This is a genomic window from Psychrobacter sp. Pi2-51 (assembly GCF_904846665.1).
Lineage (GTDB): Bacteria > Pseudomonadota > Gammaproteobacteria > Pseudomonadales > Moraxellaceae > Psychrobacter > Psychrobacter glaciei.
In genome coordinates, this window is the sequence record NZ_CAJHBP010000020.1 from 1 (window position 1) to 55,650 (window position 55,650).

Genomic DNA, 55,650 nt, shown 5'->3' on the forward strand with positions numbered 1-55,650 from the left:
TAAATATACTTATGTTTAATATTAATATATGCGGCCTTTGCTATATATAACAATTTGTATGTATTCTCTAAACATAATTATTGCAATCACAGAGTTGCTCAATTATCATCCTAAGTAACTTTCTGTAAGCAAATATTATTTAATGATTATTCGACCTTGCTAGATTGTTATTCACTAAAATTTAGAAAAACCTTAAACTTTAAGGATGGGATATGAAGCAAATATATCGGATGTTACCGATTGTGTTAAGTGTTGGCTTATTCGGATGTGGTAATTCTTCTACACAAGAGAGCGCCAACTCGACTGGCAAGGCGATAGCAGCAGAAAGTAAAGATGAGTTTGTCAGTAAACTGCCTGATACTGCGCCAACCTTAAAGGTTGCTACCACAGGGACGATGCCTCCATTCTCGTTCCAGGATGACTACGGCAATATGCAGGGGATTGATATTGATTCTATCCGTGCTCTTGGTGAAGAGCAGGGGTTCAAGGTCGAATTTTACAAAGAAACTTGGCAAAATATGTTCGACAGTGTGGCGTCAGGCGGTCGTGATTTAGCGATATCAGGTATCTCTTATAAAGATGATCGTGCAGAAAAATATGGCTTATCTGACCCTTACTTTTTTAACCCGTCTTCAATCATGTATGCCAAAAGTGACACAAAAATCAAAGGCATAGAAGATTTAGCTGGTATGCATGTTGCGGCGATGGAAGGCTCTAAGCAAGAAGATCAGCTAAATGCGATGGGTCAATATAGTGAGATGACCACTAGAAGTACGGCTTTTTTGCTGTATGAAGACTTAATGCAAGGCAAGGTCGATGTGATTTTGCATGATCTACCTATTTTGCAATATACGGCAAAAAACCATCCAGAATATGATGTCACCATCGTCCCTTATGAAGGCGCGGATAACCCTTCAGCACAGCAAGTCATACTGATGGCAAAAGGCAATAGTAAGCTTATCAATACCGTCAATGAAGGGATTGCTAAGCTTGAGAAAAAAGGCACGTTTAAAGCAATCGATGAGCAGTGGTTAGGCGCGTCTGAGCCAGCTACTAAAAGCGCTACTACCAATGAGCAATCGAAATAAGGGGCTATAAAAGATGGCAACCACACATAATGTTGACAACAAACGTTATCGCAGTCTGATTGTTTCAATTGCACTGTTTTTATCATTGATTGGTGCTTTGCTGGCCTTTACTTTTTATACATCCAGCTTGCTCGAAAGAAACACGGTTTTAATTGACCAAACCAACCAAGTCGCTAATAGCGCCCAAGCGGTAATCAAAGATCTATTTGACTTAGATAGCAGCTATGGTGAAGACACCAGCTCTCCGCATATTCAACGAGTTTTGGAGCGTTTGGAACAAAACACCGCGCTTATTACCAACTCAATTGCAGCTATTGGGCAGGGTGGACAGGTTACAGATCTTGATGGTAATGACTACACGCTACCAAAGATTAATGAAAATTCGCAAGCCAAAATTTCTGCCGCCAATGAGCAGTGGCAGCTTTTAGAGCCTAAGATTCAAAGCTATCTCAAAGATGCTGATAACATCATGGTTGATTCTTCTGATGAGTTGATTCAAGCGGTTGAGCAGGCTAAAACCTCTAGTTTGTTTATTAACGAATCGTTAGATGAACTCACTGATGAGGTGTTTATCAACGCTGAGCGCCAAGCCGACACTATCCGTTTGATTCAGGTATTGGGTGTTGCAGCTATCTTTGCTTACTTCTTGATTTTCGTTTTCTTCTTCGTTCGTCGTCTGCGTGATACCGATGCAGAAGCTTTGGCCGCTCGTCGTGAAACCCAAGAAATTATGGAAACGGTGAATACGGGTCTCTTCTTGCTAGACAAAGATTTGAATATCGGTCAGCAGCATTCTCGCGCACTGACCAACATTATCGGTGCTGACACCCTAGCAGGAGAAAACTTTACCAATGTCTTGCGTGGTCGTATTTCTGATAAAGACCTAAACACCACCCGCCAATTCATTGAGCAGCTATATAATCCGCGTGTGAAAGAAAAGCTGGTCGATTCTTTAAACCCGTTAAACAAAGTCATGTTGCACAATGCTCACGGAGCAGATGGTGCCGACAGTCGCTATTTAGACTTCAAGTTTTCGCGGGTTTATGAAAATAAAGACATCGCTCGTATTCTCGTCAACGTCAATGACGTCTCAGACGCCGTATATTTAGAACAGCGCCTAGAAAAAGAGCGCTCACAAAATGACATGCAGATTGAGATGTTAACAACCATCTTAAACGTCAATCCAAAAATTATTAATGAATTTATTACCAATACCAAAGCGCACATCGACAAGATGAATAACATTTTGAAAAACCCAGGTAGCTCACAATTTGAGCTCGAAGGTAAATTAAAAGCCATCTATCGTGAAATGCATAGCCTAAAAGGTGAAGCTTCTGCGCTGAAACTGCACAGCTTTACTAAGATTGCATCCGATGCGGAAGACAAGCTGGATGCGTTGCAAAATCAAGGCAAATTATCAGGTAATAACTTCTTGCCGTTAGCAGTGCATTTAGATGATTTGCTCAGCCTATCTAATACCATCGAAACATTGGGTGAGCGTATCAACCAAGCCACGCCAAAAAGTGTCAGTGCAACAAACAATACTCATGCGACCCAATCGGTAGCATCATCAGCCACGCCTGCATCAAACATTAAGACACCAGCCGCTAGCGAAAACCAATCAACGCATCAATCAGCCATGAGCATGCCTGCGGCAAGCGGTAATGATATTGATATTGATTTGAGTGATGAGTCGGATGATGATCAGTTGTCTTATTATCAAAGTTTTGCGCAAGACATCGCGGCAAGACAAGGTAAGCAAGTGCAGTTGAGCAGTCAGACGTTAGCGCACACGGCGATACCAGCCCATCTTAAAAATGTCGTCAAAGAAATAAGTATTCAGCTGTTACGCAATGCTGTGGTACATGGTATTGAGACGCCTGCGGTACGTCAGTCAGCTGACAAACCAGCCGTTGGTACTATTGATCTAGAAATACAGAGTGATAGCCGCGATCTCGTTATTACTTTGCAAGACGACGGACAGGGTATCGATTACGACAGCATCCGCCAAAAACTCATCGCCAAAGGTCGCTTTGATGCAGAAGCTACTGCTCAAATGAGTCAGGGTGAGCTATTAAAGCAACTGTTTACGTCAGGGTTCTCGACCAAAGAACACGCTGATGAAGATGGTGGTCGCGGTGTTGGCTTGGATATTATCAAAGCACAAGTAAAAGAGTATGACGGTAAGCTCAACGTCAATAGTGAGCTTGGTAAAATGACTCGCTTTACCATTACCTTGCCTAAAGCTTAATTGAGGATAAGAAAGACGTTATGTATAAATTAATGATTGTTGATGATTCTAATATCATTCGAAACCGAATCCAGCGTGCGTACGATTCAGGAGAGTTTATGTTGGTGGCTACGGCGACCAGCGGTGTGCAAGCTATTGAGAAGTTTAATGTGCATCGTCCTGATGTCATTACTATGGATTTGACAATGCCACAAATGGACGGTCTGGAGTGTATCGAAAAAATAATTGCGATCGATCCTGAAGTTCGTATTTTAGTGGTGTCAGCCTTATCTGATAAATCGACTGGTATTGAAGCATTATCGTTGGGTGCAAGTGGATTTTTATGTAAGCCTTTTTCAGAAGAAGAGCTTGTCGAAGCTTTACATGAGCTTATGCAAGACTAACTTCAGCCAACGATTTAAGCAGATGTCATTATGAAAGAACAACATTTACATATTTTTTTAAATATCATTACTAACTATTTTGATCAGTTCGGTAGTGAATCACTTATCGTTGATACGCCTTATTTGCTGGAAAATCAACAGCCAAAAGTCTACGACTATACCGGTGTCATTGGTATATCAGGGGTACAAAAAGGCGTGGTGTATTTTTCGGCAACCCGTGATTTACTGTCTTCAATATTGGACAGCATGGGTGAAACGGATAAAAGCGATGAAAACTACATCGATTTGGCTGGTGAAGTTGCCAATACGATCGCGGGTAATGCGCGTAAAGAGTTTGGTTCAGAGTTTCATATTTCTGTGCCGTTTGTTTTTAAAGGCGCACCGCAAAGTATTGTGTTGCCGCACGATGAGCGCTCTTTTATCATTCCTGTTACTTGGCGCGGTCAAGTCGGTGAAATTGTGGTTTGTTTGCAAGATTAAACTAAGCACCCACACATCATCGATGTTAGCTATGGACAATACACTATTATGGTTAAAGTAGAAAAATTAGGCGTCTTTTTAAGCTCAATCAGCGCATTCTTTGCGCAGATTGATGATACGCCAGTGGCGATTGATACGCCATATTTGAACAGTAATAAGAGTGCCGTTGGTTATGATTATAGCGGCATCATTAAAATATCTGGACCTATCGAAGGCTGCGTCTATGTGAGCGCGCCAAGCGTAATGTTGCGAGAAGTCATAAAAGTGATGGGCGAGCCAGATTCATCGATTACGATGATGAAAGACTTGTTGGGTGAGATGACCAATACCATCTCGGGTAATGCACGTACAGAGTTTGGCTCAGATTTCATTATCTCACCGCCCAAGATTATTGAGGGTGCACCCAGTATCGCTTATTTACCAAAAGACCGCCAAAGCTATGTCACGCCATTTACTTGGCGCGGTTACGAAGCGGTGATTGGTATTTGTATCGCTTAGAGCGTGTCTGATCCTTTAAGCATGGCACTGAACGTAGCTGTCTGTGGATCCAATGATAGTAATCAGCGAAAAAAACGACGTTAAAGCGTCGTTTTTTTTATGGTTTTTATCCAAAGGTTTGTCCCATAGCTTGTTCATTTATTTGATATTTAGCTTGTGCGGCTCATGATAATAGCGCTAGCAGTAAGCTGTACTTTTATGATAAAATATAGCGCAGTTATTTTATAACTTAGTGTTTATCGCTAAGTTCAAATCATAGCTCATTTTTTAAACCAACCCATCAACCAATGACACACACATCATGGCAAAAAATTGCTGGGTGTTTGGCGACTTGATTAATTTGCAAAAAGTTAATGCGGTATTCATAAGCATTGACCCTCAGCAGATGCGTGTCGCTAGATAGGCAGTTTTTGTGATGTGGAGGCATAACCCAACCACTAGGAATTTCACATGGCTACAAAGAATCCAACCAAAATCGAAATGCGCGACTTACTACAAGCCGGCGCTCACTTTGGTCACCAAACACGTTTTTGGAACCCAAAAATGGGACCATACATCTTTGGTGCACGTAACAAGATTCACATCATCAACTTAGAGCACACTGTAAAAGCGTTTAACGAAGCATTGACTTACGTAAACGGCTTAGCTGCTAAGAAAAACAAAGTATTGTTCGTTGGTACTAAACGCGCTGCTAGCGGTATCATCCGTGAACAAGCTGCCCGCGCTGGCATGCCATACGTTGACCATCGCTGGTTAGGTGGTATGTTGACTAACTGGAAAACACTTCGCCAGTCAATCAACCGTCTAAAAGAGCTAGAAAAACAAGCAGAAGACGGTACTTTCGCTAAGCTTACTAAGCGTGAAGCGTTAGAGCGTACTCGTGATATGGAAAAACTTGAGCGTTCACTAGGCGGTATCAAAGACATGGGCGGCCTACCTGACGCAATCTTCGTTGTAGACGTAGATCATGAAGCGATTGCTATCAAAGAAGCTAAAAATCTAGGTATCCCAGTTATCGGTATCGTTGATACCAACTCAAACCCAGATAACGTTGATTACATCATTCCAGCAAACGATGATGCTATCCGTGCAGTGACTTTGTATGTAACTTCTATGGCTGATGCGATCATTGCTGGTAAAGAATACGCACAGACTCAAGCAGGCGGCAAAGCTGAGCAAGAAGCACCTGTTGCAGCTACTGAAGCAGCACCAGCTGAAGAAGCAGCAACTCCAGCAGAATAAATAGCTGACCTAAAAGGTTTACCTTTGTAAGGATGTATTAATAGTTATGCTATCAGCATCCATATAAAGGTATTAACAGCGTATACGTACAAGCTCACAATAGGCATGATGTAGTTTTACTCGTCATGCCTTATTGTTGATGGATTGTTTGTTAATAGGCGAGTATTATCGTTTATAGTTGCCCTCATGATACACAAGATCTGTTATCACAACGACTTCTGCTATCACAAGCAACGATGAGCACTTTCATCACAATAGCAATCATCACTACAAGAGCAATATAGTATTTATAAAATATAGTATCTATGAAACATAGTACCTATAGATAGATAGATAGATAGATAGTTTCTATAAATAGTATGAAAATATTGAATAGAAGTTAAGCACTCCCATACATAACAATATAAAGGTAACTCTTATGTCAGAAGTAAAAGTATCTGCCAAAATGGTAAAAGAATTGCGTGACCGTACTGGTCTTGGCATGATGGAATGTAAAAAAGCGTTGGAAGAGTCAAACGGCGATGTCGAAACTGCCATTGATAACCTACGTAAGTCTGGTCAAGCCAAAGCCGCTAAAAAAGCGGGTAACATCGCAGCTGATGGCGCTATCATCATCGCTCAAGGCGACAACAAAGCATTCTTGCTAGAAGTTAACTGCCAGACTGATTTCGTTGCAAAAGATGACAGCTTCAATGCATTTGCAGAAAAAGTGGCTAGCATTGCTCTAGAGAACAACGTGACTGACGTTGCTGCTATCTCTGAATTGCCTTATGGCGATGGTCAAACCGTTGAAGAAGCACGTGTATCTTTAGTACAAAAAATCGGTGAGAATATCCAAATCCGCCGTGTTGAAGTACTTGAAGGCGCTAACATTGCTGCATACCGTCATGGTCTACGTATCGGCGTAGTGGTATCTTATGAAGGCGGCAGTGCAGACACTGGCAAAAACCTTGCCATGCATATCGCTGCGTTCAACCCAGTTGCAGTAGATGACGAAGACGTCGCTGCTGACGTACTAGCGCGCGAAAAAGACATCATCGAAGCCAAAGCAAAAGAATCTGGCAAGCCTGACAACATCGTTGAAAAAATGATCGAAGGTGGCCTACGTAAGTACCTAGACGAAGTAACATTATTGCGTCAGCCATACGTCATGGACAACGAGAAAAAAGTTGGTGACGTATTGAAAGCTGAAGGCGTAAAAGTACTTGGCTTTAAACGTCTAGAAGTTGGTGAAGGCATTGAGAAGAAGCAAGAAGATTTCGCTGCTGAAGTTGCTGCAACTCAAGCACTAGCTAATAAGTAAGTTTCAAAATGTAATAAGTACTGAGTTTGTTTTTGCTCAGTACTTATAGATTGTTTGACATAAGAAGCAATCAAGCATAAAAAAGCCCGTTATTTATTAACGGGTTTTTTTGTGTCTGCTGATTTAGTTATATCATTAACAGTTATATTAACGTAATGCTGCATACGCTGAATTGGCATAACTGGCGCTATTGGTATTGCTGCTAGTGCCATAACTGACTTTTTGTAGACCATTACTAGCAGTGGTATTGCTGTTGCTGGCGCTCATACTACTACCGGACAGACCTGAGTCATTTTTATATAAGCTGTGATAGCGGCTCATTACGCTTTTCACATAGTTGCGAGTTTCTTTAAACGGTGGGATGCCACCATATTTATCAACGTTGCCTTCACCAGCATTATAACCGGCCACCGCATGCTCGACGTTGTTGTTAAAGCGACGCATCAACCAAGCGATATATTTAGCAGATCCTTCGATATTGTCAGCAGGATTCCAAGGGTTGCTCACTTTGAAGCGGCGGGCAGTGGCTGGCATTAGCTGCATCAGGCCTTGAGCACCTACAGGAGAGCGCGCGTTGGGATTGAATGCGGATTCCGTATGCATCATGGCTTTCATGAGGGCAGGATCTACGCCATTACGCTCGGCAGAGGCGCGAATATAGCTGTCATAAGCGTTGCGGCTACCGCTACTACTTGCTGTGCTGCTACCATAATCACTACCGCTGCTATTACTGCCATCATACATCTTAGAGTCTTTGTAGTAAGTCACCTTTACTTTTTTGGTGAATTTATCAAAGTTGCCGCTAGGATTGACGTTGGTGAGCAGTACTTGTCCACCTTTGTCTTTATAGATATACATATTGCCTGCGTGAGCAGTCATCGAAAGCGTGGAGAGGGCAAGTGTACTAGCAATGGTGCTGAGTAAAAGCGGAGACAAACAGCGGGTAATCAAAGGGGAGATACTTATCATATAGATATCACTTTTTATCGAATAATAGCAAATTGTTTTGCCTATAGGCGCGTCATGTTGCGCGTTAAAGCGGTTACCGTGTTTGCTGGATTTTACAGCTACATTGAAGATAGCTACCTAGCAATGGTCACGCTTAACAAGAAACCACTTGCGATAGATACAAAAAATAATAGTTGCTTACTATAACATATAATAACTTTTTAGCGCATAGGATTAGCAGAACAAAGCACAAAAGCCGCCTTTAATTTGTAAAAAAATCAACAGGCTAAGGCTTTTAAGCGCATCGATTGCATGTCTACTTCAGTGTTTTTAAGCTGATACAAACGCTTCAATATGCTCACTGCGACGGTAAATTTTCAATAAAGACGAAAAGTTATTCAAGATAGTGATGGATTTTTAAAAGCTATTAAATGGAAAACGCACTGATAAAAATAGGCACCCACACGGCAGTGACCAAACCATTGACCGCCAGACCAAAGGCAGCATAACGACCAGCAGTGTGACTGATTTGCCAAGCTTCTACTGTGCCAAAAGCATGGGCTGCCAAGCCAAGTGCCAAACCTTTGGCACGATCATCATCGATACCGCGAAACAAAAATCGCGCTAAAGTGCCACCGATTATACCTGAGACAATAATAATCAAGTTGGCCATGGCCAGTGGCGCTTTAATCAAATCGGCGATGCTCAAGCCAATGGGTGTGGTCACTGAACGGGTGGCAAAGGCGAGTATCGTGTCGTGGCTTAAGGAAAATAGATAAGCCAATGACATAGGTAGTAATGCACCAATGACGCTGGCCATGGCTACGATCAAAGTCAGCTTTTTAACTGGTAAACCCTTAAAGTTCATTGCCGCGAGTGGCACGGCTAAAAGGACAGTGACATAGCCTAATAGATGGTCAAATACGGGTTTGGCAACGCTATAATAATTATTGTAATCCCATTGCAGGATAAACAAGAACAAAAGAACAAGAATCAACGCGGTAATCACCATTGGCAACCACGATAGCTTACGAGCCAAGACGCGGGCAATGACATGTGCTGTCAAGGTTAATAATATCGCTGCGAGGGTCGCCATCAATACGCTATCAAAAGTCATTACATTTCCTTGGTTATACAGCTCAAGGCTGCTGTTTTTGCTTATGAGTAGTATTGGTATTTGCGCTATCGCTTAGCCAGTGGTTGGCAAGAATGGCCAGTCCCCATAGTGGTATGAGCGTACTGATTAACATGGTCAGCATCACGCCCCACAGCTCATCACCTAAGGCGAATAATAGCAAGCCTGCACCGGCTGACACGGGCAAAAAAGCAAAGCCACTATCGACCAATAAGACATTACTGGCTTGGGTAAGCCAACTGGGCAGGCCTTTAAGTAAACGCCATGCCATCAAGATAAAGAACATCGCGATTAAACCGACGATATTGGCGGCTTTTTCGATACCCGCCCACTGACAGATAATAACGGCAGATTCACGGACAAAAATGATCATGACCAACGTTAGGATGACGGCCATCCATAGGGGCATACGCGAGGAATGAGTGGAATTCATAAGCAGTGCTGGCCAAGTCAGAGATAGAGAGTGTGTTCATAAAATCGAGTAGGCAGTAGCGCCAAGAGCATAGCAAAGAGGGGTGTCTTTGCTCGGTTATGGTTTCAATGTAATAGATAACGTCTAAATGGGTTAAATATATAAAAGTTGATTATATAGAGAGCACACCAACTAATAAAGCCTCTAAAACGCTAGGACTGGTTATTGATCTTCTAAGTTTTTAGTCGAAAAATCTAGTGACATATGATGGTGAAAAAATGAAGGTCAAAAAAATAGACGATATCGTTGATACCGTCCATTTATCATTTAACACTCTATGTTAAGAAACCACTGATGAAAAGGCCTATTAATTGAGAAGCCAAGCGTTTTGGGAAGACGCTATTTGAATTTGTAAATCCAAATCAAATCTATACACCCAAATTTTACGCTTATTTTTCTTCTGATGTTTCTGAGTGTAATGTCTCAGAGTTAAGGGCATCAAAATCATCAAAAGCTTGTTCTTCTGCTTTCGTCATAAGTTGGTCTTCATCTTCATCAGGCTGCTCGAACTCTTCAAGGACTGGCATCAGTAGCGTGGCTTGTGCTAATGGCAATACATCTAGAGGATTCAAGTCGGCTTGACCAAGGAGCTGTCTGAGTCTGTCACTTGGCAAACGAATGGTCAAGCATTCATGACCTGTATCATCGTAGCTTTCCTCTAAAATGACGCCCAGCTCATACAAGGTACTTTTGAATTGACCTGCATTATAAGGAAGAGTCAAATCAAAGGTTGTTAAAGCACCGGTCAGCAGCTGTTGCACAGCAAGTGACAACCCTTCCATGCCTAGGTTCTCTCTAGAGGAAACATAGACACGGTTGGGTTGACCTTCGCTAGCATAACCAATATGAGCGGGCTCATCCGTCAAATCAATCTTATTGTAGACATTGAGTACCGGCACATCATTGTCAATCTCTGCCAGTACATCTTTGACTGCTTGAATTTGCTCGTGCATGTCTTCACTAGAAGAGTCGATGACGTGTAGCAATAAATCTGCCTCTAATGTCTCTTCTAATGTTGCATGAAAAGACTCGACTAGCTCATGCGGTAGATGACGGACGAAACCAACCGTGTCGACCAAGACCACGCGACCAACACCCTGCCAGTCTAAACGGCGTAAAGTCGGATCGAGCGTGGCAAATAATTTGTCCGCCGCATAGATGTTTTCATCGACTAAGCGATTAAACAATGTGGATTTACCCGCATTGGTATAACCGACAAGTGAAATAGTCGGCACGTCTGATTTTTGCCGACGTGCTCGACCTTGAGCGCGTGTTTGGCGCACTTTTTCCAGTTTGCTTTTTAGCTGATTCACACGAGTCTGTAATAAGCGACGATCGGTCTCAAGTTGGGTTTCACCGGGTCCGCGCAGACCGATACCACCTTTTTGACGTTCCAAATGCGTCCAACCACGTACCAAACGTGTCGATAAATGGTTCAGCTGCGCCAGTTCTACTTGTAGCTTACCTTCATAGGTACGCGCACGCTGTGCGAAAATGTCCAAAATCAGACCAGTACGATCCAGTACACGACATTGCACCAAGGCTTCGATATTACGCTCTTGTGATGGCGATAAGCTGTGGTTAAAAAGGACGATATCAGCGTCATGCTCGCGCACCAATTCTGCTATTTCTGCTGCTTTGCCGCTACCGACGAAGTATTTGGCATCGGGTCTTTGGCGTGAGCCTGTGACCAACGCCAAACGATCAGCCCCTGCTGAGTCTGCTAATAGCTCAAATTCACCTAGATCGTCAGGATCTTGAATTTGGCGGATGTCTAAATGTACTATAATGGCGCGTTCGCCACCTTCATGTCTTTCAAAATAATCCAAAGAGTATCACCTATTAATAAAGTAAATAAATCGCTATTATCAATTTAGTAAGCTTTGATTCAGTAAGCTTTGATATAACGTTCAGATGGTTGTCTATATGTGGTCTTATCACTTGATATTAAAGGGTATTGGCATAATTAGCGATGATTTTATGTTACAGCATTTATGGTGGCTGATTTTCTATAAATCTGCTTCATTACCCATTTGTATAAAAGTAAACACTCACTGAGTGAACAAGCTATCACTGAGTGACAGAACTTTGTTATACTTAGCTCGTTTTTTTAACTATCTAAAAACCAAACATTCAATCATGAGGGACGCAGATGAGCCAAGCTAAGTCAGGCTTTTCACTCAAACAACAATGGGGTCGCGGTAAACAAATCGCGGGAATGACCACGACGATCGCTGGTGGTCTTAGGGCTGCTCAGCGTATTGGCGCATTTAAGCAGCCACCACGCGAAAAACTGCCACGCTATATTCAAGCGTTTTGTCGTAAGATGGCAGGCTCCTTTGGGGTAAAGGTCGTTGAAGTTGAGCCAGTGCAACAGCATCATGGTCTATGGGTATCCAATCATGTGTCATGGATGGATATTCCGGTCGTGGGCACGGTGAGTCCTGCCTTTTTCTTATCCAAAGCAGAAATCGGTGAGTGGCCAGTATTTGGCAAGTTGGCTCATGCGGCAGGTACGGTATTTATTGAGCGTGGTTCCGGTGATGCAGGCTCGGTGGCAGCGCAGATTGCTAGCTTTTTAGCGAAAGGATTTTCGGTGATATTCTTTCCAGAAGCGACGACTACTGATGGTAAAAAAATCAAACGCATTCATGGGACATTGTTACAAGCAGCGATAGAGGCAGACGTTCCGGTTCGCCCCATCGTTATCGCTTATGTCAATAAAGACGGTACATTAAGCGAAGCACTGCCATATTATGGCAAGCTGACGATGAAGGACAGCATGAAAAAAGTGCTTGATAGCAAAGACGTAACCGCTTATGTATTGCCACTAGCGCCGATAGATCCAGCAGGCTGTAGCAAAAGCGAGCTGACCAATGTATTGCAGTTACGTATGCAAGAGGGGTTGGCTGAACTACATTCAAGAGTACTTAACGTACCAGCTAAAGACTAAATATTTGCAGTTGAAGTAATAGTCAAAAAAAGGGCGCAAATCGCGGTGATAATACTAGCGATTTGCGCCCTTTTTGGTGGGAGCTTCAATAGAGCGTACTTAATTTAATCCACTACGCTCTGATAGAGGGCAGATTATGGTGATGGATTAGGCTGCTGTGTATGTACGGCTTCTATCGCCTCTAATACGTCTGCTGTCAGCTCGACATTGACACTATCAATGTTAGATTTGAGCTGCTCGGTGGTCGTTGCCCCAATGATATTGCTGGTGACAAAGTGACGAGAGTTGACGAAAGCCAATGACATCTGTGCCATGTCCAAACCTGCATCAGCGGCTATCTTGGCATATTGCTCAGTGGCTGATTTGGCTTGTTCGTTTACGTAGCGCCCAAAACGGTCGTACATCGTCAGACGTGCGCCAGTCGGACGTTTGCCATCGAGATATTTACCAGATAAAACGCCAAAACCAAGCGGTGAGTAAGCAAGCAGACCCACATTTTCACGATGTGCAATCTCTGCCATATTGACTTCATATAAGCGGTTCAGCAGGCTATAGGGATTTTGCACAGTGATGGGGGCAATCAAGCCATTTTTGTCTGCTTCCCATAGGTAGCGCATCAGTCCCCACGCAGTATCATTCGATAGCCCATAAGCGCGAATACGGCCTTTTTTGATCTCATCATTTAATGCTTGAATGGTCTCTAAAAAAGGCGTTAAATCGTCTAGTGACTGCGCTGCCATCTCTTCAGTATAACCGCGCTGACCGAAGAAATTCGCTTGGCGTTCAGGCCAGTGCAGTTGATAAATATCAATATAGTCGGTTTGCAAACGCTCAAGATTGCCATCAATGGCGCTGCTGATTTGCTTAGCATTAAAGCGTGTTTGCCCGTCGCGTAAAAAATCCATCGGTGACATTTTGCTGGCAAGGATAACTTTGTCACGCTGTTTGGTTTTGTTAAACCATGTGCCCATAAAGCGTTCGGTATCGCCTTGTTTGTCTTTGTCCGGCGGCGATGGATACATCTCTGCCGTGTCCCAAAAATTCACCCCTTCGCTTAGCGCCATGTCCATCTGCTCATGCGCTTGGGTCTCATCATTCTGTTGTCCCCACGTCATCGTACCTAGACAGATTTTGGAAACGTCTTCATTAATTTGTGGCAGTTTTTGATATTGCATTTTTTATCCTTATCGTTCATTCAACAGAGTATTTTTAAATGAATTGTTTTAAATGAGCTTTATGCCTGTTACACCGGGCGGTGTCACTTTAAAGATTTTTACTTTAAACAATACGGCTTGCCCAGCGAGTGGATGATTGAAGTCCACTTCGACTTGGTCATCATCGATGGCGCTGATGGTACCGGGTAGGGTGTTTTTGCCTTTATCTTCAAATTCTATCATCATGCCAATTTCTGGATTATCAGCGACCAGCGCGAACTGAGGGCGGCTAAAATGCTGAATATTGTCAGGATTCCAATCACCAAATGCTTGCTCTGGATCAAGGTGGGCAGAGCGTGTGTCACCCGCACGCAGGTTCATTAACACTTGCTCAAAACCGGGTAGTAAGCTCTCGTCACCAATGGTCAGCGTCACAGGCGCATCGCGGCTAAAGGTAGAGTCAATCATCGTACCGTTCTCTAATGATACTTCAAAATGCAGCTTTACGAGACTGCCAAAAGTGATGCGCGTGTCTTCATTGGGGTTGATAAATTGTGAGTCGGTCATAGTCAAAAGCCATCTGTTGCGGGATTAGAAGTTCAGGTCAAAAAATTAATATAAGAAATGATAAGCCATCTGAGAAAGGTTGTAAGCGTAAATAGTGTAACGCAAATAGTGTACTATATTTGGCAAGTCTAAATGAGGTTTGGAGGAACCATGGCAAATAAGCAACGAGGCCACATTAAAAAGTGGCAAGATGATAAAGGCTTTGGCTTTATCGACACTGAGCAGGGTGATTCAGTATTCTTTCATATCAATGAATTTAAAGCACGCCGTCGCCCTGAAGTGGGTGAGCAAGTCGTCTTTACGCTTGGGCAAGATAGCCAAGGACGGATGCAGGCAAAAGACGTGCAAGAGCTGAGCTTTGTGCAACAGAAAATGGCACAAAAGAATCAGCAAATCCGTCATCGTAATGCAAAGCGTAGTCATCAAGCGGAGTTTGAAGCAGGACAGAAAAAACGCTTGTTCCTTGGTGTGGGGTTTTATGGGGTATTAATCTTATTAGCGGCCATGAATAAGCTAAGCTGGCTGGTCGTCGGTTGGTATGTAGCTTTGGGTTTGATTACTTATATGATGTATGCCAAAGACAAAGCCGCTGCGCAAAGTGGTGATTGGCGCACGCCTGAGTCTACTTTGCATCTGCTAAGTGCATTGGGTGGTTGGGTAGGAGCAATGGTCGCACAGACTTACTTGCGGCATAAATCACAAAAACCTGAGTTTCGCATGGCGTATTATTTGACCGTGGTGATTAACATGGCAGGACTGTTGTTTGTGATGGCGGGTGGTGGGTTGGAGACTTTGGCCAATTTATTATCAGGGCTGCTATAAATGAGAACTAAAATATTAGGACATGTCCTCAATTAAATTGATAGACATCTAGATAGACTAAAAATGGCTAAAGTTTTCCAAATAGTGGCAAATATTTGGTTAATATATCGATATTATACGCTCTGTTTTTCTTGTTTGACTGCAATTTATCTCATCTTCATTACCATTTTTAAAATAAGGAAACACTTAGTAAAATTAACTTTTATAAACAAATGTTTTCCTTGCAAAAATAAACAATAGTGTATATATATTAATATTGAAGATTACATTGGAGAAAGATATGTCAGGTAGCAGTGGTGGAAATAGCTCATTTAGTACAAACAGACATTCAGATAATTCGGATGGGCTTGGCAATGTTCAAGGAGGCCAAGGTAACAATAATTATTGTCAGTTAATAAACGAAATAACATACGTAAATTCTCCTAAAAGTGGTGTGAAAAAGTTAAATATAGGAGATATTCTTGAAGTAAAAGTCGAGAGTAATAATACTATTAAGCTAATAAAAGTATACGACAAATATGGAAATTTGATCGGTGGTATTTCTTCTATTAAAAGTGATGAAATAATAGACTGTATAGAAGAAGGTTATATATATGTTGCAGAAATACTCGATATTAATATAGCTAAAGTCAAAATAAAAATAATGTGCCAACCTCAGGATTAAGCCTAATGGAATTAGAGCCTTTTATAACGGTAGTAGGTGGAGTTTACGAAGAGTATTGCGAAAGACCATACTGGAATGAGATTTATGGTTCTGCAGGTAGAGCGGTTGAAGCTTTAAATATGCTTCATTGCAAGACTGAACTATACACATACATGAATGAACAAACAAAAAGCGTCATTATTAAAAGATGTGCGCTTGCTGATGTGAGCTCAACTATTCAACCTATAATGACCAGTCAACTAATCAGATTTGAGTATTTATATGCACTAGATGATCCAAATATTAGCTCCGTAATTAGACAGCAGAAAATAGTAGTAGAAGCTAATAATGTATTATTATTCGGAATGATTGAGGGTGAAGCAATAATTACAGCTGACAGAGTTGTCTATGATCCACAAAGCACTTCCAATCCTAAAATATTTAATGAGAATAATTCATCAGCAAATTCAGTAGCTCTAGTCCTAAATAGAAGCGAAGCCTATGCGATGACTAAAAACAAAGCGACCTCTTTAGATGAAGCTGCAGAAATATTAATGATTGATAATGTGGAAGCTATAATTATAAAAGATGGTCCAACTGGTGCATATGCTTTCGAAATAAGTGGAGATAGTATTACTAAAAAACATATACCTAGTTATGCAACTTTAAATGTACATAAAATTGGCTCAGGAGACAATTTTTCAGCGCATTTTGCATATTGGTGGATGATAAAGAACTGTAGTGCCGAAGAAGCCGCCTCAATAGCATCAAAGGCTACAGCCTACTATTGCCTTACTAAGGGATTTGCAAATCAAAATTTCTTTGAAGAATTTGATTCTTTTAAAGATAAGCTTCAAGAGATACCTAATATTAAAGACCCATCTCAAGCAACTGTCTATTTAGCAGGTCCTTTTTTTACTTTATCAGAAGTTTGGTTAATTCACGAGACCTATTTACAACTAAAAAATATGGGGTTGAAAGTATTTTCTCCGTATCATGATATAGGTCTTGGATCAGCTGATGAGGTCGTAATGGCTGATCTAAAAGCTATAGAAGAGTCTGATATATTATTTGCAATTTGCGATGGGCTTGATACAGGCACTATTTTTGAAATTGGATATGCTCGTGCATTGAATAAAAAGGTAGTAGCTTATTGTGAGAGTGAAAAGCCAGAAAGCCTAAAAATGTTAGAAGGTTCAGATTGTGTAATAGTTGATGATTATGTAACAGCATTATACAAGACTGTTTGGGAGTATTTATTGTAATGAGTAGCGTAATATTACTTTCTGGAGGTATGGATTCTATCTGTATAGCATTTTGGCAACGCCCTTCACATGCGATTACTATAGATTATGGTCAGTTAGCAGCACAAGCTGAGATAGAATCTGCTATACAAATTTGTAATGAGCTAAATATAAGTCATCATATTTTAACTATAGATTTGGGTGATTTAGGTTCAGGAGATATGGCAGGGAAACCTATAAATGAAAATGCACCAGCTTCTGACTGGTGGCCCTACCGTAACCAAATGTTAATAACAATAGCTGCGATGAAAGCCATTACCTTGAATATTAATCAAATAATAATAGGAAGTGTAAAGACGGATAGTCAACACGTAGATGGAACTTTAGGCTTTATAGAGAAAGTGAATACGCTTTTGAGTTTCCAAGAAGGTAATATTGAAGTAGTGGCTCCTGCCATAAATATGTCGACACAGGAATTAATTAGAGAGTCAAAGATACCATTGTCTCTATTGTTTTGGGCACATAGCTGTCATAAAGCTGAAGTCTCTTGTGGACATTGTCGAGGATGTAGTAAGTATTTTGAAACGTGGCAAAATATTTTGCCTAGCTAATGCATCTAACATAAACCTAAATACTTAATGAAAAAGTGGAATAATTTATGGAAGAAAATTGTAATGATAAGGTTTGGGAAAGCAGGGTTGTAGGTGATGAGAAGCGACCAAATGACACTAGATCAGAATGGGGAAGAGATCTAGCAAGGTTGATTCATTCTTCTGCATTTAGACGGATGCAAGCAAAAACTCAAGTGCTAGGTTTAGGTGAAAGTGACTTTTATAGGACGCGTCTTACTCACTCAATGGAAGTTGCACAAATTGGTACTGGTATATTAGAAGTTCTTAAGTCGAAAAATAAGTATGATGAAATACTACCTAGTTCGACTTTAATGCAAGCGATCTGTTTGTCACATGATATTGGACATCCACCATTCGGTCATGGTGGCGAAGTTGCTTTGAATAAGTGTATGTTAGACTATGGAGGATTTGAGGGTAATGGTCAAACTTTAAGAATATTATCTAAGCTCGAAAAGTATACAGAAGCTCATGGTATCAACCCAACAAGACGTATGATGTTAGGTGTTCTAAAGTATCCTGTTAAATACTCCAATCTAGTATCTTGTAATGAATCACAAGAGCATTCACCAAGTTGGTTGTTTAAAGATAAAATATATAAGCCACCAAAATGTTATTTAGATACAGAAGAGGAGGTTGTAGATTTTATATTACAGCCTTTTAGCCCAGCAGATAGGTCTATACTAAGAAAGGTTGAGGACAATAAACCTTTATACAAATCGCTAGACACTTCAATTATGGACTTAGCTGATGAAATTTCCTACAGTTTGCATGACTTAGAAGATGCCATTTCTTTAGGTATGATAACTAAGAAAATTTGGAATGAGTATTTTTCTAAGAAGGAAGATATTATAATTGCTTGTCATAACAAACATTTCAATGAAAACTTTAAAGAGCTCGCTGAACAATTATTTTCGTCAAGTCATAAACGTAAAAAGTGTATTGGTAAATTGGTTAATTTGTTTATTACAAACGTAGAAGTTGTAGTTCAAAATTCAGAGTTTAGTCATTTACTATTAAAGAATAAAGTCCAGCTACCGAATAATCTTGAAGCATTGCGCAGTGTAATTTTCCAATTAGTACTAGAAAAAGTAATTAAACATGAAAATGTTCAACAATTAGAATTTAAAGGCCAAAAACTAGTCGTAGAAATTTTCGAAGTATTAGCAACTGATCCAGAAAGATTCTTACCAGAATCTCCAAAAAACCGTTATAAAGAAATTTCTGAGAATGACAGTGTCGCTAAGTTTCGTGTAATAAGTGATTTTATTTCTGGAATGACTGATGACTATGCCACTAAATTCTATGAAAAGCTTTTTTCACCACGGAGAGGGTCAATATTTGATAGGTTCTGATTTATATTTAGGATAACCCCATGTTAGATGGTAGCGAACTATAGAAAATGTCCATTACATCAAAATTTGTTAATACTTTAGCTCATAACAAACAACAAAAAAGGTGGGTTACTTATTCGTAACCCACCTTTTAAATCTAAAAACTATGTACGATTATAAGCGCTAAACCTCACGCTTCTTTTCTAAAAATAGCATGTCGATGACAATCATCGCGACACCGATACTGATGCCCATATCCGCGATGTTAAAGATCGGATAATGCCAAACGTCAGCATTGTGTACATGGATGAAGTCGATCACGTGACCATGTAGCAGACGATCTATTAAGTTACCAACTGCACCGCCAAGCACTAAAGCCAGTCCGAGCGATAATAGCGTGGCTTTACGAGGTGCTTTAATCAGATAAATGATTAAAAACAGCGACATAATTAGAGCAAGTCCCGAAAAAAACCACTTCTGCCAACCGCCTGCATCCGCCAAAAAGCTAAAAGCAGCGCCATAATTGTATGCTAAAGTCCAATTAAGAAACGGTTCGATAACAGGCACTGGCTCATGGAAAGTCAGGTTGGTTTCAGCCAGCCACTTCGTCCACTGATCGATGATAAGTACAACCAGTGACACCAAATACCACATAAAAGCACGACTGCCATTAGCAATCATCTTTGGTGCTTTAGTCAAGCGACTTCTCGGTGTCGTTGAACTGCCCGTTGTTGCATGGGCAGGGGTTGGCGAGTGGTCGACCTTAGACTGCGGCTGCTTGTCTTCAGGTGACTCTGATTGGTTGGGCTCTGAGTTAGGTGTCGGATTAGGCATAGTGGCGCACCTCGCCGTTACCCGTGACATTAGTGACGCAGCGGGCACATAGTTCAGGGTGTGCGCTATCGGTACCGATGTCATTACGGATATGCCAGCAGCGCACGCATTTGGTACCCGTCGCGGCACTAACATTGACCACTAAGTCTGCCGTTTCTTTAGTGCTGCTTTCAGCTTGCTCTGTGGCGTCATTCTTAGCAGCAGCAGGAGCATCACTCATCGGTTTTAAGGTTGCGCTACTGGTAATAAGTACAAAACGCAGCTCTTCGCCAAGCTTGGCTAAGCTTTCATGCATCGCACCATCAGCATACAAATCAACGTCAGCAGATAAATTAGCATTGATGATTTTTTCACCGCGTGCGGTTTCGATATGCTTATTCACCATATCTTTGGCTAGCATGATACGTTGCCAATCATCAGTACTGATCGCACTTAGCTCAAACTCTGGGAAGGTATACCATTCTTCGGTAAACACATAGCCTGCTTCATTGCCGTTTTTACCTTCTAACACTTCCCACGCTTCTTGGGCAGTAAACGACAAAATCGGCGTAATCCAGCGAATCAACGCTTGGGCGATATGATAAATAGCCGTTTGCGCAGAGCGACGCGGCTGTCCATCAGTCTGGGTGGTGTACTGACGGTCTTTAATAATATCTAAGTAGAAGCTACCCAAGTCTTGCGAGCAAAACGCGGCAATAAGTTGAGTGACTTGGTGGAAATCCATCGCATCATAGGCGTCGATGATTTGTGCTTGCACGGTTTGCGTACGCTCAATGATAAACTTATCAAGGCTGACCAGCTCATTGATATCAATGCTGTTGGTTGCTGGATCGAAGTCATCGGTATTGGCAAGCAAGAAACGCAAGGTATTCCGGATACGGCGATACATGTCGATTGCGCCTTTGAATACCGTTTTGCCTGCACTCATCTCATAACGATAATCGCTCGAGGCAATCCACAAGCGCAGCATGTCTGCACCTGTTTTGTTAATCTCTTCTTGCGGCGTGATGATGTTGCCAAGCGACTTACTCATCTTGCGACCGTTTTCATCGACCACAAAACCATGAGTCAATACTTGCTTAAACGGAGGACGCTCGTACATGGCCTCAGAGGTTAATAAGGAGGTCTGGAACCAACCGCGATGTTGATCAGAGCCTTCTAAGTACAGATCAGCAGGATTGGTCAATTCATCGCGTTGCTCCAGTACGGCAAAATGCGTCGTACCTGAGTCAAACCAAACATCTAATGTGTCAGTCGCTTTGTCATAGTCAGCCGCTTCCGCACCCAAAAAGTCTTCACAGCTGGCATCAAACCAAGCTTCCACACCGCCTGCATCAATTTTTTGTGCGGCAGTTTCCATGAGCTCAAGCGTGTTTGGATGTAGTTCACCCGTTTCTTTATGAGTGAAAAAGGCAATCGGTACGCCCCATGTACGCTGGCGTGAAATACACCAATCTGGGCGACCCGTCATCATTGACTCAATGCGGTTCTGTCCCCATGCTGGCGTCCAATTGACCGCTGGAATATCAGCAAGCGCGCGCTCACGTAAACCTTTGGTTTCCATATTGATAAACCACTGCGGCGTGGCGCGGAAGATAATCGGTGATTTATGACGCCAGCAATGCGGATAGCTGTGCTCAATCTTGGTATGGCTAACGAGATGGCCGTTGTCGTGTAGGGCAGCGATGATTTTTGGATTGGCTTTATAGATATGCTCGCCCGCAAATACCGCCGCGCTGTCTAAATAGACACCCGTACCGCTTACTGGGTTTTCAACAGGTAAATCATACTTCAGACCAACGATATAATCGTCGAGACCGTGACCCGGTGCGGTATGGACTAAGCCAGTACCGCTATCCGTGGTTACGTGATCGCCCAAGATAAGTGGCACTTGACGGTCTACAATCAGTGGATGCTGGGCGCGTAGACCTTCAAGCTCACGTCCGGATACAGTTGCCAATACACCTTCATTGCTAAGTTTAAACTCAGTCAGTGCACTTTCAACCAAATCAGTCGCTAATAAGAAGTTGCCTTTTTCAGTCGCCACCACACTATAGTCATGCTCAGGATGTATGGCGATGGCTTGGTTAGCTGGTAACGTCCAAGGCGTCGTCGTCCAGATGACCGCTGCGATATTGCCATTAATCTCGCTCAATGCGGCAACTTTTTGCGTATCAAGCACATCAAAACTGACATAGATAGCATCTGAGACTTTGTCTTGGTATTCCACTTCGGCCTCAGCCAGCGCAGAGCTACAGTCCAAGCACCAGTTAACGGGTTTCATACCGCGAGTGACATGACCATTGTCATGGATTTTGGCCAGTGCGCGCACGATGTTGGCTTCTTGATGGAAGTTCATCGTTAAATAAGGATTGTCCCAATCACCAAACACACCCAGACGTTTAAAGTCTGCCTTTTGTAGCTCAATCTGCGTGCTTGCATATTCGCGGCACAGACCACGAAATTCAGTCGCAGAGACTTTTTGACCGACTTTGCCGACCTTGGCTTCGACCTTTTGCTCGATAGGCAGACCATGACAATCCCAACCGGGCACATAAGGTGCATCAAAGCCTGATAAGGTTTTTGACTTTACGATAATGTCTTTGAGCACTTTATTGACCGCATGACCTAAGTGAATCTGACCATTAGCGTATGGAGGGCCATCGTGCAAAATGTACTTGGTCGCACCTGTACGCGCCTTGCGAATTTTGCCGTACACGTCATCCGCTTCCCACGCAGCCAGCCAATCTGGCTCACGTTTGGCAAGGTTTGCGCGCATCGCAAAGGGCGTATCAGCAAGATTTAGCGTGTCTTTATAGTCTTGGCTTGGCGTATCAGTACTTTTATCAGTCATAGAAGGTGTCTTTTTAAAAAGTAGGTTAAAAGATAGGTTAAAAAGTGATTAAAAAATTGATGTAGAGTCAGGTGTGAAATTTAAGCTTAACGTTAAATATAATATGGGGTCAAATATTTGATAATCGATACTCGTTTTTTGTCTTAGACAATGTTGCTTACAGTAGGTTGCTTGTGAATAGTTACGTCCATAATAAATACTAACGGGACGATTGCAACAAGAAATGCATTTATCAGAATAATTAGTCTAGCACCGATGATAACGGCAGCTATTATATGACAAAACGGGAAGGGTAAAAAGAGCTGGTCAGTATCGTCCTGTTTTTAGCCAAAACCAATCATTTATGTCAGCATAAATACTTTGCTCATTAAATCATAGGTCTGGCAAGTTTGAATGTTCAACAGATCCTAGATGATGCCTAATTGGCGTAGGTCTAAAAAACGGAGGATAACCATAAGCGCAATCTAAGCGACCAGAGTGGTTGAATACCTGTCAATCCTTGCGTCATCTCGCCATCTTTTAAGATGACATAAGAAGGCGTGACTTGCCCTTGCCAATCAGCAAATATCTCTCCTTCTTGATCATTGACCGTGGTAAAGCGATAACTGTTTTCATTAAGGTAGCGGTGCAGCTCTTGATCAGTGCCTGATTTAATGGCAACCGTAACGACTGGATAATTATTTGCGGCGGCAAGTTTGTTTATGGTTGGCGAGGTGAAACTACAGACTGAACACCACGTACCCCAAAAATATACCAGTGTCGGCTTCTCCTGACTCAGTGCCGCTAAATCAACCGTTTGTCCTTGGTAGTCTATTAATTGCAATTGTGGGTTGGCTGGCATGACGGGTTGTCGCCACCAATTGATGGCGGTATAAATAACGGCAAACATCAAACCATATATCAGCAGGGTTTTAACTATAGAAAGCACTTTTTGCTTTGGTGTCTTCTTAAGAATATCTTTTTTACTTGCGAGATCAGTCGTCATAATGGCTACATTTTTGCTCTAAATGTGTTTGATAGATAAAAATAAACGGCTGAAATGTCAGCCGTATTACTCATCAATTTTATGTAATTGTTTTTAGTGGTTACTTTTTAAGATAACCGATTAAGGCTTTTGTGCACGATTTTGCAGTGGATCACCAATGAGCACACTGCCTGAGTTTTCAAGGCGCTCTTCGTCGGTTAATTTACTCGCTGGAATTTTTGCTTTTCGTTTCCATTTTAAGCTAAACAAATCATCACGGCGGTCAATCAAGTTATGTACCGAGCCTTCGTTACGGACGTGAGTCAGCTTATCTAAGTTCACATCTGAGAAAAAGATCATCTCAGTGTTTGCTGTGGTTTCGGCCATAATCGCATCATGCGGAAAAGCAAAGTCTGACGGTGAAAAAATCGACGACTGTGCGTACTGAATATCTAAGCTTTCAACTTGCGGTAAGTTGCCTACTGAACCACAAATCATGACATAGCATTCGTTTTCAATGGCTCGCGCTTGGGCACAGTGGCGCACACGTAAATAGCCGTTTTTGGTATCTGTCCAGAAAGGCACAAACAAAATATCCATATCGTCAAGCGCCAGTAAGCGCGCAAGCTCAGGGAACTCAACGTCATAACAGACCAAGATACCAATACGACCGGCATCCGTGTCAAATACTTTGACCTCGTCACCACCTTCGATCACCCAAGCGCTACGCTCATGCGGCGTAATATGGATTTTGCGCTGCTCTTCCACCGTACCATCGCGGCGACACAAATAACTGACATTGTACAATGTATCGTTTTCGTCTATTAATGGCATGGAGCCGACAATAACGTTGACGTTATAACTGACTGCCAGATGCGAGACTTCGTTTTTGAACCACTCGGTATAACCGGCCAAAAAGCGAATGGCGATGTTTTGATCGGTGGATTCACACAGACCCATTAATGGCGCGTTAAAGAACTCTGGTAAGCAAGCAAAATCTGAGTTGTAATCGGCCATGACATCGACAAAGAATTCTACTTGTTGCAAGAGCTCCTCAGGCGATTCAACTTCACGCATTTGCCACTGAATACCACCGATACGCACTTCTGACTTACGGGTATTCGGCTTGTAATCTTGCGGCTCATAATAAATATTGGCCCACTCAAGTAGAGTAGCAAAGCCTTTAGATTGAGCGTCATCTGGCAGATAAGCGGTCAAAATACGCTTAACGATAAAACCGTTGGATAGCTGAAAGGAAAGGGCAGAGTCATGGATTTCACGTGATTCGACCGCGTCGATATACTCACCAGGGGTCAAATCTTTGTGATTGTAGTAATTAGGAATGCGACCTCCAGCCAAGATAGCTCGGAAGTTCAGCTGGCGGCACAGCTCTTTGCGCGCATCATAAAGACGACGACCCAAACGGTAGCCACGATACTCAGGGTCAATCAGCGCATCCAAGCCATAAATAGCATCACCTTCTGGATTGTCTCTAATGATTTCTTTGTGCCCAATCAAATCATCATAGGTATGCGGATTCGAGAATTTGGCATAGTCCACGCGCATAGAGAGAACGATACCGATCAGCTGATCATGATCAAACATTGCAATCTGCCCTTCAGGAAAGGCATCAATCAAAGTATGAATAGTGGTCTTTGACCATGCGCCGCCCAAATTCACATAAACACGGTCCATCAAGGCTTTTAACTGCGGATAATCTTTTTTCTTGATCTCAGCAATCGTGAGGTGAAAGTCGTCTATTTTTTCGATTTTACTCATAAGGTTCCTGTCTGCGGTGTTAATGAATATCATAAAATTAATGCGTTGTACGGTGTAGTATCTGATGTAGTGTCTGATGTAGTGTCTATAGCTATATATAGACCTAAAGATTTTTGTGTAACAAAAGCGATAAAAATATTCCAATACGCTTATATAATCGTTACAATAATTTATCTTTTTATTTACAATGAGTTATAGCAATTACATATCATATAAAAGTTTTAATGAGGGCTTTAACAGGTTTGCAAGCGTCTACATTTAAGAAGACTGACCTTGTTAGTAGCTGAATCAATCGTACTTGCATGAATAGCATCTGTTCTAATAGTACCTAGGGCGTGTCATCAATTAGCACATGGATACATTTAGTGGTCTTAAAATGGTTAAATTTTGCCAAACATCGTCAGAAACTTTGTCAATATGTTCATATTTACGGCAATTTCTTCCTTGTTTGGCTGCAATTTTCCTCATTTTAAGCCTCACAATCTAAATGATGACACGCCCTAGTCTAGTAATTAGTATCTAATCTAACAGTCTCTATTCTAACAGTACCTAATCTAACAGCATCGAAATTCTGTAGCGTCTCCTGTTACTTTTGGCTTCGCTTATTCATCATGACTTGGCTGATTACTTTATATTTCGATAGTTATCATACCAATGTAGCGGGTCAATGACAGTCCCGCGTAGTAAATATTTGCTACGTTTTTGTGAATCGATGTCCTTGTCTTTGCTTGGTCTGAACGTGGTTTTTGTTTTACTTACTTCATTTTGCGGTCTATAGGCGGCTTTTTAGGATTATTTTATGGCACCCTTGACACATACGGTCGACCCTCTAGAAACAGTAGAGGATTCAGCATTGGTTCAATTGGTGTATGTCAGTAGTATCACCCTCAGTACGCGCTTAAAAGCCTCAATATTTGATGAAGTAGAAGGTCATGCTCGGGACTATAATGAGCAGCATGGCATTACGGGTACTTTATGTTATGGCAATGGTCACTTCTTACAATGTATTGAAGGTAAAAAATCAAACGTGCTTGCTTTGCAAAAGCGTATTTTTGCCGATAGTCGTCACAAAAATGTGCAAGTCTTGCTATTACGAGTGATCGATCAGCGTAGCTTTGCTGATTGGCGTATGCGCCTGCTATTTTTGGAGCGTTGGTTGTGGTCGCCAGCGACCAAGAAGCAAGCCATGCAGTTGTCGCCTTTTTTACCGTTTGCCCCGCATGGCTGGACCTCGAAGCGTACGGAGCAATTTTTGCAGATTATCAAAACGTTTGATAGCCCGCCACATATAAAAGCCGCTGGCATTACTTATAATGCACTGGGCAATATGTTTCGTCATATCGCGGCACCGCATCAGGCCTTTTTGATCGTTCAAGGCTTTTTGAGTGTGTTGCTGGTAGTAGCGCTGATACTGTTATATTTATAAATTATAAGTTTTATAGCTGAGCTAAAAAAGACGCTAACTTTTGAGTTTAGCGTCTTTTTATTTGAGGTAAGCGATTAAAATACCAATCACATATCAAAAATCTTACCACGGTTCATAATGTTATTGGGATCAAAGACTTTTTTGACTTCTCGTAAGTAATCAATCTCAGTCTCGCTGCGGCTATAGTGTAAATAAGGCTTTTTGGTCATACCCACGCCATGTTCGGCAGAGACTGAGCCGCCATACTTCTGTACCGTCTCAAACACGTGCTTATTGACGATCTGACACTCTGCAAAGAAATCATCTTTGCTCATGTTTTCAGGCTTCAAGATATTCAGATGTAAGTTACCATCACCGATATGACCGAACCAGCACACTTCAAAGTCAGGATAGTTACTGCTGACAATATGATCAATCTTGGTGATAAATTCAGGCACATGGCTTATCAGTACAGAGACATCGTTCTTATAAGGGGTAAATACTGAGATGGTCTCAGAGATGTATTCGCGCAATTTCCACAGCTCTTCTGCCTGCGCGAGGCTTTGACTCATCACCCCATCGACGACCCAACCTTGCTCCATGCAGTGCTCAAATATCGCCATGGCTTTATCCATGATCGGCTCGTATGGTGCTTCAAACTCTAACAATGTATAAAACTTGGTACGCGACTCAAACGGCTCTTGTACTTGACCATGTGCCATTAGCTTATCAATCGCCACGTCATCAAAGAACTCAAATGCCGTTAAATCAATCTGCGCTTGAAACGCAGACAATACATTCATAACATCGTTAAAGCTGTCCATACCGAGCACCATGACGTTTAAGTCTTGCGGCTGACGCTCAAGTTTGATTTGTGCATGGGTGACAAACCCTAGCGTGCCTTCGCTACCGATGAACAGTTGACGCAGATCATAACCTGTGGCGTTCTTTACCATACCGCGATTCAGCTGCAAGATATCACCTTTACCAGTGACCACAGTCAGCCCCATGATCCATTGACGGGTCATGCCGTAACGAATGACTTTAATACCGCCTGCGTTGGTACCGATGTTGCCACCGATTTGACTTGAGCCTGCTGAGGCAAAGTCGACAGGGTAGTAGAGGTCTTTAGACTCTGCGAACTGTTGCAACTGCTGAGTGACCACGCCTGCTTCAATCTCGACCATGCGATCCGCCGGATAAAACTGTCCGATACGGTTCATTTTATCCATACTAACGACGATTTCACCATTGGCTGCGACGGCACCAGCAGACAGTCCGGTACGACCACCACTGGGGGTGAGGACGACGTTGTGCTCATTGGCAAGCAGTACGATAGATTGTACTTGTTCGGTGGTCTTTGGAAAGACGATGGCAGCAGCAGCAGGCGCAAAGTGCTTGGTCCAGTCTTTGCCCCAATGCTCTAAGCTCTCAGCGTCGGTTTTGATTTGGCTCGCATCAAAGTCATGAGTATCAATTAAAGTACTCAAAATAGCTTGGACGGCAGTTGCATTGGTTTCGGGTGTAGGCTGAGCGGTAGTTGGCGTCATGATAAAATCTCAATATTAGCGTAAACACGATGCTGGGGTTGACTATTATATAACGAAATATCTCTAAATTCAGTGATCAGTCAGCTCGTGATGGCAATAAGTAGGTGATAATCTGTCTATATGGCAGGCTGTAAATTACAAAAAAATGGTCTGGTCAGTTTCAAACAGAATGATTCACTATAGCATAAAAATTTTTCAGGCTTGATAACCAATAATTCATCTAATCTCCTAACATCGACGTCGAATTTTGTGTAAGATATCGGGACTGTTTTCGTTTCATCCCTCAGACTTATCCCACTGATGATTTTTATAAGACAATTATAGGACAGTTCTCATATGGCGTTATCACTACAGAAAGACAAAATACGTTTTTTATTGCTTGAAGGTCTACATGCCAATGCTCTAAAAGTATTGGAAGGTGCTGGCTATCATAACATCGAAAATATCAGTCACGCGCTGGATCAAGATGAGCTGATCGAAAAGATTAAAGACGCTCACTTTGTTGGTATTCGCTCGCGCACGCAGCTGACTCGTGAAGTACTTGAGCATGCGCACAAGCTGATCGGTATTGGTTGCTTCTGTATCGGTACCAACCAAGTAGACTTAGAAGCCGCTCGTGAACTGGGTATTCCAGTCTTTAACGCCCCATACTCAAATACCCGCTCGGTGGCTGAACTGGTACTGGCCGAAGCTATCATGCTGTATCGCGGCATTCCTGAAAAGAATGCGACTGTGCATCGCGGCGGTTGGGGTAAGTCTGCCACTAACTCGCATGAAGTGCGTGGTAAGACCATCGGTATCGTCGGTTACGGCTCTATCGGCTCACAACTGTCAGTATTGGCAGAAAGCTTCGGTATGAAAGTCATTTATCATGATGCTGTCACCAAGTTGCCACTAGGTAATGCGGTACAAGTGGGAAGTTTAGAGGAGCTGTTATCAACGGCCGACATCGTGACCTTGCATGTACCTGATGTCCCAAGCACACGCTATATGATGAAAGCTGAACAATTCGCTCAAATGAAAGAAGGCAGTTACTTTATCAATGCTGCACGCGGTACGTGCGTCGAAATTGACGACCTAGCTGCTGTGCTTGAGTCTGGTAAAATCTTGGGCGCGGCGATTGACGTGTTTCCGAAAGAGCCAAAATCTGCTGACCAAGAGTTTGAGTCACCACTACGTAAATTTGACAATGTTATTTTGACGCCGCACATTGGTGGTTCAACTCAAGAAGCGCAGGCTAATATTGGTTTGGAAGTAGCGGACAAATTCGTCAGATATTCTGATCAAGGTGATACTGCGACGGCTGTTAACTTCCCAGAAGTGTCTGTTCCATTCAAAGAAAACTCGCATCGTCTGCTGCACATTCACAAAAACGTACCGGGCGTACTGTCACAGATTAACCGCTTGTTTGCTGAAGCGCATATCAACATCTTGGCACAGAGCTTAATGACGGAAGGCGATGTTGGTTATTTGGTCATGGATGTCGATTACAATGATTCGACCGCTGCGTTAGATCAGCTGAAAGACGTAGAAGAGACGATCCGCGTACGTATTTTATTTTAATATAGTCAATCCGCTTTCAAATTGGATTAACTATATCAGTGCTAATAGTTTTGATAGGCACTGAAGATTTATCATAAAAAAAGAGAGTGCTCAATTAAATGAGCACTCTCTTTTTTGTTGAGCCTGAAGTAAGACTGTTTATCTCTTTTTGGCTTGATTTGCTGCATCGGCTAATCGTTGTGCTTCAACCTTAGCGGCTTTGCGTTTCTCTATCACATCTATCACGTCGCTGCCGATATGCGCTTCACCACGTTTTTTCGCTAGCTGCATTTGATGCTCACGCTCACGGAATCGCGCTTTTTGCTCATCGGTTGCCTTCTCAATACAATGCGGGCATGACTCACCTTTGATATAGGCGGAGCTTTGCATATCATCTTGAGTAATGGGCATACGGCAAGCGAAGCATTGCTCATAGCTGCCTTTTTCTAAATTGTGATTGACCGACACGCGATTGTCAAAGACGAAGCAATCGCCTTGCCACATAGAGTCGCTGGCAGGCACTTCTTCTAGATATTTTAGGATGCCGCCTTCTAGATGATAAACCTCTTCAAATCCTTGCTCTCGTAAGTAGGCAGTAGATTTCTCACAACGAATACCACCCGTACAGAACATCGCGACTTTTTTATGCTTCGTTGGGTCAAGCTCTTTTGCTACGTATTCTGGAAACTCGCGGAACGTTTCAGTATTTGGATTGATGGCATTTTGAAACGTACCGATTTGCACCTCATAATCGTTACGCGTATCGATGAGCATAACCTCAGGATCAGAGATTAGCGCATTCCACTCGCTTGGTTTTACATAGCGACCGACCGATTGCAAAGGATCGATATTTTCGACACCCATCGTGACGATTTCTTTTTTGAGCTTCACCTTAGTACGATAAAACGGCTGCTCATTGGTATACGACTCTTTAAAAGTAAACGTGCCAATCGCTTCAATACTACGCAGATAGTCAAGGGCAGTATCGATACCTTGGCGTGAGCCAGAAATCGTACCGTTAATGCCTTCAGCGGCAATCAATAAAGTACCTTTTACATCGTTATCGAGCATGGTATTCAAGATTGGCTCACGGTATTGCTCAAAGTCTGCAAAGCGCGTGAATTTATAGAGTGCCGCAACGACAATGTTATTAGTCACGCTATCGTAGACGGGGGCTGACTTGTTGTCAGTTGTAGTAGGGCTGTGAGTGGTGCTATCTTGGATATTGCTACTTTGAGTAGTACTCATGTTTTTCTCCTGCTGGCTAGGTCGTAAACCTAGTGCGTTGGGTTAACAGTCTGGTTCAAGCAAACACGCTATTGTGTCATCCTCGCTTGATGTACTCTGGGTACAATCTGCGCTCGGTTTCCCTATATCGCATTCATTTGAAATAGACTTTATTAGTTCAAAATGGGTTATAACACTAGTCTAATTGTGGAATTGGCTAATGCGCGGGTAGTGTAGCAAATTTTAGATAGGTTTTGAATATTTTAAAAGTTAATAGCATCGTTAAGCGTATACATAACTCATTAAGTGATCTGCTCTAAGCTGTAATAGCTTTTAGGCGTTTATCCTATGAGTAGAGCTTGCTATAGTAGACATTTCTCATTATCTGTTCTGTTTATTTCATGGTAAAGGCAACTAATTATATTTACTTTAGCCATCACCATAGAAAATATATTAACAAGATCCATAGTTCCTTATAGAGCTATAAATCGTGCAAAATTTGTGACGAGTAGAAAATAAGAGATTGCATGCCAAAAACAAAACCTAATAAAGTTTTAAACCTAACTTGTCCTCATGAAAGTTGTCATGAGTCGTTTGCTGTCCCTTTAATCGAAAAAGGAATACTATTTTGTCCACATTGTAATTACAGTCTTTTGACGGAGAAACCAGTTGATGTCGATCAAATCAACAAAGTAAGTATCGTTGAAAATAAAAAATCTAAATCATTGTTACATCACTGGCCCTATTTCGCATGCCTGTCGCTATACGCAATTATTTTAATTATGGCAAAAATATATAGTTGGACAGATATCATGGACTTATATCTGATCGCGATATTTTTGGTAGGTTCCATAATATTTGAGAGGTATAAACCTCACTATAATAGTGTGTTATACGGATTGAAGCATAATAAAGTGAATTTTGAGGCTGGTGTTGATACCTTATCTAACATTAACAAGTTTTCTGAAATTAATACTGACTATGTAAATGATGATGGTGTACTCAAGCATAGCAAGTGTCGCTTCAATAAAGTAGAAATGCCAGTTCTAAAAAACTGTCCTCACTGTAAATCGCAAATGGTTGTAAAGTTGCAGCAGATGGTTGATTGGCAGAGAAACCTTTACTCTAAATACGGTATTTCTCGTCCAGAGGGAGTTCCAGATAGTGAGTATTGCAGGGTCACAAATCGTTATGTGTCGGGCGATACTACACTGGCTAATATATTCCTGTGTTTGAATTGTCACACGCATTATAGTTGGTTATATATTGCAAATAAGCATTCAATTATAGATGAGGATGGGGCACGACAATTATGCAAAATGTAGGCGTAAAATCCAAGATTTAAAGGTGGCTATCAAATAGACGTTATCGTTCCTCATTATTGTGGAATGTAGAATAATAAGTCTTGTCCTAATCTACCTTCCGATTGGTATGAGCATGGCGGTAGAATATATCGATAAAACCAAAGCTAGCACACCGGTGAGACTAATAATGAGTGTTAAAGCTTATAGAAAAAACTATTAAAACTACTGATAGTAACGAGTGGATATTTAAGCCAAAAATTAATAAAGTCATTATGACAATGGATGGGGCAAGAGAACTGTAGATAACCGCTTTTATAATATCCATCATGATTTCTCCGAAACATCTAATCGCGATTTAATCTTTACAAAGTCTTGTTTTTCCATAGTTAATACAGGTACTAACTCAGCTCGATAAGCTAAATCCTCTGGTAATTTAATATCCCAAACTAGCTTTAGATGCTCTAGTAGTTTCAATACCCAAAAGCCTGGATCAGATTGTCCTTTGTATAGTCCTAGACGTGCAGAGCCAGGGTAGGCATGATGGTTATTGTGCCAAGACTCACCCATCGAGAGAAGCCCTGCAAACTTGATATTATAACCCTGTGCAGCTGCACCTTCGATATGCCAGTCTCTATGACCTTGGTTATGGGCAAAATGACCGACTAACCAGTGTCCAGTTACCGATACAAAGATACGCATGGATATCCCCCAAACCACCCATGCTATGCCACCAAAATAAAATAGTAATAGAGCATAGGGCAGTTGTTGCCACATCCATGTCTTTTCCATTAGTAGATAGACTTTGCTATTTTTGACACGTGGTTCAGGTATGAACCTTGGAGGATTATCTAAGACTAAATCACAGTTTAATTGCTGCCAACCATCTCTTGCAAAGCTATTACCATGTCTTAGATAAGTGTGACACTTAACCTGACGCTGTGACCAATCTCGCAGATCATGCTGATGCATCATGCCGAGTGGTCCTGCCATACCGACCAAAACGCCAAAATGGACGAATAAATATTCTATCCACAGTGGACACTCATAGCTGTTATGAATTAAACGTCGATGCATGCCTAATGAGTGACCTAGGCATAAGGTAATAGCTGTCAATAAGACGAAAACCAGTAATGCGCTCCATGAAAAAGTCAGAAACCCTGCAACTATAGCGATTGATGTATGGAATAGATACCAAGTTGATTTTAGCGGTGACCAAACCATTCGGCCTTTTTCAGCATTGGTTAAACCGCTCTCAACCATTCTAGGTGTGCCTTCTATTACTACTGTCTTATTAATATCAATCATCGCACTATTCCTTAGTCATGACTTTTCGAGTATGATAATAACTAGGTAATGAAGAGTTAATTAGTTATTTAACTCATTAGTTAAATAGTTTAATGTTATTTAGGATAAATGCAAGAATTTATTCAATCAGCAAAATAGAATGACAATGATTAAAAGTATGATGATTAGAACATAAGTATCAAAAAATGGAGCACGTTATGGCTGAAAAAGAAGATTCTGCAAAAGTGTTTGAGGCATTATCCTCAACGCCTCGGCGTCAAATCTTAAGTTATTTATCTAGTACAGAGCTGACATCAGGTGAGATTGCCGATAGATTTGAGATGAGTAAGCCTGCGCTTTCAAAGCATTTAAAAGTATTAGAAAATGCAGGGTTAGTAAAAAGTGATAAACGTGGTCAGTACGTTCACTATTCTATCGTAGAGGATAATTTGGTCGCGACTTTAGTCAATTTTACGGCGAGCTTTTGCCCAGTCGGGAGTCCATTAAAGAAGGAAAGCAAAAGAATAGCTCAAGAGAAGAAAGAGTTAACTAGTAGCCAATAGCTACAACAGCATTGACCGTGTAAACAAAAAAATCCAGCTCAAAGGCTGGATTTTTTATTTTCAAACTAAAACTGTATTTTGCCAGATTTACTTACTCTGAAACCAAGTATCTGCTTTGCTGCGAGCGCTAGCGATATCTGAGCTTGATAAGTTCAATGCCAACTGACCGATTTTACCACGAGCCTTGTTACGGACTTTTTCATCTAGCATGCCATCACGGGCAGCCAAGTCATACCATTTATAAGCATCGACCAAATTCTTTTGCTTCTCATCTAATAGTGCAAGCGTATAGCTGGCACGGTTATCGCCACGCATCGCGGCTTTCTCTAACCAAACTTTCGCTTGTTGCAAGTTAGGCTGCACACCTTCACCGCGTAAGTACATGATGGCAAGATTCAACTGAGCAGGGGCAACGCCTTGCTGAGCAGCTTTGGTATACCATTGGATGGCTTGCTGGGTGTTTTGGGCAATGCCTTCACCTTTTTGCAAACGTTTGGCTAAGTAAAACTGAGCGTGATCGTTGCCTTGGGCAGCACGATTAGACAATTCACTGACAGGCATTAGCTCAAAACGTGAGGTATCAAGTGGCACGTTTGATATTAACTCAGCGTTGGCAAGGCCGGCACAAGAAAACAAGGCAGTGAACAACGCAGCTTTTAATAATTTCATAGCAGCTCCAAAATTAGGCAGTTAATAAGCAAAAAGAGTTGTACCGCTAAACATTGTCTCGCTAAAGACAGTTAGGCGGTGATAACAATTAGGTGAAATCTTGCGATATAAACCTACCTAATTATTAGCAATATAATTAATCGTTGAGTGTCGCAATCACCGTTAGTCGGACCGATAAACGGTCGAAATCAGGGTGCGGTTGACACTATTTTGCTAGCTTAACACCCAAACTTACGAAACTCAAATACTAATTACACGATTTAATCCTCAACACTACCTTAGCGTCCTCAACAAAATCATAGAGTTACTAAGAGGTAATAAAGAATTAACAATGTATTAAGGTTAAAAAGGTGTGTATTAGCCATCATTAGATAGCTTGAAAGGAAGTAGAATTGCTTATGACTATACGGGTTTTTGTTTGGTCACGCGGTAAATAGCGACGTCTGCCAGCAGATTTGGCGCTTGGCGTATCAATGCTTTCATGAGCGGTGTGTGACCTTTCTCCGAATCACTAACGGCAAAGCGATTAATAATATGAATGTCATGCTTGGCACAAAGCTGCTCAAAGTCTTTAAAGGTACATAGATGAATATTTGGTGTGTTATACCATTCATAAGGCAGCGCTTCTGAAACGGGCATCATGCCTTTAAGCCCTAAATGCAGCCGGTTTTGCCAATGGGCAAAGTTAGGGAAGGTGATGACTGCTTCGCGGGCAACTCGCAGCATATCGAGCAAGAGTACATCTGGTGACTTGACTGCTTGCAGGGCACGCGCCATGACGACGGTATCGAAGCTATCATCAGCGAAACGCGCGAGACCATCGTTCAGATCTTGCTCAATGATGGACAACCCTTTGGCGATACCATCATTGATTTTTTCTTCGTCAATCTCAAGCCCATATCCCGTCACGCCGCGATTTTGTTGTAAATGCGCGAGCAATTCGCCATTGCCACAGCCTAAGTCTAGTACATGGGACTGCGGGGCAATCCAACGCTCAGCCAATTGATGATCCATTCTCATGAGCGCTCTCCAGTTTTCTGATGGCTGTTTTTTGACTGACTGTCCGTGATAAATGGCGCGGTCAAAAACCCTCTGACGGCACCCATATAACGGGGGATATCGAATAAGAAGGAATCGTGACCATGCGGTGCATCGACATTGATATAGTTGACGGGTTTACCAGTCGCCATTAAGGCATCGACAATCTCTTGCGAACGCTCAGGGGCAAAGCGCCAATCGGTGGTAAACGACACCACTAAGTACTGACACTGAGTATGGGCGAAGGCCGCTTTGAGCGCCGCTAATTCTTGCTGACGATCAATTTCATTGTCAGTTTGAGCGTCATTGTCATTGTCGGTTTCATTATCAGTTTTTAAGTTATCAGTTTTTAAGTTTTCAGTGGCGACATTGTCAGTAGCTAAGTCATCTGCAAGCTCATATTTAGCGGATTCTTCGGTCGCATTTTTGGTCGTTTCGACAGATGCCGCGATTGAGTCTTCAAGTAGCGCTCCAGACTCCGACGGATTTGTAGAGTCTACTGATGGTGCTATTGACTGGGTTGATGGCTGTACGGATGATTGTACTGACAGATAGCCACGCGTTGGGTCAAAATAGTCTAACGCTTTGGTCATAAGCAAATAAGTATTGGCATCGAAGTTTTCGCTAAAGCGCTCGCCTTGGTAGCGTAGATAGCTCTCAACCTGAAACTCGACATCATAGCCATACATAAATTTGCCAGATTTTAAATCACGACCGAACTTGGCTTTCATCGCATCATCGGTCAAATAGGTGATATGACCAACCATCCGTGCGAGGATCAATCCGCGACGAGGATAAGTACCAGCTTGTAAATAACGCCCGTCTTTAAAATCAGGATCGGAGAGAATAGATTGCCGCGCCACTTCATTAAAGGCAATGTTTTGTGCGGAGAGCTTCGGTGTGCTGGCGATGACCACGCAGCGTTTCAGCCTCTCAGGGTAATCGACCGACCATTGCAGCGCCTGCATACCGCCCATAGAGCCACCGACGATAGCATGCCAAACATCGATACCGAGACGGTCTGAGAGCATGGCTTGGGTTTTGACCCAGTCTTTGATGGTGACTAGCGGAAAGTCAGGGCCGTAAACTTCTGATGCGCTAGCGTTGTCTGCTTTTTCTGAATCGATGCTGTCTGGATTAATCGTCGTTGGACCTGTCGAGCCAAAGCAGCTGCCGATATTATTGAGGCACACCACATAAAATTGATTGGTATCGATGGCTTTATTGGGGCCAATCATATTGTCCCACCAGCCTGCCTTTTTATCATGGGCACTATACCTGCCTGCCGCATGATGGTTACCAGATAAGGCGTGACAAATTAATATCGCATTTGATTTATCGCTATTGAGGGTGCCATAAGTCTCTACCATCAAATCAAACGAGGGCAAGGTTCGATTGCACTCCAAGGTCAAGGGTTCAGCGAAATGGAAGTTCTGTGGTGTGACGATTCCAACTGAGCCAACTGTATCGACTGAGCTATCCACATGAGCGTGATCTTTTGGGGAGTGGTCACTGGTAGTACTATCAGGACGTGCGTTCAAAGCTACCTCGCAAGACGACAATTATCAATAAAAAATAGGACGGCAATATGCTTGCCTATTGTATGGCGATGCGTGGATGAGCACAACCTTCGAGTTGAGTCTTTCGCGCACAGTAAAAACTCAGTGCGTATCAAATTGTAGGGTTGCTACTTTTACCATGCGTTATCGCGCTATAAAATGCTACACTAATAATCGTTTATCCTATATTCTTTTTTAATCAACCTAATAATAAAATAGTACTTTATGAAACCAAAACTGCCCCCACGTATTGCTGTTCTATTGGTCAACCTTGGTACGCCTGATGAGCCGACAGCGCCTGCGGTACGTCGCTACCTAAAGCAGTTTTTATCAGACCCGCGTGTGATCGAGATTCCAAAATTCCTGTGGGCGATTATCCTGAATCTGTTTGTGTTGCCAAGCCGTCCTAAACGCGTGGCAGAAGCTTATGCCAGTATTTGGGATGGTGACTCGCCAATGCGCAATATCCTGAACCAACAAGTAGCGATGTTAGATACGCGTTTGGCTGAGCAGGCTGCACCATTTCGCGTTTCTGTCCATTCTGCAATGAGCTATGGTAATCCAGGTTTGCCCGATGTGATGGACAAACTGCGTAGCGAAGGCGTTGACCACTTTGTGATGTTACCCGTATTTCCGCAGTATTCAGCGACTTCAACGGGTGCAGTGTACGATGCCATTACTAAATGGTCTCTAAAGCAGCGTAACTTGCCTAATATTACGATAGTTAAAGACTACTTCGCGCATCCTTTATATATCAAAGCATTAGCGGATAGTATTCGTCGCTTTCAAGCGGTACATGGCAAACCTGACAAGCTTATGTTTAGCTTCCACGGTATTCCGCAGCCGTATATGGATAAAGGCGACCCTTATCCTAGACGTTGTAAATGTACCGCAGCGCAAGTGGCACAAGCGCTTGGCCTAAAAGATGATGAATGGATTATCAGCTTTCAGTCACGCTTTGGTAAGCAAGAATGGGTTAAGCCTTATACCGACGTCATACTCGATGAATGGGCTAAATCAGGTGTAAAATCAGTACAAATTCTCAGTCCAGCGTTCTCAGCGGATTGTCTAGAAACCTTAGAAGAATTGGCGATTGAGAACCGTGAGAACTTTCTTCATGCTGGCGGGCAAGAGTATCACTATATTCCAGCGCTGAATGCTGATGAGGCGCACATAGATTTGTTAGAAGCTATGAGTGCGCCATTGGTCAAAGGCTGGGCAGGCACGCTGGATGGTTGGGCTTAATTGATTAAATTTGCAAATCAAAAAATACCGGACATAACATCCGGTATTTTTTTGCCTAAATGGTTTTAATTGAATTGACTAGAATGAAATAAAGTTGGGGTATTCGTTATCAATGTGTGAGAATATGCCAAATAACTATTTAAAACCTTTGCTAATTTTATATTTGCTTAACTTTGTCTTTAAGGATGACTATGTCTAGCTCTAACCATTCACAATCCAATGTGTCTCTACAAAAACCTAACGGACAACCACCAAATTTACCACCAACTGATGAGTATGGCGGCCTATTACCGCAGTTATTGGCAAGTCCAAGAAAATGTGATGCAGCGGCTGGCATGAGCTGGATTGTTAAAGCGTTTGGGCTGTTTAAAGATCAACCACTATTATGGTTTGGCATGAGTGTGACATTTCTAATAATCGTTGGCATTGCTTCTTCAATACCTTTATTAAATATCCTGATCATACCGACTCTATTTATGTTTCTTGGGGGCTTTATTAAAGGTGCAGCAGCTCAATCGCAAGGGGCAGAGCTGCGTTTTGATCATTTATTTTCAGCATTTAAAAGTCACTGGCAGCCCTTACTAATCCTTGGCTTATTATATTTAGTGGGTATTATTATTTGTATGATTCCGCTGTTTATCGCTATGGGTAGTATGATGTTTTCTATGATGACAGGCGGTATGGGTAGTAGTTACGGAATGATGAATGATATCTCTTTAGGAAGTATTTTCCTTGGTTATCTGTTGTCTATGCTACTGATAATTCCACTTTATATGGCACTGTGGTTTGCGCCAGCGTTAGTGATACTACATAACCTCAAGCCCATTACCGCCATGAAAAAAAGCTTTGAAGCAGGCAAAGTTAATGTCATGCCTATTTTAGTGTATGGTTTAATATCAGTGTTGTTATTACCTATCCTGACTATGCTGACCTTGGGACTGGGTGTATTGTTGATACTGCCAATTATGTTGCTCACTTACTACACCAGCTACCGAGATGTTTGGACCGATCAGCCAGTGTCAGCAGTGTAGTTTTTGAATTTGATAAAACCTTAAAATTTAAGTGCCTTTTAAGAAGCAAAAAATCCCGCTCAATGCTATCGAGCGGGATTTTTTTATGACTAAAGAGTTGTTCTAAAAAGAGTCATCGTTACTACGTTCTGCTGCTTCTTTATCAGCGATATCCATCGCATCTGGATAATTATTGTCATCTAAATTGTCTTGCACTAAGACTTCATCGACACGTGATTCGTCGATATTTTGGCGATGCATGGGCGTTAGTCCTTGCGTGGCATCTGTACCGACTTCTGAATTATCAAACCCAGCACTATTGTCGATCACGTCATCATTATCAATCGTGTGCAGCATAGGATTGTCTAGATTCACTTCTTGACTGTTATCATTGATGTTTGTATCACCTTCAATGTGATCCATATTTTCTGGTAGCGGACTCTTTGAATTATCCATAGTGGTTTCCTTATTATCGGTGGTTATTATTAGGTTGGCGGTTATTATTAGATAATTATCAGCTGTTATTGTTGATTTTGTTTATCAAGATTCATTTATCAAAGTTAGTGTGACGCGTTATGATAGCTACTGATAGTAGTAAGGTGTCACAGGATGTTCAAAAAATGTAAGACGGACAATAAATAAGAGGTGCTTAATGGTAGCTAGCAAGAAGGGTTTACTCACATTATCATTAATAACAGCCTCGTTGATGGGTGTCACGGTAAGCATGACAGCTTGCGAACGTTTGCCTTTTATTAATCCTGAGGGTATGAGAGAAACGAGTCATGTACAGCCGCCGCTTATAATCGATGCCAAGCTGTCAAAAGCTACGACGATAATAAATTGTGCACCATTGAAACCCAAGCAGACGGTGACGGTAAAAGGTCATAGCGCACTCAGTAACGGCTGTGATTTGACAGGCAAGTCGATACGCTTTGAGCTAAACCACTCAAACAGCTCACTCGACTGTCGAGGCGCACGGCTTAGTACCACGGCTGATGACCCATCAAAAGCTAGTGCTATTACCATTAAGCCTAAAGCGGATGTGGCTATCGACAATATTGCCGTTGCCAATTGTCATGTGGAGGGCTACGGTCATGCGCTGCACATTCGCCAATATAGCAATCCCAATGAGCGTTACGCGCGTGGCTTTATTAGTCCTGCTGCCAACCGTGCTCTTGCGCCAAGTAATATCCGAGTCATTAATGTCAGCAGTCGCAATAGTATCAATAGTGGGATGTTCGTCGGCGATCATGTGCATGACATCACTTTTGATAAAGTGCATATCCAAAACGCAGGCACCGTTGGGCTCTATTTAGAGTTTGGTAGTCGCGATAACGTGATTAAAAACTCTGTGTTCGTCGGGAATGGTTTTCGTACGTTTAAACCCAATCGTGAAGCTATCGCCGTCGATTCATCGAGCAACAATCGTATCGCAAATAACCAATTTATCCATAATGGCGCAGGCAGTATATTGTTATATCGCAATTGCTTTGAGCACGCCGATGATCCGACGCGGGGCAATCATTTTAAACGTACCGAATCGAGCCGTGACAATATTATCGCTAACAATAATTTTGAAGATGAGCCAGTTGGTGTATGGGTGGCATCAAGACAGTCACGCAATCTGAAAGGTTTTGAATGCGGTGCTTATTTGGTTAAGCAAACGCCATTTGCCAGCTATCATTTAGACAGTGCTAAAGACAATCAGATCATTAATAACCGTTTTGGGCAAGTCGAGCAGGGGATTATCGTAGAGGATGACGGCACGCTGATTAAGGGCAATAAGTTCGCAGCAAACGTCCGCTTACCTATCAGTGTTGGTTCTGAGATTCGTGAACAAAGCACAGTCGGAGCAATAATGAATACGCAGATTAAAAACAATACCTTTATCGATAAATCTATCGAACAAGCCATTGAGATTAGCGCTGCAAGCAAAACGGCTACCCATATTGAGTAGCCGTAGATATTTAAGCAATATTGATAGACCATAAACACTGCACTGACAGTTTTAGTGATTGGCGTGGCTCAATCCATCATTTAACTTGTGCAACAGGCAGGATTCAAAGTCGCTTAATGTAAATTTCCATAAATATAGCAAGGCAATCAAATAAATAAGGGTTTCAGCCAGCTCTTCAATTATCCCACCAAAAGTGTGAGGGAACACGATAGCGTTCTCTCCCATATATTGTAATATTGCCAATGTGGCGACGCCAAGATAGAGCGACACATCAACATTTTTTAGTACTGCCCAAAGATAACGCCTCGAGTAAATCAGCAAACCGACACTCGTCAGGTACAGGATCAAAAGAGCTGCGTCCTCCCACCAGTCATAAGACTGATTGAGGAATGAAAAATCACTGGGAACCAGTAAATCTGGTAGATAGTTCAACTCTCGACGAATAACAGCGACAAAAACCAGCACTGTTGCCAACCAAAAAGCCTTAATTTGTCTGACATGACTCTGTATAACATATTGCGAGCTGCGCAATAGACATGCTATCAACAGTATAATGCCAGGGGCTTCAATGATGCCATCTGAACTCAAAATAAATGACTCCCGATTTTTTAAAAACAAAAAAGTGAGCGCAAAGGCTCACTTCAAAGCAAAAAATAATGAATGAATAATTATGATTTAATGTGCCACCATTATAACGCCTATACTGAGATATTACCGTTATAAAATATAACCAACTGGTCATAAGTGATTGTTAATATGAATAATAGTTAGGGCGTGTATTCAATTCACTCGATAGTCATCTGAATGGGCTAAAAATGGCTAAATCTTGCCAAACATCGTCAAATAGCTGGTTAATATCCCGATATTATCTGCACTATTTTTCTTGTTTGACGGCAATTTATCTCATTTTTATCACCATTTTTGAAATGAAGACACGCCCTAATCATTCATTGTAGTCTTGGTTATTAGAAATTTTTACTTTTCTAAGCATTTAAAGACCACTTATCTCAGGTCTAAGTGAGTGACCGTCTGTAATTAATGCGCCTCATCCCAGTTTTGACCACTATCAGTCTCGACCAATAGCGGGACTGCAAAGTCGACGTTCCAGCCTTTTTCCACGGCTGTCGTCCTTAAGACATCTTGCATTGCATCGGTAATCAACTGGCTAATCTCATCGACCTTATCGGTATCGACTTCGAACACCAGTTCATCGTGGACTTGTAGCAGCATTTTAGCTTGCTCTTTTGGCAAAACCTTATCCACGGCAATCATAGCAAGTTTGATTAAGTCTGCTGCTGAGCCTTGAAGTGGCGCATTAATCGCCGCGCGTTCAGCGCCTTGCTTGACCATACGGTTGCTATGGGTGATATCAGGCGTATATAGTTTACGGCCCAATATCGTCTCGACATAGCCTTGTTCGTGAGCGCTGGCACGAGTATTGATCATATAGTTTTTCACACCCGGATAGCGATCAAAGTACATGTCAATATAGTCTTGCGCCTCATTTCGGCTCATTTGTAGCTGCTTAGCCAGACCAAAGGCGCTCATACCGTATAGCAGACCAAAGTTAATGGCTTTGGCATTACGGCGCTCAGTTGGCGTGACATCTGCGACCTCTTTGCCAAGTACTTCAGCGGCAGTCGCAGCGTGAATATCTAACCCTTCGTTAAAGGCGTCAGTTAAGTTCTTATCACCTGAAAAATGCGCCATGAGACGCAATTCAATTTGTGAATAATCCGCTGCGAGAATCACGCGACCTGCTGGTGCGATAAAGGCTTGGCGAATTAGGCGACCAGTTGCCGTACGAATAGGAATATTTTGTAAATTGGGATCAGTTGAAGATAAACGACCTGTGCTGGTCAATGCTTGGTGATAGCTGGTATGCACACGATCAGTTTCGCTATCTGCGACATTATCAAGCGCATCGGTATAAGTGCTCTTTAGTTTAGATAGTCCGCGATATTCCAAGGTTATATCGACCAATGGGTGATCAATTTTCGATAGTATGGCTTCACCAGTAGAGTATTGACCGGATTTGGTCTTTTTGCCACCCGGAACGCCGAGTTTCTCAAATAACATTTCGCCGAGCTGCTTAGGTGAGCCTAAGTTAAATTCTTCGCCAGCGATTTCATAAGCCTGTTTTTCAAGCGCGATAATTTCTTCATCGAAGCGCTTAGATAATTCGTTTAAGAATGGGCGTTTAATTAAAATGCCATTTGCTTCCATTTGACAAAGTATCTCTGCCGTTGGAATCTCTAACTCATGTAGCAGCTTGGTATTATTGGCATCGTTCGCCAGCTCAACGCTAAACACCTCAAATAATTGATAGGTAATGTCAGCATCTTCACAAGCATAATCGCTAGCTATATCGATGGCGACTTGGTCGAACGTAACTTGCTTAGCGCCTTTACCCGCGACCTCCTCAAAGCTAATAGTCTGCGTTTGTAGATAATGACGAGCCAAATCATCCATACCGTGGCGAGTGGCCGCTGCATTAATCACATAGCTGGCAAGCATGGTATCCATGGCCCAATTATTGGGTTGTTCATGAATGGCACCGACCAAATCGATATCATAATGACTGAGAATATGCGCATCGTATTTTAGGTGTTGACCGATTTTACCGATGTTTGGGTTTTCCAAAATTGGTTTTAAGCGTTTTAAAACGGTATCACGGTCGAGCTGTTTAGCCGTTAGCTCGTCACCTTCTAGACTATGCATCAGCGGAATGTAGTACGCTTCATGTGCTTGCACAGCAAAGGATAGACCGACGATTTCGGCTTGACGCCAATAAACGCTAGTGGTTTCGGTATCGATAACAAAATGCGGCGCAGATTCTAACAATTTAACTAAGCTGTCAAAAGCAGGCTCGTCTAAAATCGTGTGCCATGCTCTATCAGGATTTTGGCTGTCAGTGATATTATCCATCTTGCTTGATTGTAGCGACTTAGCGATTTGTGCTTGTGATTCAGCATCTGCTTGACTGTCAGCGACACTCTGCGAGCCATTGGCAGGATGATTTGGGTGGTCAAGAGACGCTAGCTCGTTTCTAAACTCAAGCTCATTATACAATTCGCGTAATTCGTCTATATGAGCACAAGGATCGGTATTGATTTTCAGATCGTTCCAATCTTGACCGATAGCTAAGTCTGTCACGATAGTAGCCAGCTTCCTATTAAACGGAATATCGTCAGCGTGTTCAATCAAACCTTTGGCACCGCGACCTTTGATAAAACCAATATGCTTTAACATATTACCGATATCGCCATACTCAACGAGTAAGTCTTTTGCCGTTTTTTTACCGATACCAGGCACGCCTTTGATACCGTCTGAGGCATCGCCCATCAATGTTAAAAAATCAATCATTTGGTTTGGCGTGATACCAAGTTTGTCTACGACCGCTTGAGTGTCCGTGACTTTGCCAGTAAAGCTGTCTTCCAATATGACGCAGTCATTAACCAGCTGCATCATGTCTTTATCGCCAGTTGAGATAACCACATGATGGCCTTGTTCAACTGCACGATGCGCCAGTGTCCCGATGATATCATCGGCTTCTGCACCTTCGATACGTAACAGCGGAATACCTAATGCGGTTACCAAGCGATGGATATAAGGAATCTGCTCTAGCAGTTCGATATCGATGGGCGGGCGAGCGGCCTTGTAATCAGCAGACATATGGTGGCGAAAAGTCGGTGACTTGGTATCGAAACAGACGGCCATATGAGTAGGGTGATAACGACGCATAAGCTTGAGTAACGCATTGAGCGTGCCACGGATGGCATTGGTTATCAGGCCTTGCGAGTTTTGCATGGTCTTTGGTAAGGCATGATAAGTGCGAAACAGATAGTAAGAGCCATCAACCAAGATAAAAGGGGGCTGATTGCTGTCCACATGACTGGTGTCCATGGTCGCTACATTGGGCATGGTATCAAAGTTTGGCAAAGCGGCAGGATCAATCGCTTGATGGGAGTTGTGGTCACTGTCGGTAATGGAGTCGGTCATAGGATCAGTCATAGAAGTCACTTATCAGCTATTAGATAGAAATATGTGCTTATTATAACGATAAAAATGACGTGTGCCGAACTGCTTAAAAGTTATGATAGGTTCTATAGTCAAAACATTCTAAAAACGCGACGGTATGGCTGATATCAATTTTTTGTCGCCTCTGTCTGTGCAGGCACAGCAAGCAAGAAAAATTGATATCAGCAGTGCGTGATGGTTCGATACTACTTTGCACTCACTATATAGTCAGTTCAGAATAAAATCGATACATTACTAGTTAGGTGCGACTGGTATAAATTTTCCTTGCTTGCTGCTATCACAGAGGCTACGAAAAATTAATCCCAGTCGCACTGTATCTGTCTTAAAGTGAATCCACTATAGCGTTATTGTTTTTTGACCAAAATTTAAGAAAAAAAAGAACCCAGCGTTAACTGAGCTCTTTTGTGTCTATTATTGATACTGTCATTGATCAAAAATTATTTTACTTCTGACGTCACTTCACTATCGATATTACCGTGTGTGGCTTTCGAGTATGGGCAAACTTTATTGGCTTTTTCGACCAGCTTTTGAAATTCATCAGCAGATAATTCAGTGTTTTCAGCAGCCACATGAATTTTCACCGCCAATTGAAAGTCTAGACCCTCACCTTTACGTAAATCTACCGATACTTGAGTGGTCGAGTCAAACTTTGCTTTTTCTTCGCCTTTGACTGCCGCAAGTGCGCCATCGAAGCAAGCCGCATAACCCATGGCAAATAGTTGCTCTGGATTATTACCGTCTTTACCTGAACCCGGTGCGACCATGTTAATGGTCAAATCGCTATCTTGCAGACTAGCCTTACCAGAACGACCGCCAGTGACGGTTGCTTGAGTAGAATATAGAGTTTTCATAACACATCCTTTGTAATTGGTTTATTTATATAATTGTTAAATTCAATCAGCCATTAAGCATAACAAACTATGCGCCTAGCTCCATAGGTCAGTCGTAACTATATGCTACGACTTTGTAAGTGAGCATTTGCATGGATAATGAGAATATTTTTAACATTCACCAATAAGCGCTGCTACACAATTAATGGCTTTAGATATATAAGTCATGGCGACATTGATGTAAACTAGTAACATGGTTTTCATACCAATTTTATACCCACATTATCAGCAGAGATGTGCAAAACATCCTAACCGTAAGGACACCTTATTATGAAAGCAACAGTATTTTTGCCTATGACCTTATCCTTGCTCGCAATGGCACTCGTGGGATGTGGTGAAGACGATGACGGTGTCTACGGTTCAGGCGGCAATAAAATTACGCTGACGAGCTTTTCTAATAGCTATGACAACCAAGCCAACGCGAGCGCCATTGCGCGAATCGAACAGACCTACCGTACTGGTGGACGTGAAATAAAAATAAAAAATCTGGTCAACAGTTACAACAACCAAAGTCTTAATAACTTAGACAGAACCGTGCTGGCAGATGATTTTGAAGGCAGACTGGAAAATAACGATATTGAAGTCAATGGTCGCACGGTTAAACGTCCTATTTATGAGACAAACAGCAACAATAAATTGAACTATGAGACCACTTATAAAACCCTTGATTTAGCAGGTTTGAACGCTGGTAGTTATAGTTCTGGCACCAATATAGACAACAGCCGCGGCATCATTACCGATTTGAACAACTATCCTGATATACCAGCCAATGTGACGTTCCCAGCTGGCTCGGTTTGTTATATTCCTGTTGTCACTAGCGAGCGCTCATTTTTGGCTTTTAGTGACAGTAATAAAACGGGCTATAGTACGCTGAACAGATGGATTGACGCTGCTGAAGAACGTTTTAACGACGATAGAGACTTTAGCACCTCGCGCTTTGGGGTGGGTTTTGACAACGACCAAAAAGCGGCGCAAGTGACGTTTTTTGAGTTTAACAACCAGCCTGCTTATCGATACAATGGTGTTGAATATGATAATGATATTTATGAAGCCGATTATGTGGCGCAAGGCCGCATTGAACCGAATACCAACAGTGTGCGCGGTGTCGTTGACTGTACGCTAGTCAATGAGGTGGCAGGGGACTTCTTGGCAGCGCAAATCACGCGCTATTATTAAATTCCAAAAAATGACTGACACTCTCTATTTAACGATCTAGAGAGTGTTTTTTTATGCGCTAATTCTGCACCCTCACGCTAAATCCGCTACAATACGCCCATTATTTATTTTATTTATTGAAATTAATACCCAAAAGAAAGTTACTGTCTAAAAGACAGCCTTTTTGAAGTTAAGGTTGAAGCCAAAAATTATGAGCGTAGATCCAAAGAAATTGAACAAAGAAGTGGCCAAACGCCGCACCTTTGCCATTATCTCGCATCCCGATGCGGGTAAGACCACCATGACCGAAAAGCTGCTGCTATGGGGTCAAGCGATTCAGGTGGTTGGCGAAGTAAAAGGCCGCAAAACTGACCGTCATGCCACGTCCGATTGGATGAGTATGGAGCAGGAGCGTGGTATTTCTATCACCACTTCAGTCATGCAGTTCCCTTATCAAGACCATATGGTCAATCTACTAGACACGCCGGGTCACGCTGACTTTAGTGAAGATACCTATCGTACGTTGACCGCTGTCGATAGCGCGCTAATGATGGTTGATGGTGCGAAAGGCGTTGAGGAACGAACCATCAAATTGATGGAAGTTTGCCGCATGCGTGACACACCGATTATCTCGTTTGTGAACAAGCTAGATCGTCAGATTCGCGAGCCGCTTGAGCTGCTGAGTGAAATTGAAACGGTGCTTAAGATTAAATGTATTCCGTTGACGTGGCCGATTGGTATGGGGCAGGATTTCGTTGGCGTCTATCATTTGACCGAAAATAAGACTTATCTTTACGAAAAAGGTAATGGCGGCAAGATGACGGTCTCTGAGACCCGTGACGGTTATGATTATCCGGACATACGTGAGCGTCTTGGGAAGCTGATGTTTGATGCTTTTGAAGAGTCGCTTGAACTGGTACAAATGGCGCTAGAAGACTTTAGCGAAGAGGCATTTTTAGCGGGTGAGATGACGCCAGTATTGTTCGGTACGGCGCTGGGTAACTTCGGTGTCAATATGGTACTCGATACCCTTGTAAAATATGCACCGCCCCCAAAAGCCCATCCGACTACTGAGCGTGAAGTCTCAGCATCTGAGACAGATTTTACAGGTTTTGTCTTTAAGATTCAGGCCAATATGGATCCGCGTCATCGTGACCGCATTGCATTCTTACGCGTGTGCTCAGGTAAGTACGAAAAGGGCATGAAGCTGAAGCATGTACGTTTGGGTAAAGACGTGCGTATTGCGGATGCACTAACCTTTCTCGCCGGTGACCGTGAAGCGCTAGAAGAAGCTTATCCGGGTGATATTATTGGTCTGCATAATCATGGGACAATTTCTATTGGCGATAGCTTTACCGAAGGCGAGGAGCTGAACTTTACTGGTATCCCTCATTTTGCCCCTGAATTGTTTCGCCGTGTCGTTTTAAAAGATCCTCTGAAGTCCAAGGCTCTACAAAAAGGTCTACAGCAGTTAAGTGAAGAGGGTGCAACGCAGGTCTTTATGCCGCAGATTAACAATGATTTAATCTTGGGCGCGGTGGGTGTGCTACAGTTTGAAGTGGTCGCGCATCGTCTCAAAGAAGAATACAAGGTTCAATGTATTTTTGAGCCAGTATCGATTGCAACGGTACGTTGGATCCATTGCGATGATGATGTGGCCTTGGCTAAGTTTAAGAAAAAAGCCCACGATCAGTTATCAATCGATGGCGGTGGTTATCTGACCTATCTTGCGCCATCGCGAGTCAACTTGCAGCTGATGCAAGATCGTTATCCAGAAGTGACTTTTAGCAATACTCGCGAGCATTAATATCTGTTATTTAAGTATGAGTAAATGGTTGAAACCTATTTTCTATTTTTTAAAAGACACGCTAGCCGTGTCTTTTTTATTGCCTGTCGTTTAGGGTCTGTTGAACATTCAAATATTAGGACTGCTGATCGCTAAAATCGTCCCAAACTAGGCGTAAACCGACGATAATGTCTATACCTTAGCTAGGTTTACAACAACGTTTGGGACGATTTTAGCATCAGCCTTTCAGGGCAAGGCTATTTTTTGCCAATACATGGCGAAATTGTCTAACCTAGAACGACTAGGCGTCAAAAATTTCACTGTGTATTGTCTAAAAAATAGCCACTGCCAGTTCCACATTTGAATGTTCAACAGACCTTAGTCCGTTATTAAATCGCTATCTCTCATAAACATCGATACATCAATACTTTGGAACTGGCACCTTGACACTGGCACTTTGAAACCAGTCTTTTGAAACTGGTACCTCAAAAGATTAATACCTCAAAAACACAAACAGTGTTTCAACAATACATCACAGTAGTTACGGTAGAATATTATTAACCATTATATTATTAACCATTGTTTTTTTATGGAAAAAATTATGACAGTCACACCTCAATCTAGTAGCGCCACACCAAAAGCCAACCAGTCGTTAGTACTGAGAAGGACCAGTCTACGCCGAGTTGGTACGTTAGTGACTGGCCTACTATTTGGGGCAATGGCGATGTCAGCTAATGCGGGTAATCTCATTAGCAGTACCGATTATTTGGATTATGAGTTGCCCAACGATGTGCAAGAGAAATGTGCCGAACGACAGAATTGTCCAGAGATCGAGATTAAGTATCTCAAAACCAATCATGATTGGATAAACGGTATTACCAATGCCCGTATCAATCATTTCGTCGTCAATAGTAAACCGACCGAGTCAGCATCTATTAATACCAGAGCGACGCCAGCCATTGTCAAGGCAGCTATCGATGACTTTGCAAGCTCACAATTTATAGATATGCCAAACGACAGTTCAGGGTCGTATAATTTGATGGTCACGCCTGATTATTTGGGGCATGTGAGTGATTTTGAGTTGTTTGAAATCAACTCGTATGTGTTTACAGGTGGCGCGCATGGCATGCCCTATAGTGAGTATTTAATATTCGATGCCAGCAGCAAAAAACAAATCCAACTGGCAGATATGTTGCAGACAGGCAAAAAATCACGTTTTGAGGCGCAAGCTTACGCTGCTTATAAAACGTGGGTAAAAACGGTCGATAATGACTTGAGCAGCTATGAGAAAAACTGGCCATTTACCCTGAGTGATAACGTCACATTGACGGATAAAGGCGTCGATATTCGCTATCAACATTATTCTATTGGGCCTTATGCTTATGGGATGCCAGTCTTAAGTATCCCTTACAGTAAGCTTGGTGGTGTGATCAAGCCGCGTTTTATGCCCAAATAACCGTTTTATTCCGAAATAATATGAGTCATAAATTTTAGAGAACCATTGAATATTTAATAATAAATTAAGGAGCGATGTTATGACGAGCGATATAGAAAACACAGCAGCGACAACAGAGTCAACAGTTACAGACACTTGGCGTCTCAACGCTTTAACAGTAGCGCTGGGTGATCTGGCACTGACTGTGAGCGACAGCTTGTCTGTGGGACGTGGCAGTGATAATGATGTGGTACTTGGCAGCAAGGAAGTATCACGCAATCACGCGGTGCTGAGCGTACTAAACGGTAAGCTGTACGTCAAAGATTTAGACTCCTCTAACGGTACGTTTATTAATGAGCAACGTATTGATAGCAATAAGTCTAAGCATCTTGAGGCCAATGATACGCTTGGCTTTGCCAGTTTTGCCTTCACAGTAACGCCGTTGAGTGTCGTAAATGAGGCTGTAGTGGATGAAGCTGTAGAGCAGCCAGTCATCGCTGAAGAACCGATAGTCGACCACGAACCTGTCGTTGATGTTACTGCTGCGCCAGTTCTCGCATCAGATTCTGTTAATACCCATGATGCTAATACCCATGATGCTGAGTCTAGCGTTGCCGATTCGAGCAGTGTTGATTCTGAAACTGTTGCTTCCAAAACCATTGACTCTGAGATTAGTCCGTCTCCCGTCGTAGAAGAGCAGGTAGCACCGACTGTTGCTGACAAACCAGAGATGGCTACTGATACACCAGAAGTGAATCCTGAGCCGCCTGTAGAGGTTGAGCCTATCGTGAAAGAAACCATCATTGCAGATGTGTTGTCATCAGTGAATAGCTCGGATAGCACTCCTGTTCAACCAGCGGATATTACCGAAAGCAAGGTTGATAAGACTAATGAGGCAGCTACTCCAGTCGTTAAAGAAACGATGATCGAAGAAGTCTTAACCGCCAAAGATACTGTGGATACCACACCTGTGCAAGCGACTCCAGTTGCCGCCGCCGCAGTAGACGAGCCGACGCCCATTACTGAGCAAGAGAATGCTATGTCTAAAGAGGTCATGCCTACAGAAACAATAACTGAGACGCCTGTTGCTGAGACGCCTGTTGCTACTGAAAAGCCTTTAGCCAAACAGCCCGTTGTCGAGCAACCAGCATTAGACAGTGCAGAGCATGACAAAACCACCAAAACTGAACTGCAGGAAGAGGCTGATCCGGATGTCTTACGTGCTAAGCAAGCAGCAACTGCTCAGTTTTCAGGTACGGCCAATCTAGGACAGGATCACGATCTCGGTACCGAAGGTAATAATGCCATGGATCAAGCCGTTGATAACCCTGCCAATGCTGGATACGTAGAGAAGAAGCCCAGCGGTGGTTGGTTTATATGGGTGTTTGCCGTCATTCTTATCATTGGCTTAGCGCTATGGCTGTTCAATATGGGCGGTGTATAAGCCAAGCTTTGGCATGTCCATCATGTCATGCTGAGATGCATTAAGGCTAACATCCTTATACTTATAACTAGCGTTCTATAGCGTCAACGTTCATGAGAGTGTTGACGCTATATTTTAATTGTGCTTTTACTCTCTTTTTAAGATTGCTTTTAAGTTTATGGCCTTTTGCCAATATTGTGTTAAGAGACAGCTACTATGATGACCTTTGTAGAATATCAAGCTTTCAAAAATCAAGGCTTTAGTCATGCCCCTTTGGTAAAAAAACGTTTGATGGATGCGCAAACGCCCGTGTCGGTATTCTCTAAAGTACGTGATTTGAATGGTTCTGCTTATCTGTTTGAGTCCGTGGTAGGTGGTGAGCGCTGGGCACGATACTCTATGATAGGCTTGGGCAGTGATCTGATAGTACAGTATGCTAACGGTAGTATGACGACCAAAAAAAACGATCATACGGACACCGAGTCAGTAGAAAATCCATTTGAATATATTCGTCAGTTAATGGCTCAGTACCAGATGCCAACAGTTAAGGATATTCCCACATTACCGAGCTTCAGTGGCGGTTTGGTGGGTTACTTTGGCTATGACATGGTGCGGGTCATTGAGCCTAGTGTAGGCCTGTCTGATGCGCCTAATCCGATGTTAATGCCAGATATGTGGCTGATGCTCTCGATGAGCGTCATCGTCTTTGACAATTTAGAAAATACTTTATCAATTATTGTTTATGCTGATTGTCAGGCTGAGGATGGTTATAGCATGGCCATACGTGAGCTAGAAAAAATCGAAGAGAAGTTGGCAGAGCCGTCAAATTTATCTGCGCCAGTTATGCCGACTCCAGCTTTTACCTCGCAGACAAGTGTAGAAAAATATGTTGGCGACGTCAAAAAGATAAAAGCTCACATCGAAGAAGGCGCTGTGACGCAAGTGGTCGCATCACAGCGTTTGACGGCGGATTATACAGGTGACTCACTGGCTGTCTATCGTGCGCTACGATACCTCAATCCATCACCTTATTTATTTTTGGTACATGGCTATACGCTTGATGATCACAAGCGTTTTGATATCATTGGCGCTTCTCCTGAAAGCCTGTCACGTATCGAAAACGGCAAAGTGACGGTGCGTCCACTGGCTGGTACCCGTAAGCGTGGCCGAGATGAAGCAGAAGATCTAGCACTCGAGCAAGAGCTACTCAACGATGAAAAAGAGACTGCCGAGCATTTAAGGTTCATTGATTTAAGCTGCGAGGATATTGGCCGTGTCTGTACAGATGGCAGTGTGAAAATTACTGAAAAGATGTCTATCGAGCGTTATTCACAAGTCATGCATATTGTGTCCAATGTTGAGGGCAAGGTGCTGCCTGATAAAGATACGCTAGATGTGTTTTGCGCTACCTTTCCTGCTGGTACATTATCAGGCGCACCTAAAATTCGTGCTATGCAAATCATTGACAAAATAGAGCCGGTGCGTCGAACAGTGTTTGGGGGCTCAGTAGGATATCTGGGCTGGAATGGGAATATGGATACGGCTATCGCTATCCGGACAGCAGTGATGCGCCGTGGCCAAATACATATCCAAGCAGGGGCAGGGATCAATGCCGACTCTGTACCAGAGGCGAAGTGGGATGAAACCAATAAAAAAGCACTTATATTGGTAAAAGCGGTAAAAATGGCCTGTAATGGATTGTATATTCGTTAGCGATATTGTCAGTTGTATCGCAAAAATAAGAGTCGCAAGCATAAAGAGCCATCAAGCTTGAATTTTTATCTGAAAAAAATAGCAATACAATCAATGCCTTGAATATTATTATTAAAATAATTAGAAAAAACATGAAAAAGAGCTTGCGTCTATCCAAATATTTGATAGAATAGCCACCACTTTGAGAGAACAAGCCGACTTAGCTCAGTTGGTAGAGCAACTGACTTGTAATCAGTAGGTCGCCAGTTCGATCCCGGCAGTCGGCACCATCTCTCTCAAAGTAGCTTTTTATGAATATGTCTTGAATTAAAGCCATTTTTATTCAAAGCAACCTAAGGTGGGATTGGGGAGCGGTCAAACCCAACAGACTGTAAATCTGTCGCGAAAGCTTCGAAGGTTCGAATCCTTCTCCCACCACCATATTTTCTAAGTTTGTCATAGCGCCAAGCATACTCGATATATAATTACTCTTTATTAGAGTGAGCTTACAGAAGAGTAAATGCGGGTGTGGTATAATGGTAACACCTTAGCCTTCCAAGCTAATGACGCGGGTTCGATTCCCGCCACCCGCTCCATATAGGCACAATCGCAAAAACTATTAAACATTCATCACGACAGTCAGTATATTATTGCTGTATCGTGATATTTTTTTTAGTGCAACCCACTGGTTGGCTACTGTAGTTGTTAAAAGCATGCTCATATAGCTCAGCGGTAGAGCACTCCCTTGGTAAGGGAGAGGTCTCGAGTTCAATTCTCGATATGAGCTCCATTTATTATTTAGCCTTTTATGTTTGCTTTGCTACTTTAACACACCGCTTTATGTCGATATCGAAATTATAGAATATTGAAAACAATAAAAAATTGGTACGGTAAATAAAAATTTAAGGGTGACACTGAGGTGTTGCCTTTTAGTGCTGTCAATTTCTAAATCAATTGCATTCACAAAAAAATACTGTAATGACAATGTTGTATAATACAGTGTAATGCTTGAAAAGCTAGTGATTGAAAAGTAGGTATAATGCCTGCATATAAAAGTATGGTGTTTACATTGTACTAAAGCATTTAACAGCAACACGATAAAGTAATTTTTAGTAGATAAGCCATAGCGTCAACGGTTTGATGGTTTTGTACGCATCATAAGCCGTCAAACAGCTATTCATCGATCTTTGACTGATAAAGATTCACCAAAAAAAGAGGAAATACCCATGGCAAAGGCCAAGTTTGAACGCAGCAAGCCACACGTCAACGTCGGTACCATCGGACACGTTGACCATCGG

45 protein-coding genes, 4 tRNA genes and 1 pseudogene are annotated in these 55,650 nt (G+C 42.4%); 30 read left to right on the forward strand and 20 right to left on the reverse strand.

Annotation, left to right across the window (positions count from 1 at the left end; genetic code table 11):
* The first annotated feature begins 212 nt into the window (after positions 1-212).
* From JMY08_RS10480 to tsf, 7 genes are all read left to right on the forward strand, one after another.
* Complete coding sequence (locus JMY08_RS10480; RefSeq protein WP_189582685.1) at positions 213-1,088, forward strand: substrate-binding periplasmic protein; 876 nt, start codon at positions 213-215, stop codon at positions 1,086-1,088.
* A gap of 13 nt (positions 1,089-1,101) precedes the next feature.
* The gene (locus JMY08_RS10485) at positions 1,102-3,339 is read left to right on the forward strand and encodes an ATP-binding protein (RefSeq protein ID WP_201593234.1); all 2,238 of its coding nucleotides are present in this window, start codon (positions 1,102-1,104) and stop codon (positions 3,337-3,339) included.
* Positions 3,340-3,359: 20 nt separating this feature from the next.
* The gene (locus JMY08_RS10490) at positions 3,360-3,722 is read left to right on the forward strand and encodes a response regulator (protein WP_189582679.1); all 363 of its coding nucleotides are present in this window, start codon (positions 3,360-3,362) and stop codon (positions 3,720-3,722) included.
* 30 nt (positions 3,723-3,752) lie between these two features.
* Positions 3,753-4,202 (forward strand): chemotaxis protein CheX, encoded by a 450-nt coding sequence (locus JMY08_RS10495; RefSeq protein ID WP_189582676.1) that lies wholly within the window; start codon positions 3,753-3,755, stop codon positions 4,200-4,202.
* 48 nt (positions 4,203-4,250) lie between these two features.
* Entirely contained in the window at positions 4,251-4,700 is a 450-nt protein-coding gene (locus tag JMY08_RS10500) for a chemotaxis protein CheX (RefSeq protein ID WP_189582673.1), read from the forward strand.
* Positions 4,701-5,150: 450 nt separating this feature from the next.
* The gene (gene rpsB / locus JMY08_RS10505; protein WP_201593235.1) at positions 5,151-5,942 is read left to right on the forward strand and encodes a 30S ribosomal protein S2; all 792 of its coding nucleotides are present in this window, start codon (positions 5,151-5,153) and stop codon (positions 5,940-5,942) included.
* Between the two features lie 418 nt (positions 5,943-6,360).
* A complete protein-coding gene (gene tsf, locus JMY08_RS10510; RefSeq protein WP_010201759.1) occupies positions 6,361-7,245 on the forward strand; it encodes a translation elongation factor Ts in 885 nt (294 codons plus the stop codon).
* A 147-nt stretch (positions 7,246-7,392) separates the two neighbouring features.
* On the opposite strand, the gene JMY08_RS10515 is transcribed toward tsf, so the two are convergent.
* The 4 genes from JMY08_RS10515 to hflX all read right to left on the reverse strand — a co-directional run bounded on the left by JMY08_RS10515 (position 7,393) and on the right by hflX (position 11,629).
* Positions 7,393-8,214: a lytic transglycosylase domain-containing protein gene (locus JMY08_RS10515; RefSeq protein ID WP_201593236.1), complete on the reverse strand. Its 822-nt coding sequence runs from the start codon at positions 8,212-8,214 to the stop codon at positions 7,393-7,395.
* 406 nt (positions 8,215-8,620) lie between these two features.
* Positions 8,621-9,310 carry an LrgB family protein gene (locus JMY08_RS10520; RefSeq protein WP_010201757.1) on the reverse strand — a complete coding sequence of 230 codons (690 nt, stop codon included), beginning with the start codon at positions 9,308-9,310 and terminating at the stop codon, positions 8,621-8,623.
* Between the two features lie 22 nt (positions 9,311-9,332).
* Positions 9,333-9,761 (reverse strand): CidA/LrgA family protein, encoded by a 429-nt coding sequence (locus JMY08_RS10525; protein WP_189582666.1) that lies wholly within the window; start codon positions 9,759-9,761, stop codon positions 9,333-9,335.
* Between the two features lie 428 nt (positions 9,762-10,189).
* A complete protein-coding gene (gene hflX / locus JMY08_RS10530) occupies positions 10,190-11,629 on the reverse strand; it encodes a ribosome rescue GTPase HflX (RefSeq protein WP_201593237.1) in 1,440 nt (479 codons plus the stop codon).
* A gap of 323 nt (positions 11,630-11,952) precedes the next feature.
* Between hflX and JMY08_RS10535 the strand changes: the two genes are divergently transcribed.
* Complete coding sequence (locus JMY08_RS10535; RefSeq protein ID WP_201593238.1) at positions 11,953-12,753, forward strand: lysophospholipid acyltransferase family protein; 801 nt, start codon at positions 11,953-11,955, stop codon at positions 12,751-12,753.
* A gap of 134 nt (positions 12,754-12,887) precedes the next feature.
* On the opposite strand, the gene JMY08_RS10540 is transcribed toward JMY08_RS10535, so the two are convergent.
* Together JMY08_RS10540 and JMY08_RS10545 are read right to left on the reverse strand one after the other, a co-directional pair.
* A complete protein-coding gene (locus JMY08_RS10540; protein WP_201593240.1) occupies positions 12,888-13,928 on the reverse strand; it encodes an aldo/keto reductase in 1,041 nt (346 codons plus the stop codon).
* 48 nt (positions 13,929-13,976) lie between these two features.
* On the reverse strand, positions 13,977-14,474 hold the full coding sequence (locus JMY08_RS10545; protein WP_201593242.1) for an FKBP-type peptidyl-prolyl cis-trans isomerase: 498 nt from the start codon (positions 14,472-14,474) through the stop codon (positions 13,977-13,979).
* 150 nt (positions 14,475-14,624) lie between these two features.
* On the opposite strand from JMY08_RS10545, the gene JMY08_RS10550 reads away from it, so the two are divergent.
* The 5 genes from JMY08_RS10550 (at position 14,625) to JMY08_RS10570 (ending at position 19,167) form a co-directional block, all read left to right on the forward strand.
* Entirely contained in the window at positions 14,625-15,296 is a 672-nt protein-coding gene (locus tag JMY08_RS10550) for a DUF1294 domain-containing protein (protein WP_201593243.1), read from the forward strand.
* A gap of 280 nt (positions 15,297-15,576) precedes the next feature.
* Positions 15,577-15,960 (forward strand): hypothetical protein, encoded by a 384-nt coding sequence (locus JMY08_RS10555; RefSeq protein WP_201593244.1) that lies wholly within the window; start codon positions 15,577-15,579, stop codon positions 15,958-15,960.
* A gap of 5 nt (positions 15,961-15,965) precedes the next feature.
* Entirely contained in the window at positions 15,966-17,204 is a 1,239-nt protein-coding gene (locus tag JMY08_RS10560; protein WP_201593245.1) for a PfkB family carbohydrate kinase, read from the forward strand.
* A complete protein-coding gene (locus JMY08_RS10565; RefSeq protein WP_201593246.1) occupies positions 17,204-17,794 on the forward strand; it encodes a 7-cyano-7-deazaguanine synthase in 591 nt (196 codons plus the stop codon). Before JMY08_RS10560 ends, JMY08_RS10565 begins: the two co-directional genes overlap by 1 nt.
* Before the next feature lie 47 nt (positions 17,795-17,841).
* Complete coding sequence (locus JMY08_RS10570) at positions 17,842-19,167, forward strand: anti-phage deoxyguanosine triphosphatase (protein WP_201593247.1); 1,326 nt, start codon at positions 17,842-17,844, stop codon at positions 19,165-19,167.
* 162 nt (positions 19,168-19,329) lie between these two features.
* Here JMY08_RS10570 and lspA read toward each other — a convergent pair whose 3' ends face one another.
* The 4 genes from lspA to JMY08_RS10590 all read right to left on the reverse strand — a co-directional run bounded on the left by lspA (position 19,330) and on the right by JMY08_RS10590 (position 25,577).
* Positions 19,330-19,980, reverse strand: a complete 651-nt coding sequence (gene lspA / locus JMY08_RS10575; protein ID WP_201593248.1) for a signal peptidase II — start codon at positions 19,978-19,980, stop codon at positions 19,330-19,332.
* Positions 19,973-22,834 (reverse strand): isoleucine--tRNA ligase, encoded by a 2,862-nt coding sequence (gene ileS / locus JMY08_RS10580; protein ID WP_201593251.1) that lies wholly within the window; start codon positions 22,832-22,834, stop codon positions 19,973-19,975. Before ileS ends, lspA begins: the two co-directional genes overlap by 8 nt.
* 433 nt (positions 22,835-23,267) lie before the next feature.
* On the reverse strand, positions 23,268-23,819 hold the full coding sequence (locus JMY08_RS10585) for a protein disulfide oxidoreductase (RefSeq protein ID WP_201593252.1): 552 nt from the start codon (positions 23,817-23,819) through the stop codon (positions 23,268-23,270).
* Between the two features lie 120 nt (positions 23,820-23,939).
* Positions 23,940-25,577 (reverse strand): carbon-nitrogen hydrolase family protein, encoded by a 1,638-nt coding sequence (locus tag JMY08_RS10590; protein ID WP_201593254.1) that lies wholly within the window; start codon positions 25,575-25,577, stop codon positions 23,940-23,942.
* Between the two features lie 799 nt (positions 25,578-26,376).
* Here JMY08_RS10590 and JMY08_RS10595 point away from each other — a divergent pair.
* Positions 26,377-27,003, forward strand: a complete 627-nt coding sequence (locus JMY08_RS10595; RefSeq protein WP_201593256.1) for a BLUF domain-containing protein — start codon at positions 26,377-26,379, stop codon at positions 27,001-27,003.
* Positions 27,004-27,089: 86 nt separating this feature from the next.
* Here the strand turns inward: JMY08_RS10595 and JMY08_RS10600 are convergent, their stop codons facing one another.
* Complete coding sequence (locus JMY08_RS10600) at positions 27,090-28,532, reverse strand: FAD-binding oxidoreductase (RefSeq protein ID WP_201593258.1); 1,443 nt, start codon at positions 28,530-28,532, stop codon at positions 27,090-27,092.
* A 336-nt stretch (positions 28,533-28,868) separates the two neighbouring features.
* On the opposite strand from JMY08_RS10600, the gene serA reads away from it, so the two are divergent.
* The gene (gene serA, locus JMY08_RS10605) at positions 28,869-30,095 is read left to right on the forward strand and encodes a phosphoglycerate dehydrogenase (RefSeq protein WP_201593260.1); all 1,227 of its coding nucleotides are present in this window, start codon (positions 28,869-28,871) and stop codon (positions 30,093-30,095) included.
* Between the two features lie 138 nt (positions 30,096-30,233).
* Here serA and JMY08_RS10610 read toward each other — a convergent pair whose 3' ends face one another.
* The gene (locus JMY08_RS10610; RefSeq protein ID WP_320157786.1) at positions 30,234-31,232 is read right to left on the reverse strand and encodes a rhodanese-related sulfurtransferase; all 999 of its coding nucleotides are present in this window, start codon (positions 31,230-31,232) and stop codon (positions 30,234-30,236) included.
* Between the two features lie 596 nt (positions 31,233-31,828).
* Between JMY08_RS10610 and JMY08_RS10615 the strand changes: the two genes are divergently transcribed.
* Positions 31,829-32,626, forward strand: a complete 798-nt coding sequence (locus JMY08_RS10615) for a hypothetical protein (RefSeq protein WP_201593263.1) — start codon at positions 31,829-31,831, stop codon at positions 32,624-32,626.
* A gap of 303 nt (positions 32,627-32,929) precedes the next feature.
* On the opposite strand, the gene JMY08_RS10620 is transcribed toward JMY08_RS10615, so the two are convergent.
* Positions 32,930-33,910 carry an acyl-CoA desaturase gene (locus tag JMY08_RS10620; protein WP_201593264.1) on the reverse strand — a complete coding sequence of 327 codons (981 nt, stop codon included), beginning with the start codon at positions 33,908-33,910 and terminating at the stop codon, positions 32,930-32,932.
* A gap of 197 nt (positions 33,911-34,107) precedes the next feature.
* Between JMY08_RS10620 and JMY08_RS10625 the strand changes: the two genes are divergently transcribed.
* Positions 34,108-34,452, forward strand: coding sequence for an ArsR/SmtB family transcription factor (locus JMY08_RS10625; RefSeq protein WP_201593265.1), 345 nt, complete (start codon positions 34,108-34,110; stop codon positions 34,450-34,452).
* 87 nt (positions 34,453-34,539) lie between these two features.
* On the opposite strand, the gene JMY08_RS10630 is transcribed toward JMY08_RS10625, so the two are convergent.
* From JMY08_RS10630 to metX, 3 genes are all read right to left on the reverse strand, one after another.
* On the reverse strand, positions 34,540-35,121 hold the full coding sequence (locus JMY08_RS10630; RefSeq protein WP_010201739.1) for a tetratricopeptide repeat protein: 582 nt from the start codon (positions 35,119-35,121) through the stop codon (positions 34,540-34,542).
* 402 nt (positions 35,122-35,523) lie between these two features.
* Positions 35,524-36,141, reverse strand: a complete 618-nt coding sequence (gene metW, locus JMY08_RS10635; RefSeq protein WP_010201738.1) for a methionine biosynthesis protein MetW — start codon at positions 36,139-36,141, stop codon at positions 35,524-35,526.
* A complete protein-coding gene (gene metX, locus JMY08_RS10640) occupies positions 36,138-37,643 on the reverse strand; it encodes a homoserine O-acetyltransferase MetX (protein WP_201593274.1) in 1,506 nt (501 codons plus the stop codon). The genes metW and metX overlap by 4 nt, the downstream gene beginning before the upstream one ends.
* 300 nt (positions 37,644-37,943) lie before the next feature.
* On the opposite strand from metX, the gene hemH reads away from it, so the two are divergent.
* Together hemH and JMY08_RS10650 are read left to right on the forward strand one after the other, a co-directional pair.
* Positions 37,944-38,963, forward strand: a complete 1,020-nt coding sequence (gene hemH, locus JMY08_RS10645; RefSeq protein ID WP_189582626.1) for a ferrochelatase — start codon at positions 37,944-37,946, stop codon at positions 38,961-38,963.
* Positions 38,964-39,154: 191 nt separating this feature from the next.
* Entirely contained in the window at positions 39,155-39,994 is an 840-nt protein-coding gene (locus JMY08_RS10650; RefSeq protein WP_201593266.1) for a BPSS1780 family membrane protein, read from the forward strand.
* 102 nt (positions 39,995-40,096) lie between these two features.
* Here the strand turns inward: JMY08_RS10650 and JMY08_RS10655 are convergent, their stop codons facing one another.
* The gene (locus JMY08_RS10655) at positions 40,097-40,429 is read right to left on the reverse strand and encodes a hypothetical protein (protein WP_010201734.1); all 333 of its coding nucleotides are present in this window, start codon (positions 40,427-40,429) and stop codon (positions 40,097-40,099) included.
* 196 nt (positions 40,430-40,625) lie between these two features.
* Here JMY08_RS10655 and JMY08_RS10660 point away from each other — a divergent pair, with 196 nt between their 5' ends.
* Positions 40,626-41,930 (forward strand): right-handed parallel beta-helix repeat-containing protein, encoded by a 1,305-nt coding sequence (locus tag JMY08_RS10660; RefSeq protein WP_194621249.1) that lies wholly within the window; start codon positions 40,626-40,628, stop codon positions 41,928-41,930.
* 51 nt (positions 41,931-41,981) lie between these two features.
* On the opposite strand, the gene JMY08_RS10665 is transcribed toward JMY08_RS10660, so the two are convergent.
* The 3 genes from JMY08_RS10665 to JMY08_RS10675 form a co-directional block, all read right to left on the reverse strand.
* Positions 41,982-42,518, reverse strand: a complete 537-nt coding sequence (locus JMY08_RS10665; protein WP_201593267.1) for a hypothetical protein — start codon at positions 42,516-42,518, stop codon at positions 41,982-41,984.
* Between the two features lie 447 nt (positions 42,519-42,965).
* Positions 42,966-45,944 (reverse strand): DNA polymerase I, encoded by a 2,979-nt coding sequence (gene polA / locus JMY08_RS10670; RefSeq protein ID WP_413786699.1) that lies wholly within the window; start codon positions 45,942-45,944, stop codon positions 42,966-42,968.
* A gap of 464 nt (positions 45,945-46,408) precedes the next feature.
* The gene (locus tag JMY08_RS10675; RefSeq protein WP_189582612.1) at positions 46,409-46,822 is read right to left on the reverse strand and encodes an Ohr family peroxiredoxin; all 414 of its coding nucleotides are present in this window, start codon (positions 46,820-46,822) and stop codon (positions 46,409-46,411) included.
* A gap of 309 nt (positions 46,823-47,131) precedes the next feature.
* Here JMY08_RS10675 and JMY08_RS10680 point away from each other — a divergent pair, with 309 nt between their 5' ends.
* The 10 genes and pseudogenes from JMY08_RS10680 to JMY08_RS14135 all read left to right on the forward strand — a co-directional run.
* Complete coding sequence (locus JMY08_RS10680) at positions 47,132-48,037, forward strand: hypothetical protein (protein ID WP_201593268.1); 906 nt, start codon at positions 47,132-47,134, stop codon at positions 48,035-48,037.
* Between the two features lie 190 nt (positions 48,038-48,227).
* The gene (locus JMY08_RS10685; RefSeq protein ID WP_010201724.1) at positions 48,228-49,823 is read left to right on the forward strand and encodes a peptide chain release factor 3; all 1,596 of its coding nucleotides are present in this window, start codon (positions 48,228-48,230) and stop codon (positions 49,821-49,823) included.
* Positions 49,824-50,403: 580 nt separating this feature from the next.
* Complete coding sequence (locus JMY08_RS10690; protein ID WP_201593269.1) at positions 50,404-51,258, forward strand: RsiV family protein; 855 nt, start codon at positions 50,404-50,406, stop codon at positions 51,256-51,258.
* Between the two features lie 79 nt (positions 51,259-51,337).
* Positions 51,338-52,681 (forward strand): FHA domain-containing protein, encoded by a 1,344-nt coding sequence (locus JMY08_RS10695; RefSeq protein WP_201593271.1) that lies wholly within the window; start codon positions 51,338-51,340, stop codon positions 52,679-52,681.
* A 195-nt stretch (positions 52,682-52,876) separates the two neighbouring features.
* Positions 52,877-54,373, forward strand: coding sequence for an anthranilate synthase component I family protein (locus JMY08_RS10700; protein WP_201593273.1), 1,497 nt, complete (start codon positions 52,877-52,879; stop codon positions 54,371-54,373).
* 193 nt (positions 54,374-54,566) lie between these two features.
* A tRNA-Thr gene (locus tag JMY08_RS10705) sits at positions 54,567-54,642 on the forward strand.
* Between the two features lie 67 nt (positions 54,643-54,709).
* Positions 54,710-54,793, forward strand: a tRNA-Tyr gene (locus JMY08_RS10710).
* Positions 54,794-54,874: 81 nt separating this feature from the next.
* Positions 54,875-54,948 (forward strand) — tRNA-Gly (locus JMY08_RS10715).
* 119 nt (positions 54,949-55,067) lie between these two features.
* Positions 55,068-55,142, forward strand: a tRNA-Thr gene (locus tag JMY08_RS10720).
* A gap of 436 nt (positions 55,143-55,578) precedes the next feature.
* Positions 55,579-55,650, forward strand: a pseudogene (locus JMY08_RS14135) (elongation factor Tu); the annotation flags it as partial.

Coding starts and splice junctions, on each gene's coding strand:
- JMY08_RS10695 (WP_201593271.1), top strand. CDS start 51,338: ATGACGAGCGATATAGAAAACACAGCAGCGACAACAGAGTCAACAGTT.
- ileS (WP_201593251.1), bottom strand. CDS start 22,834: ATGACTGATAAAAGTACTGATACGCCAAGCCAAGACTATAAAGACACG.
- JMY08_RS10535 (WP_201593238.1), top strand. CDS start 11,953: ATGAGCCAAGCTAAGTCAGGCTTTTCACTCAAACAACAATGGGGTCGC.
- JMY08_RS10595 (WP_201593256.1), top strand. CDS start 26,377: ATGGCACCCTTGACACATACGGTCGACCCTCTAGAAACAGTAGAGGAT.
- JMY08_RS10680 (WP_201593268.1), top strand. CDS start 47,132: ATGAAAGCAACAGTATTTTTGCCTATGACCTTATCCTTGCTCGCAATG.
- JMY08_RS10590 (WP_201593254.1), bottom strand. CDS start 25,577: ATGAGTAAAATCGAAAAAATAGACGACTTTCACCTCACGATTGCTGAG.
- JMY08_RS10570 (WP_201593247.1), top strand. CDS start 17,842: ATGGAAGAAAATTGTAATGATAAGGTTTGGGAAAGCAGGGTTGTAGGT.
- JMY08_RS10625 (WP_201593265.1), top strand. CDS start 34,108: ATGGCTGAAAAAGAAGATTCTGCAAAAGTGTTTGAGGCATTATCCTCA.
- JMY08_RS10555 (WP_201593244.1), top strand. CDS start 15,577: ATGTCAGGTAGCAGTGGTGGAAATAGCTCATTTAGTACAAACAGACAT.
- lspA (WP_201593248.1), bottom strand. CDS start 19,980: ATGCCTAATCCGACACCTAACTCAGAGCCCAACCAATCAGAGTCACCT.
- JMY08_RS10685 (WP_010201724.1), top strand. CDS start 48,228: ATGAGCGTAGATCCAAAGAAATTGAACAAAGAAGTGGCCAAACGCCGC.
- JMY08_RS10700 (WP_201593273.1), top strand. CDS start 52,877: ATGATGACCTTTGTAGAATATCAAGCTTTCAAAAATCAAGGCTTTAGT.
- JMY08_RS10655 (WP_010201734.1), bottom strand. CDS start 40,429: ATGGATAATTCAAAGAGTCCGCTACCAGAAAATATGGATCACATTGAA.
- JMY08_RS10650 (WP_201593266.1), top strand. CDS start 39,155: ATGTCTAGCTCTAACCATTCACAATCCAATGTGTCTCTACAAAAACCT.
- JMY08_RS10560 (WP_201593245.1), top strand. CDS start 15,966: ATGGAATTAGAGCCTTTTATAACGGTAGTAGGTGGAGTTTACGAAGAG.
- tsf (WP_010201759.1), top strand. CDS start 6,361: ATGTCAGAAGTAAAAGTATCTGCCAAAATGGTAAAAGAATTGCGTGAC.
- rpsB (WP_201593235.1), top strand. CDS start 5,151: ATGGCTACAAAGAATCCAACCAAAATCGAAATGCGCGACTTACTACAA.
- JMY08_RS10565 (WP_201593246.1), top strand. CDS start 17,204: ATGAGTAGCGTAATATTACTTTCTGGAGGTATGGATTCTATCTGTATA.
- JMY08_RS10490 (WP_189582679.1), top strand. CDS start 3,360: ATGTATAAATTAATGATTGTTGATGATTCTAATATCATTCGAAACCGA.
- JMY08_RS10600 (WP_201593258.1), bottom strand. CDS start 28,532: ATGACGCCAACTACCGCTCAGCCTACACCCGAAACCAATGCAACTGCC.
- JMY08_RS10485 (WP_201593234.1), top strand. CDS start 1,102: ATGGCAACCACACATAATGTTGACAACAAACGTTATCGCAGTCTGATT.
- JMY08_RS10525 (WP_189582666.1), bottom strand. CDS start 9,761: ATGAATTCCACTCATTCCTCGCGTATGCCCCTATGGATGGCCGTCATC.
- metW (WP_010201738.1), bottom strand. CDS start 36,141: ATGAGAATGGATCATCAATTGGCTGAGCGTTGGATTGCCCCGCAGTCC.
- JMY08_RS10545 (WP_201593242.1), bottom strand. CDS start 14,474: ATGACCGACTCACAATTTATCAACCCCAATGAAGACACGCGCATCACT.
- polA (WP_413786699.1), bottom strand. CDS start 45,944: ATGACTGATCCTATGACCGACTCCATTACCGACAGTGACCACAACTCC.
- JMY08_RS10615 (WP_201593263.1), top strand. CDS start 31,829: ATGCCAAAAACAAAACCTAATAAAGTTTTAAACCTAACTTGTCCTCAT.
- JMY08_RS10675 (WP_189582612.1), bottom strand. CDS start 46,822: ATGAAAACTCTATATTCTACTCAAGCAACCGTCACTGGCGGTCGTTCT.
- JMY08_RS10585 (WP_201593252.1), bottom strand. CDS start 23,819: ATGACGACTGATCTCGCAAGTAAAAAAGATATTCTTAAGAAGACACCA.
- JMY08_RS10480 (WP_189582685.1), top strand. CDS start 213: ATGAAGCAAATATATCGGATGTTACCGATTGTGTTAAGTGTTGGCTTA.
- JMY08_RS10630 (WP_010201739.1), bottom strand. CDS start 35,121: ATGAAATTATTAAAAGCTGCGTTGTTCACTGCCTTGTTTTCTTGTGCC.
- JMY08_RS10500 (WP_189582673.1), top strand. CDS start 4,251: ATGGTTAAAGTAGAAAAATTAGGCGTCTTTTTAAGCTCAATCAGCGCA.
- hemH (WP_189582626.1), top strand. CDS start 37,944: ATGAAACCAAAACTGCCCCCACGTATTGCTGTTCTATTGGTCAACCTT.
- JMY08_RS10515 (WP_201593236.1), bottom strand. CDS start 8,214: ATGATAAGTATCTCCCCTTTGATTACCCGCTGTTTGTCTCCGCTTTTA.
- JMY08_RS10550 (WP_201593243.1), top strand. CDS start 14,625: ATGGCAAATAAGCAACGAGGCCACATTAAAAAGTGGCAAGATGATAAA.
- JMY08_RS10540 (WP_201593240.1), bottom strand. CDS start 13,928: ATGCAATATCAAAAACTGCCACAAATTAATGAAGACGTTTCCAAAATC.
- serA (WP_201593260.1), top strand. CDS start 28,869: ATGGCGTTATCACTACAGAAAGACAAAATACGTTTTTTATTGCTTGAA.
- JMY08_RS10620 (WP_201593264.1), bottom strand. CDS start 33,910: ATGATTGATATTAATAAGACAGTAGTAATAGAAGGCACACCTAGAATG.
- JMY08_RS10660 (WP_194621249.1), top strand. CDS start 40,626: ATGGTAGCTAGCAAGAAGGGTTTACTCACATTATCATTAATAACAGCC.
- JMY08_RS10520 (WP_010201757.1), bottom strand. CDS start 9,310: ATGACTTTTGATAGCGTATTGATGGCGACCCTCGCAGCGATATTATTA.
- JMY08_RS10495 (WP_189582676.1), top strand. CDS start 3,753: ATGAAAGAACAACATTTACATATTTTTTTAAATATCATTACTAACTAT.
- JMY08_RS10690 (WP_201593269.1), top strand. CDS start 50,404: ATGACAGTCACACCTCAATCTAGTAGCGCCACACCAAAAGCCAACCAG.